Origin of the sequence: Myxococcus eversor (assembly GCF_010894455.1) — a bacterium.
In the GTDB taxonomy this organism is placed as follows: Bacteria; Myxococcota; Myxococcia; order Myxococcales; family Myxococcaceae; genus Myxococcus; species Myxococcus eversor.
Genome location: NZ_JAAIXY010000040.1, coordinates 1 through 41416 on the forward strand (window position 1 = coordinate 1; position 41416 = coordinate 41416).

37 protein-coding genes are annotated in these 41416 nt (G+C 67.9%); 11 read left to right on the forward strand and 26 right to left on the reverse strand.

Going from position 1 to position 41416, the window contains the following annotated elements:
• A partial coding sequence (locus tag G4D83_RS45750; protein WP_205522865.1) for a hypothetical protein occupies positions 1–542 on the forward strand: 542 nt, incomplete at its 5' end.
• 71 nt (positions 543–613) lie between these two features.
• Here the strand turns inward: G4D83_RS45750 and G4D83_RS44460 are convergent.
• Positions 614–1315, reverse strand: a complete 702-nt coding sequence (locus G4D83_RS44460; RefSeq protein WP_163871042.1) for a sterol desaturase family protein — start codon at positions 1313–1315, stop codon at positions 614–616.
• Between the two features lie 22 nt (positions 1316–1337).
• A complete protein-coding gene (def, locus tag G4D83_RS44465) occupies positions 1338–1847 on the reverse strand; it encodes a peptide deformylase (protein ID WP_163871043.1) in 510 nt (169 codons plus the stop codon).
• A 107-nt stretch (positions 1848–1954) separates the two neighbouring features.
• Here def and G4D83_RS44470 point away from each other — a divergent pair, with 107 nt between their 5' ends.
• Positions 1955–2437 carry a nuclear transport factor 2 family protein gene (locus G4D83_RS44470; protein WP_163871044.1) on the forward strand — a complete coding sequence of 161 codons (483 nt, stop codon included), beginning with the start codon at positions 1955–1957 and terminating at the stop codon, positions 2435–2437.
• 6 nt (positions 2438–2443) lie between these two features.
• Here G4D83_RS44470 and G4D83_RS44475 read toward each other — a convergent pair whose 3' ends face one another.
• Both G4D83_RS44475 and G4D83_RS44480 read right to left on the reverse strand, forming a co-directional pair.
• Positions 2444–2881 carry a hypothetical protein gene (locus tag G4D83_RS44475; protein ID WP_163871045.1) on the reverse strand — a complete coding sequence of 146 codons (438 nt, stop codon included), beginning with the start codon at positions 2879–2881 and terminating at the stop codon, positions 2444–2446.
• Positions 2878–3345 carry a MarR family winged helix-turn-helix transcriptional regulator gene (locus G4D83_RS44480; RefSeq protein ID WP_163871046.1) on the reverse strand — a complete coding sequence of 156 codons (468 nt, stop codon included), beginning with the start codon at positions 3343–3345 and terminating at the stop codon, positions 2878–2880. Before G4D83_RS44480 ends, G4D83_RS44475 begins: the two co-directional genes overlap by 4 nt.
• Before the next feature lie 72 nt (positions 3346–3417).
• On the opposite strand from G4D83_RS44480, the gene G4D83_RS44485 reads away from it, so the two are divergent.
• Positions 3418–4107 carry a hypothetical protein gene (locus G4D83_RS44485; RefSeq protein ID WP_240357176.1) on the forward strand — a complete coding sequence of 230 codons (690 nt, stop codon included), beginning with the start codon at positions 3418–3420 and terminating at the stop codon, positions 4105–4107.
• Between the two features lie 22 nt (positions 4108–4129).
• On the opposite strand, the gene G4D83_RS44490 is transcribed toward G4D83_RS44485, so the two are convergent.
• From G4D83_RS44490 to G4D83_RS44500, 3 genes are all read right to left on the reverse strand, one after another.
• Positions 4130–4714: a hypothetical protein gene (locus tag G4D83_RS44490; protein WP_163871047.1), complete on the reverse strand. Its 585-nt coding sequence runs from the start codon at positions 4712–4714 to the stop codon at positions 4130–4132.
• A 163-nt stretch (positions 4715–4877) separates the two neighbouring features.
• The gene (locus tag G4D83_RS44495; protein ID WP_163871048.1) at positions 4878–5495 is read right to left on the reverse strand and encodes a DUF2378 family protein; all 618 of its coding nucleotides are present in this window, start codon (positions 5493–5495) and stop codon (positions 4878–4880) included.
• A 38-nt stretch (positions 5496–5533) separates the two neighbouring features.
• Positions 5534–6646: a 3-oxoacyl-ACP synthase III family protein gene (locus tag G4D83_RS44500; protein ID WP_163871049.1), complete on the reverse strand. Its 1113-nt coding sequence runs from the start codon at positions 6644–6646 to the stop codon at positions 5534–5536.
• 536 nt (positions 6647–7182) lie between these two features.
• On the opposite strand from G4D83_RS44500, the gene G4D83_RS44505 reads away from it, so the two are divergent.
• Complete coding sequence (locus tag G4D83_RS44505; RefSeq protein ID WP_163871050.1) at positions 7183–8877, forward strand: MASE1 domain-containing protein; 1695 nt, start codon at positions 7183–7185, stop codon at positions 8875–8877.
• Between the two features lie 234 nt (positions 8878–9111).
• On the opposite strand, the gene G4D83_RS44510 is transcribed toward G4D83_RS44505, so the two are convergent.
• The 3 genes from G4D83_RS44510 to G4D83_RS44520 form a co-directional block, all read right to left on the reverse strand.
• A complete protein-coding gene (locus G4D83_RS44510) occupies positions 9112–9639 on the reverse strand; it encodes a hypothetical protein (RefSeq protein WP_163871051.1) in 528 nt (175 codons plus the stop codon).
• 595 nt (positions 9640–10234) lie between these two features.
• Positions 10235–10852 carry a vegetative protein gene (locus tag G4D83_RS44515; RefSeq protein WP_240357177.1) on the reverse strand — a complete coding sequence of 206 codons (618 nt, stop codon included), beginning with the start codon at positions 10850–10852 and terminating at the stop codon, positions 10235–10237.
• 129 nt (positions 10853–10981) lie between these two features.
• A complete protein-coding gene (locus G4D83_RS44520; RefSeq protein WP_163871052.1) occupies positions 10982–11206 on the reverse strand; it encodes a hypothetical protein in 225 nt (74 codons plus the stop codon).
• A 199-nt stretch (positions 11207–11405) separates the two neighbouring features.
• Between G4D83_RS44520 and G4D83_RS44525 the strand changes: the two genes are divergently transcribed.
• The gene (locus G4D83_RS44525; RefSeq protein WP_163871053.1) at positions 11406–12254 is read left to right on the forward strand and encodes an AAA family ATPase; all 849 of its coding nucleotides are present in this window, start codon (positions 11406–11408) and stop codon (positions 12252–12254) included.
• A gap of 3 nt (positions 12255–12257) precedes the next feature.
• Positions 12258–13466 (forward strand): vWA domain-containing protein, encoded by a 1209-nt coding sequence (locus G4D83_RS44530; RefSeq protein WP_163871054.1) that lies wholly within the window; start codon positions 12258–12260, stop codon positions 13464–13466.
• Between the two features lie 5 nt (positions 13467–13471).
• Here the strand turns inward: G4D83_RS44530 and G4D83_RS44535 are convergent, their stop codons facing one another.
• From G4D83_RS44535 to G4D83_RS44560, 6 genes are all read right to left on the reverse strand, one after another.
• Positions 13472–13783 carry a hypothetical protein gene (locus G4D83_RS44535; protein ID WP_163871055.1) on the reverse strand — a complete coding sequence of 104 codons (312 nt, stop codon included), beginning with the start codon at positions 13781–13783 and terminating at the stop codon, positions 13472–13474.
• A gap of 181 nt (positions 13784–13964) precedes the next feature.
• Positions 13965–15368, reverse strand: coding sequence for a sigma-54-dependent transcriptional regulator (locus G4D83_RS44540; RefSeq protein ID WP_163871056.1), 1404 nt, complete (start codon positions 15366–15368; stop codon positions 13965–13967).
• Positions 15365–17701 carry a sensor histidine kinase gene (locus G4D83_RS44545; protein ID WP_163871057.1) on the reverse strand — a complete coding sequence of 779 codons (2337 nt, stop codon included), beginning with the start codon at positions 17699–17701 and terminating at the stop codon, positions 15365–15367. The genes G4D83_RS44540 and G4D83_RS44545 overlap by 4 nt, the downstream gene beginning before the upstream one ends.
• A gap of 22 nt (positions 17702–17723) precedes the next feature.
• Positions 17724–18218: a hypothetical protein gene (locus G4D83_RS44550; RefSeq protein ID WP_163871058.1), complete on the reverse strand. Its 495-nt coding sequence runs from the start codon at positions 18216–18218 to the stop codon at positions 17724–17726.
• A gap of 438 nt (positions 18219–18656) precedes the next feature.
• Positions 18657–19367: a hypothetical protein gene (locus G4D83_RS44555; RefSeq protein ID WP_163871059.1), complete on the reverse strand. Its 711-nt coding sequence runs from the start codon at positions 19365–19367 to the stop codon at positions 18657–18659.
• Between the two features lie 158 nt (positions 19368–19525).
• The gene (locus G4D83_RS44560) at positions 19526–20287 is read right to left on the reverse strand and encodes a trypsin-like serine peptidase (protein WP_163871060.1); all 762 of its coding nucleotides are present in this window, start codon (positions 20285–20287) and stop codon (positions 19526–19528) included.
• Positions 20288–20838: 551 nt separating this feature from the next.
• Between G4D83_RS44560 and G4D83_RS44565 the strand changes: the two genes are divergently transcribed.
• From G4D83_RS44565 to tkt, 3 genes are all read left to right on the forward strand, one after another.
• Positions 20839–21159: a hypothetical protein gene (locus tag G4D83_RS44565; RefSeq protein WP_163871061.1), complete on the forward strand. Its 321-nt coding sequence runs from the start codon at positions 20839–20841 to the stop codon at positions 21157–21159.
• Positions 21160–21200: 41 nt separating this feature from the next.
• Positions 21201–22622, forward strand: a complete 1422-nt coding sequence (locus tag G4D83_RS44570; protein WP_163871062.1) for a hypothetical protein — start codon at positions 21201–21203, stop codon at positions 22620–22622.
• A 217-nt stretch (positions 22623–22839) separates the two neighbouring features.
• A complete protein-coding gene (tkt, locus tag G4D83_RS44575; protein WP_163871063.1) occupies positions 22840–24900 on the forward strand; it encodes a transketolase in 2061 nt (686 codons plus the stop codon).
• A 608-nt stretch (positions 24901–25508) separates the two neighbouring features.
• On the opposite strand, the gene G4D83_RS44580 is transcribed toward tkt, so the two are convergent.
• The 8 genes from G4D83_RS44580 to G4D83_RS44615 all read right to left on the reverse strand — a co-directional run bounded on the left by G4D83_RS44580 (position 25509) and on the right by G4D83_RS44615 (position 36208).
• Positions 25509–26963, reverse strand: a complete 1455-nt coding sequence (locus G4D83_RS44580; protein WP_163871064.1) for a hypothetical protein — start codon at positions 26961–26963, stop codon at positions 25509–25511.
• Positions 26964–27161: 198 nt separating this feature from the next.
• Positions 27162–27389: a hypothetical protein gene (locus tag G4D83_RS44585; RefSeq protein ID WP_163871065.1), complete on the reverse strand. Its 228-nt coding sequence runs from the start codon at positions 27387–27389 to the stop codon at positions 27162–27164.
• Positions 27390–27409: 20 nt separating this feature from the next.
• Entirely contained in the window at positions 27410–28303 is an 894-nt protein-coding gene (gene truB, locus G4D83_RS44590; protein ID WP_163871066.1) for a tRNA pseudouridine(55) synthase TruB, read from the reverse strand.
• A gap of 45 nt (positions 28304–28348) precedes the next feature.
• Positions 28349–29491, reverse strand: a complete 1143-nt coding sequence (locus tag G4D83_RS44595) for an AAA family ATPase (RefSeq protein ID WP_163871067.1) — start codon at positions 29489–29491, stop codon at positions 28349–28351.
• A 118-nt stretch (positions 29492–29609) separates the two neighbouring features.
• Positions 29610–30863, reverse strand: a complete 1254-nt coding sequence (locus tag G4D83_RS44600; protein WP_240357178.1) for an alpha/beta hydrolase family protein — start codon at positions 30861–30863, stop codon at positions 29610–29612.
• A 66-nt stretch (positions 30864–30929) separates the two neighbouring features.
• Complete coding sequence (locus G4D83_RS44605) at positions 30930–33008, reverse strand: M36 family metallopeptidase (protein WP_163871068.1); 2079 nt, start codon at positions 33006–33008, stop codon at positions 30930–30932.
• Between the two features lie 125 nt (positions 33009–33133).
• Positions 33134–33871: a hypothetical protein gene (locus tag G4D83_RS45755; protein WP_205522866.1), complete on the reverse strand. Its 738-nt coding sequence runs from the start codon at positions 33869–33871 to the stop codon at positions 33134–33136.
• Positions 33872–33964: 93 nt separating this feature from the next.
• Positions 33965–36208: a S9 family peptidase gene (locus tag G4D83_RS44615; protein WP_163871069.1), complete on the reverse strand. Its 2244-nt coding sequence runs from the start codon at positions 36206–36208 to the stop codon at positions 33965–33967.
• A gap of 78 nt (positions 36209–36286) precedes the next feature.
• Here G4D83_RS44615 and G4D83_RS44620 point away from each other — a divergent pair, with 78 nt between their 5' ends.
• Positions 36287–37192, forward strand: coding sequence for a LysR family transcriptional regulator (locus G4D83_RS44620; RefSeq protein WP_163871070.1), 906 nt, complete (start codon positions 36287–36289; stop codon positions 37190–37192).
• Positions 37193–37719: 527 nt separating this feature from the next.
• Here the strand turns inward: G4D83_RS44620 and G4D83_RS44625 are convergent.
• Entirely contained in the window at positions 37720–38601 is an 882-nt protein-coding gene (locus tag G4D83_RS44625; RefSeq protein ID WP_163871071.1) for a helix-turn-helix domain-containing protein, read from the reverse strand.
• 31 nt (positions 38602–38632) lie between these two features.
• Positions 38633–39574: an NAD(P)/FAD-dependent oxidoreductase gene (locus G4D83_RS44630; RefSeq protein ID WP_163871072.1), complete on the reverse strand. Its 942-nt coding sequence runs from the start codon at positions 39572–39574 to the stop codon at positions 38633–38635.
• A gap of 312 nt (positions 39575–39886) precedes the next feature.
• Between G4D83_RS44630 and G4D83_RS44635 the strand changes: the two genes are divergently transcribed.
• Positions 39887–41416: LVIVD repeat-containing protein (locus G4D83_RS44635; RefSeq protein ID WP_163871073.1), on the forward strand; the 1530-nt coding region annotated here is incomplete at its 3' end.

Below are 41416 nucleotides of genomic sequence, written 5' to 3' on the forward strand. Positions count from 1 at the left end.
CTCAGCGCTCCCTGGCTGGTGCCTTCTCAAAGATTGACTGCGGTTTCCGCAATCCTTCTCTTCTTCTTGGGCTTGCTATTTGGTTTTCAAAGACCGAGCCGCTTGTTTCAACCGCGACTTCCTGCTACCTTGCTGCCGCCTTCTGCTTCTTTCCGGCGTCAGCGGGGCGCCTCTTCTATTCCATCTTCGCGTCCCCGTCAACCACCCAGTTTCGCTTTTCTTCTTTGCTGCTTCCCGAAGTCCTCAGCGCCGCCCAGTGGCTTCCGCTGTCTCTTTCGGGAGGGCGGCTTCTACCACCACCGCACCCTGGATCAACCTATTTGGTTGGCTCCGTCTTCTTTCCTGCGTCCGCCCCGGTGAGTGACTGCGATCACCGTTTCGGCCAGGGGGCGCGGCTTCTATCACCGCCGCGTCCCAGGTCAACAACCTTCGTCGACCGTTTACTTCCCCCGTCCGTTCGCCGTCAGGTGCCGGGGCACCAAGGCGTCGAGCAGGGGTCCAGTTACTACCTCGTCACTTCTCGTCCGTCAAATACCGGATGATCGGTCGCGGGGATTTATCCACCGTCCCCCATTTCGAGAACCCCCGACGCCCCAGGAAGGCTTCCTCGGCCTCAAGGGTCGCCGCGCCGCCCGCCCTCCGACGTAGGGGGCGGGGCGAGTGTTCCGAACAGCCAGTCCGAGAGCGGAACGGTGATGTTGAAGTTCCAGCGGCCCATCTTCGACGGGTCGTGGTGCGCCTGATGGTGCCTCCGGAGCCAGATGAGCGGCCGGAGTCGGGCCAGCCAGTGCTCGGGCGGCAGGTGGTGGCAGAAGTGGAGCCACTCGTAGGAGAGGTAGTAGCCCACCACCGACGACACGAAGAGCCAGCCCGCGTTCCGCGTCGACACGAGGAAGGTGAGGCCCCCCAGCGGCGCGGCGACAGCTCCCAGGAAGAAGAGGAGCAACACCGGCGGGAAGAGCACCATCTTCACGTCCCGGGAGGACTCGTAGGCCAGGGCGTCATGGGTGAAGAAGCGGTGGTGCTGCTCGGTGTGGCGCTGAAAGAGGAGCCCCAGGCCTCGCCTCCTATGGTGCATGGGCCCCCGGTGCCCCAGGAACTCCACCCCGTTCCCCAGCAGGAAGACTCCGGGGACCGTCAACCACTCCCAGGGACGCACTGCCTCCACTCGAGAGAGCGCCAGCAGGATGACCGCCAGCGAGCCCAGGCTCGTGAAGGCGAAGTGCGCCCAGCCAGAGTACCGGGGACCGACGTGCTCGCCGCGGTACTGCTCGCGGAAGGCCGTGACCCGCTCGGGAATGGTGCCAGGCGCCATGTGCCCTCCCCCCAGGTCCTGTTCAGCTCTCCTTCTGCCGAGCCTTCATCTTCTGGAGCTTCTTCATCTTGTCCAGGATGAGCGTGCGCTTCAGCCCGGAGAGGTGGTCCACGAAGACGTGGCCGTCCAGGTGGTCGATTTCGTGCTGGAGGACGTGGGCCAGGCGCCCCTCCGCCTCCACCTCGTGCCACTCCCCCGTCCTGTCCTGGTAGCGGACCTTGACCTTGTGGAAGCGGCGGCACTTCTCCCATTCCCGAGGGACGGAGAGACAGCCCTCCTCCAACGTCACCGTCTCCTTCTTCTCGAGGATTTGCGGGTTGACGATTTCGAAGGACGTTCCGTCCTCACGCCCCACCAGGGCCACGCGCAGCGACTCGCCCACCTGATTGGCGGCGATGCCGATGCCTTCGGCTTCTTTCATGGATTCGGCCATCTCCTCCAGGAGCTTCTGGAGCGAGGGACCGAAGTCCGTCACGGGTTTCGTGGGCGAGGTGAGGACCTTGTGCGGCCAGATGACGATGTCGCGAGCCATGGGGCGCAATTTGCCATGTGCCCCCCTCCCGGTGCCACGCCGGAAGACCGTGGGTGGGGCTCGTGAAGCCCCAGCATGGCCGAGCACAGGTCTGGTAGACCTCCGGCATGCACCCGCACTCCCAGCTCATCACCGACTTCTACTCGGCGTTCCAGCGGCGCGACGCGAAGGCCATGAACGCCTGCTACCACCCGGACGTCGAGTTCTCCGACGCCGTCTTCCTCGGCCTGCGCCACGGGGGGACCACCGCCATGTGGAGCATGCTCGTCGAGCGAGGCAAGGACCTGGAGGTCACCTTCCGCGACGTCCAGGCCGATGACCGCACCGGCCGCGCCCACTGGGATGCCCACTACACCTTCGCCACCACCGGCCGGAAGGTCCTCAACCGCATCGACGCCCAGTTCGAGTTCCGCGACGGGAAGATTGTCCGCCACCAGGACAGCTTCGACTTCTGGACCTGGTCACGACAGGCCCTGGGCCCCGCTGGACTCGTCCTCGGCTGGACGCCCTTCCTCAAGAACAAGGTCCGCTCCCAGGCCCGCCGCACCCTGGACAAGTACATGAAGGACCACAACATCACCGGCCCCTGACTCCCGCTACCGGACCTCGCGCCCCTGCCTCAGCGGCTTCAGGTCCGGCGCCACCCAGCCTGCTCGTGCCTCGGCCGAGTCCAGGGTCGCCTTCTGGTAGTGGCTCGCCAACAGCCTCGCGTCGGCCAGCTCGGGGCTTGCCTCCAGCAACGCGTCGAGGGATGCGCTCCCGGGCGCCGCGTCCATCGCGCCCTGGACGAGCTCCGCCCAGCCCCGGGTCATCGTCTCGTGGTACTTGCCCGTCGCCCCGAGCGCCATGGCGTAGCCCCGGATGAGCCCGCGCAGGCGCGACAGTCCCCCCTCGAAGCCCTCCGCTCGCAGACACAGCCAGGCCAGCCGCAGATGCTCCCGGTGACGGAAGCGCTCTCCCGGCCAGGTGGCCGCCTCCACCGCCGTGAGGAAGTCCGCGTCCGTGTCCCCCACGCTGCCTCGTTGCTCGCTCATGATTTGGGGACCTTCTTCCTCGAGCCCGGCTTGCGCGCCGGTCGGGCCTCGCGGTCCACCTCGGCGAGGGCCTCCAGCCCCGTCGTCAAGCCCTCCACGTCCTCGTCTCCCAGCCGCTCCAGCACCGCGGCCTCCAGCGCCTCCAGGCGACGGTGGACCCGGGTGGCCAACGCCCGGCCCGTGCCCGTCAACAACACCTGGAACGAGCGCCGGTCCTCGGGCCTCGACTCCCGCTTCACCAGCCGCTTCGCCTCCAGCCGGTCCATGTAGCTGGTCAGTGTGGAGCGCTTGTGCGCGAAGGCCTGGTGCAGCTCGCTCAGCGACGTGTCTCCGGCTTCCAACAAGTAGGCCAACAGATGAGCCTCCCCCTGCGAGAGCCCCAGCGGAGGCTCGACGGCCTCCAGGAACAGGCCGATGCGGTGGGTGGCCCGGTGCACTTCCAGGACGAATCGGAGCCGCTTCATGGCGACAGCATAACAATCGCTCCGTTTTCGTAATTTCCGAAAGCGGAATGAATCGTCCTCCAGTCGACCCGCGTGCCCGCATCCCCCCGGATGCCCTATCCTCCGGGCATGCCCTCCGAGAACGTGCCCGTGGACGTGCTGGACCTCTGGCTCCTGGAGGCCGCCCTGGAGTTGCCGACGCCCCTCCACCTGCTCGTGGCGTCAGACCCCGCGGCCGCACTCAACATGCGCGATGACCCTCGCTTTTCCCACGAGGAGCTGTGCGAGCGCCTGGCCGCTCTCGCCGAGCGAGACCTCATCATCGTCCACGAGCACCCGGACGGCATGGAGGAGCTCTTCACTCCCGACGCGATTTCCAAGGCGCTCCTCCGGCCTCGCCCGCGCTCCTTCTTCGTCTATGAGCTCACGCCCTCGGGTGGCGCGCTCTGGGAGGCCCAGGCCCAGCCCGACTGGAGCCGCTACGTCAACGCGGGCGAGGAGCCCAGCGCCAATGAGGCCCCGGAGTCGTGGGTCATCGAGGCACTGAGCCTCGACATCGCCGAGGCGGAGTTCCGCTTCCACGAGGAGCTCGGCGACGGCAACCGCCCTGTCCCCGAGTCCAAGCTCGGGGAGGAACTGGCCCCCTGGAACGTGACGTACTGGAAGACGCTGCCGCGCGGGTATCGCCTCCGCTACACCAGCGTCCCTCGGACTCCCGACCCGGCCCGCGTCGCCGCGACTCCCCGTCGAGCACCTTGGTACACGCCTGTTCGACTGGGATGACGAGAGGAGCCGGGGTCCTCGCTCAGGGCGTCGTGGCCTTGGCTCCGGCGGCCTTCGGGGCCTCGGCCTTGTACACGTAGAGCGTGTAGTTCGAGCCCGTCGCGTAACCGGGCAGCTTCGCCGGGTTGAACACGCTGGTGCTCGACACCGTGCCTCCCGCGTAGCCGCTCGGCATCTCCACCAGCTTCAACGCACACCCCGCCAGCACGAGCCCCGCCACTGGGACGTCGTTGCTCACCAGCGTGCACGTCCCCGACGCCGTGAAGCTCCCTTCCGGGAGGTTGAAGCGCATGTGCGCCGGGATTTGCTGCCCCGCCGGAAACCGGGCGTCCGTGATTCGCAGGCACGCCGTCGCTGTCCCCACGCTCTTCTCGCCCCGGCTCACCCACCTGCCGTCGCGCTCGCGGCTCTTCGGGACGTAGATGCTCGCGCCCAGCTTCACCGTCGTCTCGAACGGCGCCTTCGCGCACACCGCCGCGTCCGGGGGCTTCGTCGGGTCCTCCTGCGTGCGGAACTGGTAGACCTCCTCCTCAGCTCGCGCCTCGGACGCTCCCGCCAGCACCACGCACGCACCCAGCACCACCGCACCACCGTGCCACCGCGACATAGGCTGCTCCCTCGGTTCGAGCCACCGGAGCCCCACGCGCAATCCGGCCTCATGTGCCGACAGGCCCGGCGCTCCGGCTGACCTCCGCTGCGAAAAAACAGAGACCTTCAATGCCCCTGGCGCGCACGGCCCCTCCGTACCGCGCGCGCCTGGAGGCCCGCTGCTACTGCCAGGACAGCGTGTACTCGGCGTCGAGCGGCCCCGTCTTCTTGCCGCTCACGTGCACCTGCTTTCCGCCCATCGCCTCGATGACCGCCTGGAGCACACCCTCGTGATAGGCCGGCGTCATGAAGTCGCGCTTCATCGTGAAGACGCCACTCGTGTCGCTCGTCCACGTCACGCCGCGCTCACCGTAGCTCACCGCCGCCCGGTAGCCCGAGTGCAGGTTGCCCAGCATCCGCTTCGGACTGTTCCCCGCCAGCAGCAACAACGTCTTGCCCGCCGCCGAGGACAGGAAGTCCGACGTCGCCTGCACTCCCATCCTCCGCAACGCCGGGTCGAACCCACCCAGCTGCGGCCCCATCACCTGCGCCGCCGTGAAGGACAACCGCAGGAACGCCGCCACCGGGTAGTTGAAGAAATCGATGTACTTCTTTTCGCCCGCGACGGCGAGGCAACGCTGCACCGCGGCTTCGCCACCAAGCACCTTCACCGCGCCAAGCACGCCATTGAAAAACAGTCCTCGCGCGGTGTCTTCTCGCGTCGCCAACGAGACGCGTTCCTCCAATTCGCGCGCGAGGTGAGGCTCGAGCGCGTCCGACGGCTGCTTCTTGTCTGTCATCAAACGGTGTCTCCACGGGGGAAGGAGGCACTCGAAGTTTACAGCCGAATCAACTGGGCGCCGTAGTGGATATTCGCTCCAACGGCCGCCACCAACACTATGTCCCCCGCCCCCAGTCGAACGCGACCCGCCTCCAGGTCCTCCGCGAGCAGGATGAGCATCCCCGCCGCCGACGTGTTTCCATACAAGTCAACATTGCAAGCGACCGCTTCCGGCGACAGCCCCGCGCGAGACACGAAGGCATCCATCACCCGCTTGTTGGGTTGGTGAAAGTAGTACCGCTTCACCTCACCCTTCAGCTCGGGTCTCGGACTCAACACCGTGTCGAGGCACTTCTGCATGTACTCGGGGTAGCTGCGCGCCACGCGAAACCCATCCACCACGAAGGCCATGTCCGCGGGACGCGACCGCCCTGGCTGGTAGGGAAGCTTCAACACCCCGCCCCCCTTGCGGATGACCAGGTCCCCATGCGCGTTGCCCGAAAACGAGGCCAGGATGCCCGCCCCGGCCGGCGCGTCCTGCTTCGTCTGGAGCACCACCGCTCCCGCCCCGTCCCCGAACACGTACATGGAGAGGTAGCCCTGGAGCGTCTTGGCCCGGCCCGGCCCCGGAGGCAGCTCGTCCAGGTACACCTCCCGGTTCACCAACGGCGACGTGAAGGCCGACGCCACCACCGCCACCGTGCGGAAGCGGCCCCCGTCCATCATCTTCTTCACCAGGTCCAACACGTACGTCGTGCCACCACACCCGTCGTCCACCACCAGCGCGAAGGCGTCCTCCCTCAGCCCCAGCCGATGGTGCAGTTGCATGGCGTCGTGGTTGAAGTGCGGCGCGTCCGGCGTGCACGTCACGACGAAGAGCGCGTCCAGCTCCCCCGCGTCCACACCCGAGGTCGTCAGCGCCTTGCGCAGCGCCACCTCGCACATGTCCGTGTTCGTCGCGGGATAGACATGGCCGTCGTCCTCCGGCGGAGGCACCGCGCGTCCCGTCACCTCGTCGATATCCCAGAGGAAGCGCCGCTCACGGATGCCCAGCTTCTCCTCGATGCGCTCCGCCGGCCAGCCGGGGATGGCTCGTGAGATGCGCGCATTGCTCACGCGACGCGATGGAACGAAAGCCCCGGCTCCGACGACACAGACATTGGGTGTCATTTCATGGCCTCGTCTTTTCACCGCCACGCCGGATGGGAGGGATTCCCTGGCCCGTTCTGTCGAGCAGGATTCACGCCAGAAACGAAGCCCTTGAAATGACGGTCCACTTTGTAAGAAGCGGCTTCATTTTTGAAGCCTCTGACGACCCTTCAACCGGGTAATTCCACGGATTTACTAGGGACGCGGTCGCACTTCAAAAATGAAGCACTTTGCGACATATCCGAAGCGGCCCCGCCGATACATTTACTTTCCGTGCGCGACGACTCCACTCAAGGCGGGCGGAGCCCCTGGAGAACCCCCCTGCGTTGCAAGTGATTGCGCACTTCCAGTGCCGAGACATCCGCGACCCACCCCTTTGCTACGTGCATGGAAGCCCGCTGGTTTTCAGGTCGAGCCGGTAAGCCGGGGTCCTCCTTGAGGTCGAGTGCTTCCCGGAGCGCGCGGGCCCGTGCCAGTCTCCGTCGACCGAAAGGCGTCGGAACCCACCGCCCCGTCGCGACGACTCATGTCCCGAGCGAGGCCCGACGAAATGGGACGTGCCCTCCCTCAAGTCCTACCCGCGCCGCTGGCAGCCCGTCATCCGACTCGTGCTCTTCGTCGGGGCCTATGCGCTCGGCGCCCGGCTGGGCTCGGTGCTCGCCTTCCCTCCCCACCTGGTCTCCGCCATGTGGCCCCCCAGCGGCGTGGCGCTCGTAGGGCTCCTGCTCACCCGACACCGGGAGTGGCCGCTGCTCGTGCTCGGCGCCATCCTGGTGGAGCCGTTCGCTGTCCACGACGCCCACCTGCCCGTCACCGCCGCCAGCTTCGTCGTCGCCACCGGCAACCTGCTCGAGGCCATGGTCGGCGCGGTGCTCCTGCGGCGACTGGTGCGCATCCACCCCGCGATGGACCGCGTGAGGGACGTGCTGGGACTGGTGGGGCTGGCCGCCCTCGGCAGCACCCTCATCAGCGCCAGCCTGGGCATGGGCTTCATGCTGTCGAACCAGCGCCTGACCCCCAGCGACTTCTGGCCCTCCTGGCGCGTGTTCTGGGTGGGCAACGCCATGGGCGTGCTGCTGGTGGCGCCCCTGCTGCTCACCTGGCTGTCGCGGGGACTCGACGGGTGGAACCGGCAACGGCGCCTGGAGCTGGCCACGCTGCTGCTGCTGCTCGGGGTGGCCACCCAGTGGGTGTTCAGCATGCCGCCCACCGCGGCGCCTCCCGCCACCTTCCACCCCGTCACCTACCTGTCCTTCCCCTTCCTGCTGTGGGCCGCCCTGCGCTTCGAGGCCCGGGGCACCACCATGGCCACCGCGGTGATGTCCACGCTCGCCCTCTGGCACACCGCCCACGGCAACGGCCCCTTCGCCCAGTTCGCCTGGCACAACGACAGCCTCACCTTCCTCCAGTCCTTCCTCGCCGTCGCCAGCGTGTCCGGACTGCTGCTCGCCAGCGCCCTCAGTGAGCGACGCCGCGCCCAGGAAGAGGTGAGCCACCTCAACCAGGAGCTGCGCCAGTCCCTGGAGACACTCGCCGCCACCCAGGCCACCCTCGTGCGCCGCGAGCGCATGGCCGCGCTCGGTGAGTTGAGCGCCACCGTGGCCCATGAGGTCCGCAACCCCCTGGGCGCCATCTCCAACGCGCTCGCCGCCATCCGCCGACTCGCGCCCCAGACGGCCACCGGGCCCGCGGGCACCCTGCTCGGCATCATGGATGAGGAGGTCCAACGCCTGGACCTCATCGTCAATGACCTGCTCGACTTCACCCGGCCCATGGAGCCCCGGCTGCGGGCCCAGGCGCTCGGGCCCGTCGTCGAGGGCGCGCTGACCGCGTCCCTGCGCTCAGGGCCTTCGGGCATCAGCGTCTCACGCGCCCTGGACGACGCGCTCCCGCCCATCGACCTGGATGCCCACCTGCTCCACGTCGCCCTCACCAACCTGTTCACCAATGCCGTGCAGGCCATGCCCTCCGGCGGCAACCTCGTCACGCGCATCGAACCGGATACTCGCGCCGGGACTCCTCACGCGAGGCTCACCATCTCCGATACCGGGCACGGCATCGCTCCCGAGGTGCAACAGCGCATCTTCGAGCCCTTCTTCACCACCCGCGCCAGCGGCACCGGACTGGGGCTCGCCATCGTCCGCCGCATCGTCGACGGACACCACGGCGAGGTCACCGTCAACAGCACCGTCGGCCAGGGCACCACCTTCACCGTGTGGCTGCCGTGCGCTGGGGTACAGTCCTCCGTCTGAAGCTGTGAAGCCGTGACGGTCCGCTTCGCGAGGTCTTCTGGACAGGTTGGGCCCGATGGGGCGCACCGCGCGCCGCTTCGATGGAGCCCCAGGACTTCGAGACACGGCGCGGACGTCCTCACGCCTTCCGTGTTCGCCACGCTCGAGACGGGCCGGACACCGTGGCTCGCACCACGGTGTCCGTGTCCCGTCGCGCGAGCGCCCCTTGAACAGGGCGCCCACCCCACTGCTTCTTCAGAACGGGATGTTGTCGTCGTCGCCCGGGGGCGGAACGTCGTCCTGGTAGCCGCCACCGCCACGACCGCCGTAGCCGCCACCACCTCCGCCGCCACGGTTGTCGTAGCCCTCGCTGCCGCCGCCCCCGCCACCCTGCTGACGCGCCATCTCCGCCTCGATGGCCGCGAGCAACTGGCGCTCCTTGTCGTGCCAGCGCGACTTGCTCGGGTCGTTCAGCGAGCGGCGCGCGCCATTCGCGTAGAACTCCAGGTCCTGCAGGCTCGCACCCACCACCGGCGCGCCCTTGCTGCGGCCGTAGTTCGGGAGGAGCATTCCGTCCCCTCCGCCGCCACCACCGCCAGCACTCGGCGCCGCCGCGCGACGAGGCGCCGCGGAGGCCGCATCCGGCGTCCCGCCGATGGACAGCTCGCCCATCTTCAGCGTGAAGCCTTCTTCGTTCTTGAACGCCGTGCCGACGCGCACCTGCTCCACGCGCCCATCGGGACGCCGCACCGCCACGGTGACTGGATAGCCTTGCTCACTCATGGCGCCCGAATCCCATCACCAGCCCCACACTGTCAACGGGAGCGCGCACCCTCCTGTCCGCCATCCACATGGCCGCCTGGATGACGCTCTTCCGCCCTCGCGAACCGGGGTCCGACGCACGCCACCTCGCCCATGGCGGAACGCTCTGGACACAACCGGGCAGGAGCGCGGCACACCCATGCGCGTCCTCGACCTTGCACCCGAGCACATCGCCGCACAGCCGCGCCGGGCCTGTGGCCCCCAGGCACTACCGTGCTCGACATGGTGCACAGCGCCTGCCACCCAGGCACCTCGCCTCTACCGGGCTCGGCATGGCGAGCCGTGCCGGACACCTGGGCACCTCGCCTCTCTACCGTGCCTGGCTTGGCGCGCAGGGCCTGACACCCAGGCACCTCGCCTTCACTGTTCCTGGCCTGGCGTGCCTCTGGCTCGGAGTCGGGGCTCCTGGACAGGCGAAGCTCATGTTTTGAATACACGTCTCACTCAGCGGCCCTTCTCAGGGACACTTGAACGAGGCGGAGGGCTCCCTCACTTCGGGAGCCCACCTCGAATGGACCGCGAGCTGGAGCGCGAAACCGCCGCGACTCCGCTGCCGCTACGCCATCCTGCCCTTCTTGCCACGCGCCGCCGTCTTGGACCGGGACGCTCCACGCGTCGCGGCCACCGGCTGGGCCGCCTGCAGCGCCTTGCTCGCCGCACGACCGCGAGGCAGCTTCACGTCCTGCACCGACTGCGGCCGGGCGTCATCCACCCACGCCGTCGGACGACGGTCCGTGCGCATCAGCAACCGCAGCTTCTGGTAGTGCGCCGAGCAGTACCCCTTCGAACGACTGGGGCGCTTGCAGCCGATGATGGCGCACGAACGCGAGCCATCCGCCGTCTTCGCTCCACGCGCCACCGGAGCCGGCGCCTTCGCCGCGCCCCGCGTCGCCACCAGCGGCAACTCCACCTGCGCCGCCGGACGACGACCGGGCTTGCCACGCTTCGCCGCCGGAGCCGGCAACACCGCCGCCTGCCGCGTCGTCGCCGCGGGACGAACTCCCGCCAACGCTCCCAACCGGCTGGTCAGCGGCGCCAGTCGGAACGTCACTGAACGCAGCATGTCCAGGGCCTCGAGGCCCTCCTCCAACCGATTCACCGCCTGCTGCAAAGGCACCAGCTGGGACTGCAGCTCGCGCCGGAACATCTCTCCAAGCTCATTCGCAATGGACATGTGCCGGGAGGATATACGCCGTCCTGGGTTATCGACAGGAAATACACTGCACGACGCGCGCCAACGGTCATCCTCCGAGCGATTTTGGGTCCCCACCCCTTCTCGGAGGTTCTGCGCTCAAAAGAGCGCTCAGACCGGAGGGCCCCCCTCTGAAACAGACGTATCAACCCCGGCCGTGGGCGGCGAGACGGCCTCCTCGGCCTTCCCCGCCTCCACTCCCTGGGGTGCTCGCGAAGCCTGGGTCTCCACCGTCGCGGGGCGCTCGGACAAGAGGGCGGTCGCCGTCGGGCAGGAGCGCACCATCGAGGAGAGGGCCCACACAAACAACAGCGTGACGACGAACGGGTGACCCACGACGAGTTCCTCCCAGCATTCGGATGCCCACCAAGAACGCGACGGGCGGGATTCCTTGGACCCGGTGGGATACGAACAACCATAGGCAAAGGGTCTGACGTGCCCTGGAGGGAGGGGCAGGGGCCCGCCGAGCAGCCCCCTCCCAGGCATGCCCCCAGGGCCCCCGCGGCGGCGCGACGGATGTTAAAGGAGGCGGGACATGACTCCGGCCCCTCCTTCCGTCCGCTTCCGAGGCACCGACTCCTACCTGACCCACGAGGGCCTCCAGGCCGCCGTCAACTGCGCCCTCACCCTCCAGCGACCCCTGCTGGTGAAGGGCGAGCCCGGCACCGGCAAGACGCTGCTGGCGGAGGCCATCGCCCAGGCCCTGGGACATACGCTGCTCACCTGGCACGTCAAGAGCACCACGCGCGCGCAGGACGGCCTGTATGTCTACGACACCGTGCAGCGCCTGTATGACTCGCGCTTCGGCGACGGCGACGTGCGAGACATCCGGCGATACATCCGCATGGGCCCCCTGGGCGAGGCGTTCTCCGCCCCCGAGCGCGTCGTGCTGCTCATCGACGAGGTCGACAAGGCGGACCTCGAGTTCCCCAACGACCTGCTCCACGAGTTGGACCGGATGCGCTTCCGCGTCACCGAGACGAACGACGAGGTGGCCGCGAAACACCGCCCCATCGTCGTGATTACGTCCAACAACGAGAAGGAGCTGCCGGACGCGTTCCTGCGCCGCTGCGTGTTCCACTTCATCGACTTCCCCGACGCGGAGCTCATGCGCCGCATCGTCGACGTGCACCACCCGGGGCTCGACGCCGCGCTCGCGGACCAGGCCCTCAAGGTCTTCTACGAGCTGCGCGGCTTCACCCGCCTGCGCAAGCGGCCCTCCACCAGCGAGCTCATCGACTGGATTGCCGTGCTCAAGGCCCAGGGCGTGAGTGACTTGAAGCTGGACGAGAACCTGCCGTTCCTCGGCGCCCTGCTGAAGAAGGAGCAGGACCTGGTCTCCGTCGCGGAGGCCTTCGGACGCGGCCGGCGCACCCGGGCCTGAGCCATGTTCCTGCCATTCTTCTACGAGCTGCGACGACGGGGCGTGAAGGTGGGCGCGCAGGAGGCGCTCGCCCTCGCGGGTGCGCTGAAGGCGGGCCTGCATGACAGCAGCCTCGATGGCTTCTACCACGTGGCTCGCGCGCTCCTGGTGCACTCGGAGACGCAGCTGGATTCGTTCGACCAGGCGTTCCTGTCCCACTTCCAGGGCGTGGAGACCGCGGGCCTGGAGCTGACGCAGGAGCTGATGTCCTGGCTGGAGGAGGCGCGCGACCGGCCGCGGTTGACGCCCGAGGAGTTGGCGCTGCTGGAGGCGCTGGACCCCGAGGAGATTCGTCGCCTGTTCGAGGAGCGGCTGCGCGAACAGAAGGAGCGGCACGACGGCGGCAACCGGTGGATTGGCACGGGGGGCACGTCGCCGTTCGGCAACAACGGGTTCGCGCGCGGGGGGATGCGCGTGGGGGGCAAGGCCGGCGGCAAGCAGGGCATGGCGATGATGCAGGCGGGGGCTCGCAGGTATGCGGGGTACCGCGATGACCTGGTGCTCGATACGCGGCAACTGGCCGTGGCGCTGCGCAAGCTGCGCGCGTTTGCTCGCGATGGGGCTCCGGATGAGCTGGACATCGACGAGAGCATCTCCGCCACCGCTCGCAACGCGGGGGAATTGGAGGTCGTGACTCGGCCTCCGCGCAGGCCGAACACCCGCGTGGTGCTGGCCATGGACGTGGGTGGGTCCATGGACCCGTATGCGGCGGTGATGAGCCGGCTGTTCTCCGTCGCGAGCCAGGCCACGCACTTCAAGGAACTGCGCATCTATTACTTTCACAACTGTGTGTACGGGAAGCTGTACGCGACTCCGCAGCTCACGGGTGGAATGACGGTTCCGGAGTTGGTCGCGCAGGTGGGCCGGCACCACAAGCTCGTCATGGTGGGCGATGCGTCCATGGCCCCGTATGAGCTGGCCATCCGCACGGACGCCGAGGGGCGATACAAGGCGGACGGGCAAGAGGGGCTGACGTGGCTGATGCAACTGGCCCAGCACTTCGAGCGCAATGTGTGGCTCAACCCGGAGCCCATGGGTTCGTGGCGCTCGGGGTCCATCGCGATGATTGCGCAGGTGTTCCCCATGTTCTCCCTGACCGTGGAGGGCTTGGGTGAGGCCGTGGCGCATCTGACTCGCGGGCGGACCGTGAAGGGTGCGGCGGCGCGGCGCTGAGTGACTCAGCGGTCTCGGGGTGATGGAGCGAGCAACCCCGCGAGCGCGCCCACCGCCGTGGAGCCCAGGGCCACGAGCATCTGGGGCAGTGGCCACTCGGGCCGCTTGTAGGCCACGACGAGTCCACCGACGAGGGCCGTCAGCGCGGTGAGCCCCAGGGTGACCACCACGATTCGGTAGATCCATCGGTCCGCGAATGGGTCCTCGGTGAGGCTCCTCGCCATCTCCGTTGGCGCCAGCTTCGCGCGCTGAAGGAACTGCTCGTCCGTCAGTCGCTGACTCAGCAGCTCCACATCGACGAGCCGTCGGGCTTTCATACGGAACTCCTCTGGCACCGGGCGAGCGCGGCATTGAGCCCGGCAGGGTGTCCCGGAGGGCAGAGCAACTCGCATGCCTCGGAGTTCTGGTGCGCGAGTACCGGGATGCGACGTGACTGGACAGCCGCGCCCTGGCCGAAACGCTCCATTCCCTGGACGATTCCGGGGAGCGACGGACCGGTCAGTCCTCGGTAGAGGACTCACCTTCGGCACCGTCCGGTCGGCCCAGCCTTCTTTCGATGGCCTTGCGGTGGACACCGAGCAACCGCGCAGCAGCGCTCTTGTTTCCCTCGGCCAGTGTCATCGCCTCGGCGATGAGGGCCTGCTCGACGTGCAGCAACCGGTCCCCTATCTCAGGCAGCCTCAGGATGGACCTGGCGAGCTGCTTCACCGGGTCCTCCGTGGGTATCCCTCGCCGCTCGCGCCCCGGGAGCTGGGCCAGCGTCTCCGGTGTCACATGGTCCTCCTCCGCGAAGACGGTCAGTCGGTCCACCAGCGTGCGGAGCTGACGCACGTTGCCGGGCCAGCTCGCACGGGTCAGCACCGCCACGGCCTCCTCGGAGAATTGGAGCCGGCGTCGCTGACGGGTCACGAAGTGGGCCAGGAGCGCGGGAATGTCCTCACGCCGCTCGTCGAGCGCCGGCACCTGCACCTCGAGCACCGCGAGCCGGTAGTACAAGTCCTCGCGGAAGCCTCGCTGCTTCACGCGCTCCTCCAGGTCCGCGTGCGTCGCCGCGACGACTCGCCCCTGGAAGACGAGGTCCTCCGTCGAACCCACACGACGGTAGGCCCCCGTCTCCAGGACACGCAGCAACTTGGCCTGGAGGCTGAGTGGCAGCTCGGCGATTTCGTCCAGGAAGAGCGTTCCCGGCCCCACCGCCGACAACAGACCTTCTTGTCGCCGCTCCGCTCCAGTGAAGGCGCCTCGCTCGTGACCGAAGAGCTGCGACTCCATGAGGAACTCGGGAATGGCGCCGCAGTTGACGTCCAACCACGGCGCATCCGGCCGCGGCCCCAACGTGTGGAGCGCGCGGGCCACCAGCTCCTTGCCGGAACCCGTGGGCCCCGTCACCAGCGCGGGCCGGTCCGACAGCGCCACGCGCCGGACCACCGAGAGCAGTCGCTTCATGGCCTCGGACGTGCCCACCACCCCTGAAGGCAGCCCCTCCGGCCCGTTGCGGGCGCGCAGCACACGTACCTCGTGCTCCAGCTTCCGTCGGTCCCTCAACCCCTCGAGGATGGGGAGGATGAGCTCCTCACACAGCTCGTCCTTGAGGACGTAGTCATAGGCGCCCAGCCGCATGGCGGCTCGAATCTCCGCCATCTCGTTGGACACCGTCACCACGATGGGCACCGCGCTCGTGTGGCGACGAATCTCCCCGATGAGCGTCAGGCCATCGCGGTTGCGTGAATCCGAGTCCAGGCGGATGTCGACCAGGGCCACGTCCACGGAGGTCTCGGCGAGCACCTTGCGGGCTTCGACCAGGCTCGCCGCCTCGCACAACTCCACGCCCACCATGGGGGACAACACCGAGGTGAGCACCCGGCGCGCGCTGCGCTGGTCATCGACAATGAGGATTCTCATGCGACCTCCTGTGTGGTCGGGGCCTTGATGCTTCCATCCAGCGGCGTGTGGACCCGAAAGCAGGTGCGGTCGTCCTCACGGTGCACGGAGATGCTCCAACCGAAGCGACGGACGATTCGCTGCGTGACGGCGAGCCCCAGCCCCAGGCCCCCCTGTCTCGTGGTCACCCAGGGGTCGAAGAGCGTGTCCCTCGCGGACTCGGGCACTCCAGGACCCGAGTCCCAGACCTCGAGGACTCGCTCGGTGCGCTCTTCCCTGGCTCTCACACCGATGTGGCCCGCGGGTCCCGCCGCCTGTGCGGCGTTGCGCAGCAGGTTGGCGAAGAGCTGCACCATGGCATCTGGCTCCGCGAGCAGCGTGAGCTCGGGAGCCACGTCGACGGAAGCCACCACCCGTGCCTCCTGCATCTGGTCGCGGATGAGGTCCAGCGCACGGCGGACACGGGGGAGCACGAGGACAGGCTCCAGCTTCGGTGGAGGGAGCGACAGCCGGCGGAGCGAGATGAGCATTCGCTCCAGTCGCTCGATCTCCTCCTGGCCGATGTCGATGTCCTCACCGTCGAGCGACTTCCCCTTGCCGCCCTGACGCAGCAGGTGCCGGAAGAAGTTCAGGGGATAGGCCATCTCATGTGAGATTTCAGCGCTCAGCAGGGCCAGGGCCAGACGCTTCTCTTCATGCGCCGCGTCCACCTGGGCCTGACGCAGTTGCTCCAGCTCACGCAGGACCTGGGTGTTGTGCAGCGCCACCCCGGCGAGGCTCGCGATGGTGTGGAGCAGCTCCAGGTCTTCCGAGGTGTAGAGGGCCTGTTGCTCCTTGGGGGCCAGCAACAGAACACCTCGGAGCTCACCGAGCGAGCGCATGGGCACGAGCAGCTTTCGCTGCCATGCGTCTTCCTGCGTCCACAGATGGGCTCCCGCGCCCAGACGTGCCCGCGCGTCCTCGGGGAGATGGGACACAGCGCTCAGCTCGGCCGTGTCGAGCACCTGGACTCGGCCGGTGGACAGCCAGCGCAGGATGACTCGCTCCACGGTGTCGCGGATGGCCCCTGGGTCCCTGGGCGCCGCCAGCTCGTCACTGAGCTGCTCGACTGTGGGCCGGAACTGGAGGGTCGCGGGAAAGAAGAGCCGGTCGACCCAGGGCTTGCCCAGGAGGACCAACACCACGAAGACACTCACTGCGGCGACCCCGGGGAGCACATCGGGGACTCCGTAGGTCGCGAGGAGCTGCGACATTCCGCGCCACGTGAAGGCCGCCGCGAGCAGTCCCGCGAGGACCAGGGGCACGGCCATCAAGCGCCGCGTGAGCACCGCAGTCACTTCGAGCACGTTCTGACGGATGAGTCCGTGGCCGATGGACAGCGGAAGCGTGGCGATGAGGCAGGGGACCATCAGGTAGAGCCCCCGGCCGAAGAAGACGAAGAACGCGACGAGCACGGGCAACAGCGCCAGGCCCCAGGCAGCGGAGAGGAGCTCTGCTCGCTGGCGGCCCTTGCTGCCTCGGATGCGCACGAGGATGGAAAGGCCGCAGACGAGCAGAGAGCCTTGGGAGAAGTCATTGACCCGGGCGCGCATCCACGCCGTCTCGAGCCCTGCGTGGGGCGCGACCAGCAACCACGCGGCGACTCCGAGCGCTCCCGCGCACAGTGCCGCGAGCGCCGTACGCCAGAGGCGACGGAAGCGGACGGGGCGCTCGGGAAAGGCATAGCCGAGCCAGATGAGACCGATGCCAGTGCCCAGCCGCGAGGCGATGAACAGCGGCATGTACGCGGCACGCGTGTGGTAGTCGAAGAGGGTGAGCAGGAAGACGAAACCCGAGATGCACAACACTCCGTAGGCCACTGCTCCGTCACGTCGCCCCGCCAGCAGCAGGACGAGCAGCCCGGACCAGAGGAGGAACGCCCCCACCAAGGCGTAGACGCCGTAGAGGAAGAGCACCTCCTCCGCGCCGAAGAGGCGGATGGGTTGGCGCAAGGTGAGCGGCTGGCTCCCTTGCGAGAACTCCAGCGAGACCTCGGCGCGCCCCGCGTCATGCGCGCGCTGAATGCAGTCCTGGAGTTGCTGTCCCGGGAAGACGCCTTGCCGGGCCAGGGCCACATCGATGGCATCACCGTCACAGGCGATGACGGGATTGGGGTGTCGCAACGGGAGGCGCTGATTGTTCCATTGCGGCAGATAGACCGAGGAGAAGGCTCCGTAGGGGTCCACCAGCAGCGAGGCGAAGGGAGTGCCCCAGGTACCCCAGGCGCTGGAGGTGACCGCGGCCCCCAGACCGAGCGACGCCGCGGCCAGCACCGCCACGACAAAGCGCAATGAGGAACTGGGGCCCGCTGTCATCCGTTCATCTCCCCCCACGACGTCAACCTGGCGCTTCGGCGCGGGCGTCCTTCGCGAGTCCGTACAGCGTGGCCACGGACTCACCGAGGACCAGCGCCGCCAGCTCATTCTGGAACGAATGGCTGGCGGGACGCACGTCGTCGAGCTCACGGGCGCGCTCCGCGAGCCATGTGCCCAGGTGTGAAAATCCACCCGCCCCCGCGACCTCGGCTCCGAGCCGCGCTACCCGGGGGGCTGCTCGAAGCAGTCCTCCTGGAGGCACGCCGAGCGCGGCTGGGAAGCTGACGCCGTGCAGTCGCGCGTCCTCTTCGTGGTCCAACGCGTCGTCCAGGCACTGCGAGCTGAGCAGGAGCAGGTCGAAGGCTCGACGGAAGGTGGGGAGCCGCTCCGGCCTGCCGTGAGCGAGGATGAGGCAGAACGAGGCGGTTCCCAGCCACGCCACCTTGCGGCTGACGAGGTCCACATACTGGGGGATGGTCAGGGCTCGCTGTTCGAGACAGGTGCGTTCGAGGTCCATCCCGGATTCCCAAGCGGTCAGCGCGGCATGCGTCGCATGCGTAGCAAGAGCCTCGCTGCCTGTGGCGTCAGCGAGAGACCGACACCACTGGTCGAACAGGCATGCCCCCAGCCGTGGCCACTCCGGTCGGTCGGCCACTTGACCGTCCGAGAGGCGGTCGATGAAGAGCCCGAAGAAGCCCCCGCGCCGATGGGCCCGGAGGTAGTGACGCCGATGTTCCCCGGACAAGTGAGGTCGCCCCTGGAGCTTCGCGTCCTCGGAAGCGAAGTCCGAGAGCGATTGGAAGGGCTTGAGCGCTGCGTAATCCCCCCAGCCTCCGTCAGTCTGTTCCGTCAGTCCGAGGTGGAACGGGAGTTCCGCCGCGAGCGACCGCAGGTCCACCGGAAGCCCTTCGACAGATTCGGCATAATCAAGGCGGCACTCATCCATGATGGCAGCTCAGTAGCAATTGAATTGGACTCGACTTTCACGCTGAGCCCTCATGCACGATGCGAGATTGCCATCGCCATAGGGTTCGAGGCTAACGAGCTGATTCGGTGCAATCAGGGCCCTGAGTTGCTTGATGAAATCATCGCTCCAGCGAAGCGTCACGCCCGAATGGCGTCCATCCCGGGAGACAAGAAGCACATCCGAGTCATAGGTCTCCTGCAGAACGGCACGGATACCCGGATGGTCGTCGAAAATAGCGGCCTGCTTCAACCTCGTAAGCAAGCGATGCGCTTCCAAACCCGCTGGGCTCTTGTCGTCCGTGTGGCTGAGAAGGCCGTGATAGACGAGCTGGATTTCATACGGACCTGCGTCGAGAACCGAAGCTCCACCCACCACTCGCGGCGTACCGGGCTTGCTGTCCTTGTCCTGGATGTTCCTCACAGCCGCATAGACAGGGTTCAAGAGGGCCATCCTGAGGCGAACAAGCTGCTCATCGAAGTCCAGGACAAGAGACTCCTCGGCATGGGCAGACAATATCCCATTAATCTCATCACACATCGACTGAGGAATGACCCCCAGCCCGGCAGTTCGAAATGCGTCACAAAGTTGCTGACGCCGCTCAATCCCCGCCAGCAACCCAGCCTCCACCTGCGGCGAAGGGAAAATCTTGCCGTAGATACGCCGGAGCAACTCCTGCCTCACCAAGTTTTTCGATTTCATGTACTTTCCCGCTTCACCCAGCGCAAGACCGCGATGATCCAAAACACTTCCGCCTAGGGAGTCACCTCTGGCGTTTGCCAGCCCCCAAAGCATCCTTCAGGACCGGACTGCCCCCAAGGACCAGGAGCGCCCCCCCTCTGCCTTCCGCGATATGGCCTTTACCGAGAATGGGAGCCCAGCTTGGAGTAGGCCTGATGCCCGCCAAATGATTCGTCATGCGCCGGCCCATCCTTTAGGAGAGCAGCAGCCAAGGCATTGGGAGTCCGCTCCAACTGCCGCCCGATATCCTCGAGAATCGCGCCAACGACAACACCCTCGTTCGCCAGCACCGCGGGGTCCTCGGGCAGAGGCAACTCCCCATCCTTGTCTCCCAGCAGCAACTCCACATGTGACTCATCCGGGTCACGGAGCAGGTCGCCGCTGTGAAGCGCGACAACTCGCCACGCGTCATCCAAGACAGGTGCGCCCGAAGAGCCCCTCGTTACATCACAGATGTACCAGAGGCGGGAGGCAATATTTTCGACACCTGATGCGGCCGGATTGCTCAGCGAGACAACCTTGTTTTCGCGAAGAGCGATGCGCTTGGACGCCCCGAGCGGATGGTGAATGATTGAAACAGCATCTCCGGGATGGCTCGTCAATCCCCCTCTAAGCCACAGCCACCCCTGGCGCAGGAGGTCCGCGCCTTCGATGGAACGAGGCGCGACCGCCACCAGGGCGTAATCCAGGTTGGCATCCGCGATGAAGCACCGCTCCGGCTCGAGAGCAAAGCTAATCGTCGCTCTCCTGGAAACACCGGGGCTCTCGCTCTGCTCAAAGTCAACCTGATAGCGCTGCGCCGTTTCTTTTGTCTGCAAGATGTGATGGTTCGCCAGGAGAAGCTCCGGACCCACCAGAAACGCCGTCGCACCGTTTCCCATCCAATCGGGTTGGCTCCGGAGCCGAAGCCTGGCGACGGATTCCGCCGCCCTCAACCCGTTCAAGAGATATGAGATATCAAGGTAGTCCGCACTTCCAAATGTAACTGTGCCTGCCACGGTTGTTCTCCTTGGATGGGCCCATGGTGAGCGGTCTTGTCCGCCTGATTCCAAGCCTCCCGCCGAGAAGCTCGTCACGGGGTCACGAAGCACATCAGCCCTTGCGCTCATGCACAGCTCGACCCAAAGCAACCCGCATGCCTGACATGTCCTCGGCGAGGCACGGCACTGAACAATCCCCCACTCCAACTGGCGCCCGGCGAGCTCCTGGTCGAATCCGTCCACGCCTCCTCGTCGTGTGGACGCAACCGTCCAATCAGCGAATGGGTCCCTGAGAAACATCGAAAGCAAGACAGTGAGGCACAGGCCTTGCTTTCCTACCGGGAGTCCATCCACCTGGAGTTGCTCGGCTGTCCCAGCCAGGGAGGGCCCTAGATGCATCCTGATGGGTGGCTCTCATCTCAGCGACTGCCACAAGCCCCGGAGCACCCAACATGCCCACAGAGAGATTGACCTTCAAGATTGCGTGGAGAGAACCTATTCCCGCCAGGCTCACCTATCTCATCGACAATGGCACCGTCATCACCCACCCGAATGGCGATGACGACAGGCTCACCGGCACACAGGAAATTCTCTTCACCTACGATGCCCCAAAATCCGACATCCACATCATCCGCTGGCTGCTCTGGTTTCCAGAACATACCTTGACGAAACTCGCCGCCACGGCACGCCGGAGTTCTAGCAGGAAGTTCTCGCCCCTCAACAGCCAACCCGGAGAACAGAAGATTTATTGGGAAAGGTCGGGTGCCTTGTGAGGAAGGGCTCGACGTTCTGGGCTCCTTGGCTCGTGCTCTGCTTGAGCAGCGCGGCCCTGGCCAGCCCCGCGCTCGACCAACTCAAGCAAGCAAGCCTCCATGAGCAGCGCTGTCTGTGCCAGCAACTCGAGACTCAGACACTGTTCACCCGCGTTCGGGAAACCACCACGCCAGTGGACTCTCAATCCTCGGCGGGAGAACTCCTCGCGCGCGCGGAGGCAGCAATCCAGGCCTCGGTCGATGACGCGAAGGCGGGCTTCACCATCGCCCCCCTGCGATTCATCGAGGGATATAAAGGTCCCCTCAACCCTCAACTGACCTTCGCCGCGTTCGACGACGGCCGGACTCGGCTGGGCGCGGCACTCAACGGCGTGTATTCCGTTGCAAAGAACCCTTCCCCCAAAGGCCTCAAAATCTCCTTCTGTTCCTACGATGAAGGGGCATATCGGAACACCCTTGATAGGGCAGGCCCCTCACTGCGTCGTGCCTGCGCCGTGGTGGCCTCGCTGCCAGACCCAGCACCGGGTTTTTCTCCGGGAGACGAAGAGCCCATCGAACGAGAGACCTGGCGCATCGTGCGCCATCTCTGTGGTGTCGACGAGGCGCCTCAGGTCGAAACGAAATCCCCTCCTGGCTCCTGCAAGCAAACGTGGACGTTCGAGGACGCCGCCATCCGGGTGGTCCGGGCCATCCAGAACGAAACCATTCGCCTTGAGAGGATTGGAGTACCTGCTCAAAAAGAAATGTCCCAGCTCACCGAGCGACTGGAGCCCTTCACCGCGGAGCTTCAGACCTTGGCCGAGCACGAAGCACCTGGCTTCGTGCCCCGTTTTACGACGATCGAGGACGCCATCCGCCAGTACGCGTGGCGCCGCTCGCGATATGTGCTGGGCGTCGATGGGCGCGTGGACTTCTTCCCCTTAAAGGGGGGCTTCAACCCATCTGCTGAACCCGACAAAAACCCACTTCCCAGGGCACAGCTCGCCTCCTGGCAGGCCAATCTGGCTGGTTCATGGGGACGCGAGCGTGTCTTCCTCAAGATGGGGTTGCTCCTGGGGCAGAAGCGAAGCGAGCACATGGACTCCCTCAACCCCTTGAGCCCAGGCCTGTCCTTCAAGGCCACCTATGTCGTGGGTGCACTCGTGGGTCAGCTCACGGACGATGAGGAGAATGTTCAGGTCGAGGGACAGGAGTTGCCTCCACATCTGCTCGTGGGCATGGAGGGCTCCGTCGCGTTCGTGACGAAGCGAACTCCGACACATCCCAATCTCGTGGACAACGCCAACGCCGCGCTCTGGCTCGAGTTCCGCTTCACCGAGAAGCTGGCGGTGCGCACCGGATTCCAGCTCGATGCAGAAACCGTGACGCGCCCGGAGGACACCTCCTCGACACCACCCAGGGCGGAGCTCGGCAAGCTCCAGTACTCCGTCCCGGCATTCGTCCTGACGGCACTCCAGTTCTGATGCTCCATGTGTTCCCGGTCATGGCTTCACCACACGAGAGCAACTCCCACCTTTCGTGTGATGCGGCGGCACACCGCTGAAGTCGCTCGCCGCCCTCTCCCGGAGCAGGGAATTCCCGGCCCCCCGTGGACCACAGGACGGCGGGCGGGCGAGGACTCTCGTTTCGTGCGGCGCACCGGCCCCAGTTACGGCATGGTGCGCCCCACGAGAGGACCTCATGACGACCGACAATCAGCAGGACGTGCTGAGCATCAACACCATCCGCACCCTGGCCATGGATGCGGTACAGCAAGCCCACTCGGGTCACCCGGGGGCTCCCATGTCCCTGGCCCCCGTCGCCTACCAGCTCTGGCAACAGGAGCTCCGGTATGACCCGTCCCACCCCATCTGGCCCGACCGCGACCGCTTCATCCTCTCCAACGGCCACGCGTCCATGCTCCTCTACGCCCTGCTCCACCTGGCAGGCGTCAAGCGCGTCACCCGCGACTACAAAGTAGAGGACGCCCTCAGCGTCTCGCTCGAGGACATCCAGAAGTTCCGCCAGCTCGACTCCGTCACCCCCGGCCACCCCGAGTACCGGTGGACCAGCGGCGTCGAAACCACCACCGGCCCCCTGGGCCAGGGCGTCGCCAACAGCGTGGGCATGGCCATCGCCAGCCGCTGGCTCGCCGGCCACTTCAACAAGCCCGGCTTCGAGATGTTCTCCCATGACGTCTACGCCATCTGCGGCGACGGCGACCTCATGGAAGGCGTCGCCTCCGAAGCCGCCTCCATCGCCGGCCACCTCCAGCTCCCCAACCTCTGCTGGCTCTACGACTCCAACCACATCTCCATCGACGGCAGCACCGACCTCGCCTTCACCGAGGACGTGGGCCGCCGCTTCGAGGGCTACGGCTGGCGCGTCCTCCGCGTCCCCGACGCCAACGATTTGACCGTCCTCGGCGAGGCCCTCCACACCTTCAAGACCCTGCGCGGCAAGCCCACCCTCATCATCGTCACCACGCAAATCGCCTTCGGCGCCCCCAAGCTCCAGGGCTCGTCCAAGGCCCACGGCGAGCCGCTCGGCGATGAGGAGATCAAGGGCACCAAGCGCAACTACGGCTGGCCCGAGGATGCGAAGTTCCTCGTCCCCGAGGGCGTCCGCGAGCGCTTCCAGGACCGCATGGGCGCCCGCGGCAAGAAGCTCCGCGAGGAGTGGGATGCGCGCTTCGTCGAATACCAGAAGCAGTTCCCCGAGCTCGCCGATGAGCTGACTCGCATGCAGCGCCGCGAAGCCCCCAAGGGCTGGGACTCCGAGCTGCCCACGTTCCCCACCGACGCCAAGGGCATGGCCACCCGCGAGTCCAGCGGCAAGGTGCTCAACGCCGTCGCCAAGAACTACCCGTGGATGGTGGGCGGCTCCGCCGACCTCAACCCGTCCACGAAGACGTACATCAACGGCTCCGAGTCCATGAAGCCCGGTGACCTCTCCGGCCGCAACATCCACTTCGGCGTGCGCGAACACGCCATGGGCTCCATCGTCAACGGACTGTGCCTCAGCAAGGTGCGCGGCTACGGCGCCACGTTCCTCATCTTCAGTGAGTACGAGCGCCCCGCCATCCGCCTCTCCTCCCTGATGGAGCTGCCCGCCCTCCACATCTTCACCCACGACTCCATCGGCCTGGGCGAGGACGGCCCCACCCACCAGCCCGTCGAACAGCTCGCCAGCCTGCGCGCGATTCCGGGCCTCATCGTCCTGCGCCCCGCCGACGCCAACGAGGTCGTCGAGGCCTGGCGGGTCATCGGCCAGCAGAAGAGCCACCCCGTCGTCCTCGTCCTCACCCGCCAGCCCGTGCCCACCGTGGACCGCTCCAAGTACGGCGCGGCCTCCGGGGTCGCCAAGGGCGGCTACGTGCTCGCGGACGCCGAGGGCGGCAAGCCGGAGCTCGTCCTCATCGGCACCGGCAGCGAAGTGGCCCTGTGCATGGACGCCCACGACAAGCTCACCGCCGAGGGCATCAAGTCCCGCGTCGTCAGCCTCCCCTCGTGGGAGCTCTTCGAGCAGCAGCCCCAGGAGTACCGCGACAGCGTCCTGCCTCCCTCCGTGCGCGCCCGCGTCGCCGTGGAGAAGGGCGCCGCCTTCGGCTGGGAGCGCTGGGTCGGCTTCGACGGCGGCATCGTCGCCATGCGCAGCTTCGGCGCCTCCGCCCCCATCAAGGCCCTCCAGCAGAAGTTCGGCTTCACCGTCGACAACGTGGTGAAGGTGGCCAAGGCCACCCTGGCCAAGTCGAAGGCGTAGCCACCCGCGCGCTCCTCGAGGCGCCGCTGAAAAAGACAAGGGCCCCGGACCATCCCCCAACGGTCCGGGGCCCTTCTTGCTTCAGTCCTCTGTCACTCCCAGACCTTCGCCGACAGCGTCCCGCCAAAAGAAGGTGACTCGGACCATCCCCCAACAGCCCGAGCACCCGATGCCCCCCTTGAAGAGGGGCGCCGCATCAAGAAAAGGCCCCCGACTCATCCCCCAACAAGCCGGGGAGCCCGAACCGCTCCTCCCGTCCATGCACGGGAGCCACGGCGCTTCAAATCATCGCGGGTCCACGGGAGCCCCTTGCCCGACTCGAGGCCCCCCGGCCCCGGTCGCTCCCGCGTCCCACCCAAAAGTCCGCACCCCTTCGCCACCCGTCTCCCCGCCTCACCCCGGTGCGGTCGTCGTGCCACGGTGCCGCTCACTCCAGGACTTCATTGCATCGTGCATGCCGACCTTCGGTGCACACGTCAGGTCCAGGTGGGCGGGTCGCCGGCCGACCACCTGGCCCCATCGGAGGTGGGGGGCCTGATGAGCCCGGCCCCTTCCTCTCCACCCGGTCCCTATTCACCGGGTGGTGTTGCTCGACTCGCGCCAGGGAATCAGGCGGCGATGAAGCGCGGGGGCGGACGCACCACGCTGAGCTGCTCCATCTCCTTCACCATCTTCTGGAACTCGGAGTTCGCCATGCCCGTTTCGCCCTTGGCCAGCGACTGGGTCGCGTACTTCTCGTAGGTGTCCACCACCTTGCGCGCGTCCGGGCTGAGGCGGTCGTAGTTCTGACGCGCCCACTTCTGGAAGTCCGCGAACTCCACCCCGGCCGCCTGGCCGTCGAAGTCACCGGCGCCCTTGTTGATGGCGTTCGTGAGGTCCTTGGCGGAGATCTTCCCGCTCTTCCCGTCCAGCGTCTCCAGCGCGGTGCGCATCGAGTCGTCACGGAAGGTCTTGTGCCGCGAGGCGTCCTTCACCATCGCGTCGAAGTCCGTCTTGTCCATGCCCTCGGGGCCGGCCGCCTCGGCGTGATTCTGGTAGGTCTCCATCACCTTCTGCGCCTCGGGCGTCAGCCGGTCCTTGTTCTTCGCCGCCCACTTCTGGAACTCGGCCAGCTCCTGGGTGGAGTTGCCGTCCGCGTCGCCCGCGCCCTGCTTGATGGCGCCGAGCAGGTCCTCACCGGAGATGGGCCCGTTCTCCTTGTCCAGCGTCGCCAGCGAGTTACGAGCGCTCACGTCGCCCACGCTCTTGAAGTCCTTCATCATCTTCGACCACTCGGTGGTGTTCAGGTCCTTGTCGCCCGTGGCCATCGCCTTGGTCGCGTGCTTCTCGAACTTGCCCATCACTTCCTTGGCCTCGGGCGACAGCTTGTCGGCGTTCTTCTTCGCCCAGTCCTGGAAGGCCTTCAGCTCGTCCGCGGTGTTGTTGTCCGCGTCCTTCGTGCCCTTGCGGATGGCCTTCGCCATGTCGTCGCCGGAGATGGGCTTGGGCAGCTTGTCCAGGCCCGCGAGCGCCTTCTCCGCGCCCTTGTCGCCCACGCCCTTCATGTCGTTGATCATCTTCCGCCAGTCGCCGTCCGTGTGGCCGTTGGCCTTCCGCTCCGCGGCGAACTTGGAGAAGCGGTCCATCACCTGCTTCGCCTCGGGCGTGAGGCGGTCCTGGTTCTTCTCCGCCCACTCCGCGAACGCGCGGTACTCGCCCTTCCCCGCCTGGCCGTCGTGGTCGCCCGTGCCGCGCTGGATGGCCTTGGTGAGCTGGTCCGCGGTGATGGGGCCCTTCGTCTTGTCCAGCTTGTTCGTCTCGCTCAGCGCGCCCAGGTCCAGCGGGCTCCACTCGTTCGGCAGCGGCTTGGACGGGAAGCACCCGCCCTTGTCGAAGGTGTCGGCGCCCGGACGGCCCGCCTGCTGGTGCTGCGCGTGGTGCTTCATCACGTGGCGCAGGTCCTTCAGCAACTGGTGCTCCTTCACCAACGCACGCTCCAGCTTGCCCTCGAGCTTCTCGAGCTTGGCTTCGGTACGAGCCAGGGTCTTCTGCACGGCGGGGTTGAACGTGGAGGTGATGGCCATTTGGGTTTCTCCGAGTAAGTCGTTGTGAGCACCCCTATTGCTCGCGGCGTGCCACACATCTCCCACGGTCACCCACCTCCACTTCTTTTATGTTTTCAAGAGGTTACGCGAAGGCCCCCTGTCCTCGGGGGTGGTGACAACTGTCACCACCGATGACAACCGTCACCAGGGGGGAGGCCCCCCAGGTGGTGACTGGAGTCACCGGATCCGCTTTCGCGGGGCCGTCAGCGCCTTGCGCATGCGCTGCTTGCCCTGGGGCCGTTTGGCCACCCACGCGAAGCCCTGTTTTTCAAAGAGCGGCACCGTGCCCGTGTACGCGGACGCATTGGAGATACGCGCGAGGCCCTCAGGGCGTTTCACCGGATATCCCTCCACGGTGCGCGCGCCGCGTTGACGCATCACGTCCAGCGCGGACTTCAGCAGCACCGTGGCGACGCCCCACCCCGTCACAGTCCTCCGCGCAGCTCCTGCTCGCTCCACAGCGCGCCGTCCCGCTCGCGCAGCAGGAACGTGAGCCGGCCTTGATGGAACCCGCGCACGGGCGCCTCGGGGTCCGGGAAGCCCGGCGGCAGGCGCCAGTCGGGAGGCAGCGTGCCGCTCAGTGGGATGGAGCGCTCCCGCCGCAGCTCCCCCACCTCCAGGTCCGTGAGGGGACGAGCGCGCGCCCAGGGCAACAGCGCGCGTCCGTGGGAGCCCACGCGCGTCCCCGGCGGCGGGTCGGTCCACGGGCCTATCGCCGTGCGCCACAATGTGGACAGGTGCGCGCCACAGCCGAGCACCCGCCCCACATCCCTCGCGAGCGAGCGGACGTAATAGCCCCCGCGACACGTGAGCGTCAGGCGACTGGCGCGCGGCAGGTCGTGCGAGAGCCACCGCGCCGAATGCAGATACACACGCGAGGGCGGCAGCTCCACCACCTCGCCCCGGTGTGCCTTGCGATAGGCCGGCTCTCCGCCCACCTTCTTGGCGCTCGTGGCCGGCGGCACCTGCTCGCGCCAGCCCACGAAGGGCGCGAGCGCGGCGTCGAGCTGCTCGGGCGTCAGGCTCGACGCGTCCCCCTGATGCACGGGCTTGCCGTGCAGGTCTCCCGTGTCCGTCTCCGTGCCCCAGACCACGTCCGCCTCGTACGTCTTGGGCACCGCGTGCAGGAGTTCGAACAGCCGCGTGCTCTGTCCCACCAGGACGAGGAGCAGGCCCTGCGCGAACGGGTCCAACGTCCCGCCGTGACACACCGGCACGCGCTTGCCCGGCACCGCGCGCGTCTCCTCCAGGAAGGTCTGCACCACCGAGAAGCTCGTGGGGCCCACCGGCTTGTGCACGCTGTAGAGGCCCGGTGTCATGCGCCCTCCCGACGGGGAACACGCTTCACGGACTCTGGGACGTCCTCAGCCACCACGGTCCTCTTCTTCCTCGGTGAAGTCGGAGGACTCGCCATCCAGGGCGCCCTCCACCTGCGTGGCTCCGTCCCGCTTCACCAGATACACCGGCGCGCAGCGTGAGGCCTCCGCCACCGTGCGCGCCAGGGGCTCCGCGTGCGTCGTCACCCAGACCTGGCTGTACTTCGCCGCCCTGAGCACGAGCCGCCCCAGTGGCTCCAGCAGGTCCGGATGCAGGCTTGTCTCCGGCTCGTTCAACGCGAGGAACGGCGGGGGGCGCGGACTCAGGAGCGCCGCCAACAAGCAGAGGTAGCGCAACGTGCCGTCAGACAGCTCGGTCGCGGCCATGGGCCGACTCAACCCCGGCATGTGCAGGAACAGGCTGAAGCGTCCTTCACTGGCGCGAACGTCCAGTCGCGCTCCCGGAAACGCATCGTCGATGCCCTGCTCGAGTCCTCGCGTGTCCCCAATCTGGAGGATGGTCAGCAGCGCCGCCGCCAGGTCCGCGCCATCGTGCGCCAGCACCGGCGTCCTCACGCCCACGCGCGGATGCCGCATGGCCGCATCCGGGTCCGTGCGGAAGTGGTGATAGAAACGCCACGCGGCGAACGTGCGCTGCACCTCCGACAAGCGCGGGAAACGGTGCGGCTCGCCCAGTTGGTCCAGCACCGACTCCGAGTTCCAGAGCTGCGTGGGAAACGTCACCCGTTTCCCGTCGGCGTCCCGCATGAAGGCCGTGCGCTCCTTGCGCTCCATCAGCACCACCTTCCGTCCCCCGGACCAGGCCCACAGGTGCTCCGACTTCACCTCGGGGTCCAGGTGGAAGGGGTCCCGAATCGGCGGGGTCGGGTCAAAGGGAACGATGCCGCAGCTCAGCTCGTACGACAGCTCGCCCAGCTCCACCTGCACCGTCAGCCGCGCTGGCTTCTTCGCGCCTCGTGGACCCGCCCACAGCACGCTTGGCGTGCCGCCCTCTTCCGCCAGGGTGCGAGCCAGCCGCCCCTCCGACGCCGCCACCAACAGGTACAGCGCGCGGTACAGGTTCGTCTTGCCACTGCCGTTGGCCCCGACAATGACATTCACCGGGCCCAGCTCCAGCGAGAGCTGACGCACCGAGCGGTATCCGGCAATTCGCAAGCGCTGGATGGGCATCGAGCACCCCACCCTAGCGTGCCCGGCGATGGGCGCGCGCAGGTCATCGACTCTTCGCTTCACCCGAGGGGCACGCGCTCGCGAAGGCGCGCCCCTCGGACCCATCAGCATGACGAAACTACCGGTGACGCATCCGCTTCTCGTAACGCGGGGCCAGCTTGCCCTGGGAGAGCGCGGGCGGGTGCACCGGCGCGTCGGCCCAATCGGACAGTCGCTCGAAGAAGAAGGTGCGCTGGGGCTCGGGCAGCGCGCTCAGCGTGCCGTAGAAGCCGATGCCCGCCGGGTCCACCACGCGGTACGAGTCGTTCCGCGAGCTCACCCCGAAGGCCGAGGCGCTCCACGGGCTCAGCGCGCCGTCGACGATGAGCACGTTCCGGGCGTGCAGCCGCGTCCACAGCTCCAGCTTGAGCATGGGCAACGGGTTGTAGACCTTCGCCACGCCCGTGGGCGGCAGGAACGTGGGCACCTGCCCACCCGGGTAGCGCAGGAGGGGCCACAGCTCCGCCTCCGGATACAGCGGCGCGCCCAGCTCCGTGGCGCACTGGTAGCTCTCCGGCCCCACCGGGCTGTTCAACGCCTGGTCGGAGAACGTGTACGAGGGGCCCGCCACCAGGTCCACGAAGGCGAACAGCTCCTCGGCCGACACCGTGGGCCCCGGAATCGTGTCGCAGTCGTACGGCGCCAGCCCCAGGTACTCCCAGAAGTTGAACGACAGCCGCACCACGCTGAACTCGAAGGCCTTGTCCACGCCGAGCGTGTCGAAGGTGAAGCCCCACTCCGATTGCGCCGCCAGGAGCGGCGTCAGCTCCGCCCGCCGCGCCAACGCCGCGCGCTGCACCGCCTTCAGGCTGTCACGGCACGCCGCATCCCCCACGTTCGCCAGGAAGCGCGGCACGCGGACATCCTGCAACCCCAGGCTGTGCCGCTCGGCGTAGGGAATCGTCCCCTCCACGTCGTTCGGGTAGAAGTAGCGGTGCAGCAGCGCCGCCGTGCCGCCCCGGAACACGCCCGTGGACAACCAGCGCGCGCCGTAAATCGTCTTGAACACCCGCACCACGCGGTGCGCGTCCGCCGCGGACTGCCAGACATCCAAGAGCTTCCAGTCGCGCGAAGCGGGCGTCAACGTGCCGTAGAAGCGGTGCTCCACCGTCACCTGGTTGCCCTTCAATAAATCCACCGGCTCCGCCGCGATGGGCTCCGCGAAGATTTCAGCGCCCTCCGTGTCGATGACCATGGGCGCCGTCACCGAACGGTGGAACAGCGTCATGCGCTGGAGGAACTTCTCACCCTCCGGATGGCGGTGGTCCGCGGGCTGCTCGAAGTCGAGCGTGAAGAAGCGAAAGTCGTCGATGGATTCGTCACCCCGAATCAAAACACAGGGGGTGCGGGCCCGCCGAAGGACCTCGGGAGAAGTCCTCTGGCGGGCCCCTGGAGCCATCTATGGGGTGGGAGGCTCCTGGCGGCGGTTCATGATGGGGCTGCACGAAGGTGGCACGGCGAAGCCGTTGGCGGCGATGCCCGCGATGTTCGTCGCGTTGGAGCCCAGGCCGAAGGCGGCGAACGCGGTCCACATCCGGCAGACGTCCTCGCCACCGTGCAGGGTGGTGGCGGCGCTGATGATGCCGTCACGCACCTGGGGGAAGGTGGGGTTGCAGGGCGTGCGCTTCAGGCCTTCGGTGAAGTACAGCAGCATGCGCTGGTTGCCCGCGGTGCCGGTGGCTTCATACAGGTTGTCGCTGAAGCCCCACTGCGTCACCAGCACCCAGTACACCTCCCACAGCGCCTGGGCGAACACCGAGCCCACGCCGTGCGGAATGGCCATGCCGTTGCTGCTCTCGAAGGTCCAGGTGTTGATGGTGGAGGACGTGCTGTAGCGCTGCGTGCGCAGGCCCAGGCCGGTGCTGGGCTGGTTCAGCGGGTAGGTGCCGATGCCTCGGCCCTGGGTGCCGGTGTCCGTCGCGCGCGCGGTGTAGACGAGCGCCAGGAAGTCACTGAGGCCCTCGCCGGGCTGCTGTCGGCTGGTCAGACACGTCACGTTGCTGGGGCCGCCAATCAGGCGGTTGGAGAGGCCGTGGCCGTACTCGTGGACGATGATGCCGCTGTCCAAATCACCGTCCTTGTCGGGGTCGGGCGCCGTCCAGAGGTACAACTGCATGCGCGGGCGGTAGCCGTCCGGCGGCGTGAGGAAGTTGGCGTTGTCCGTGCCACCACCGTCCTGCGCCTCGGCGCGCACGTCGTCATCTCCGAGCCCGCCACGGCCGTGGTTGTTGACCTGGAAGTTGCCGGCCAGTTCGTCGAAGCCGTACTGGTACTGCACGTCGTGCAGGAGGTTGTTCCAGTAGAAGAGATTCACGACGGCGGCGGGGTGGTACGTGCTCGGCGCGTGGGTCAGGTCGAGGGCGAAGTCGCACGCCAGCCCCATGCCGCAGTTCGGCTCGCTCGCGGGCGGCATGTCATTGCCATCGCGGTCCTCGTAGGCGTGGACGTTGTTGCCGCGCGGCGTGGTGTACTCGGGGCCCGCGACGCCGTTGGTGTCATGCCATCCGAAGGGCGAGGCCAGCGGGTGCGCGGGGTTCACGACGAGCGCCCGGCCATCCGAGGGCGGTGGCGGCGCGACATGAAGCGGGCTCTCCGCGGACCTCGGGTACACGCGGTACGAATCCCCCGCCACCTGGTCGAAGCGCGTCCACACCTCGCCCGTGCCCGCGTCCACCGTCAGGTCATAGGCATGCTGGGAATCCAACGTGTGCACCTGGAAGCGCCAGACGAGCCGCGATGCCCCACGGCGCAGCGGCAGCACCGCCAGCGACGCGTCGATGGGCTCGCTCGACAGGCCCTCCACCTCCACGCGCGTCCGCCGCGCCACGCCCGGCTGGGCCTCCAGCGCGCGGGGTGGCTCGCGCAGCCGCACGCCCAGGTGCTTCGCCGCGCCCGCCACCGCCTCGGCCGCGCCCAGCTCCGGCTCGCCGCTCGCGAGCGTGGACTCCAGCGCCGGCTGGAAGTCGCTGTGCACCGCCAGCACCCGCCCCTCCCGGTCCACGTTGACCTGGAGCTGCGCGTTGTACACGGGGAGACCCTGGTATCTCTGTCGCAGATACAGATGTGTGGCGCCGCTGACGCGGGAGTAGACGCGGTCGGTCAGCTCCAGGTTCGCCAGGTCGGATTGCTCCAGGCCGAGGACCTCGCGATGGCGCTGGACGAAGTCCAGGCCCACCACGAGCGCGTCTCCGCTCGCGGGTCCGGAGAGCGCACCCACCAGGTTGACGAGCGAGCGCACCCGTCCGTTCGACGCGTCCACCTCCACGCGCAGCTCCGGCACGGCCTGGCGCAGCGCCGCCTCCGCCCGCCGCTGCGTGGACGTGAAGCCGGAGTGCGCCCGCGCGTTGTGGGCGAGGCGCGCATCGTGGTGTCGCTCGCCCTGGGACGTCGGCGCCACGGCCAGGGCAAGGGGGGCCAGCAGGCCTCCGATGAGCGCTACCGCGTGGAAGAGGCACCGCCGGGCGTGTCTTGGGGACATGTCGTGCTCCTGCGTCACGGACCGCCCCAGGGATTGGGGCGTCACGCGGAACGAGGACACGTCCTGGCGGCCTGACTCAAAAGGGAGTCACGAGCGACCATCGACTTCCGGTCGCGCGCCGACGCTCAGTCGTCGTGAAGGGTGCTCCACTGGTCATCACGCGTCTCGGGTTTGCCCTTGGGGCGGAGGTGCGCGAAGGACAGGGTCGTCTCCACGGCGAACTCACGCTTCTCCGGCGGCCTGCCCAGGTAGATGTACTTGGTGCGGTTCTCGATGCAGGCATCCAGCATCTTCACGGAAGTCGTGGGGGTCACCTTGCCCTTGACGCCCTCTCCGTTCGCGTCGAACCGCGCACGCAGCCGGAAGATACGGGGGATGCCGCCGTCGCGGAGGATGGCCTCCTTGCCGCAGTAGTCGTAGTCGCGCAGGTGCTTGGACAGCATGACGGCGCCCCACTCTTCATTCGTCCTGGGCAGCGGCCGCGGCGTGCGCTTCACGGGCGGCGCCTCGATGATTTCGGGGGGAGGCGGCGGAGGCGGCGTCACGATGGGCGGGGGCGGGGGTACCGGGAAGATGACCGCGGGCGGCGGACGGGGCCGCTCCGCCACGCGCGCGGGCATGGGCTCGGGCCCCCCCGCGGACATCACCAGGAAGCTGATCATCCCGGCCCCCATGCAGACCATGAAGGCGGTCCCCAGGATGATGGCGGCCGCGCGACCCGAGGCCTGGGGTCGCGGCGTGGGGTTGATTTCCCTCCACCCCGGCTGGAGCGGGATGCCCTGGGGCCGGGTCCGCTCGGCGCCGCAATGGGTACAGAGGGGCTCGCGCTCCACCGCCTTGAGGAAGGGGGCGCCGCAGTTCACACATTTCGCACGGGTTCTGGCCACGAGGCTGAGTCTAGTCGCTCCGCCGACACCCGTGGGGACGATATGGGCTCAGGTGGCCAAAAGTGGGCATCATCGAGGCGTGCCCAGCGTCTTGAGGAAGAACAGGCCCACGTCGTCCAGGTAGTAGCGGGCGGCGGCGCCCTGCGGCGAGTGCGGCTGGCCGGGCATGATGAGCAGTTCGAAGTGCTTGTCCGCGCGGATCAACGCCTCCGCCATCCGCATCGTCACCGAGGGCGTGGCATTCACGTCGCTGGTGCCGTGCATCATCTTCAGGGGGCCCTTCAGCTTGTCCGCGAGCGCGAGGTTGTCACCCACCGCGTAGCCCTGGGGGTTGGCGCTCGGCAGGTTGAGGTAGGGCTCGTTGATGATGGCCTCTTCCGTCAGCGCGCCCGGTGCTCCGGCATAGCCCGCCTTGAAGAAGTCCGGCGCCGTCAGCATGCCGCGCAGCACGAAGTAGCCGCCCCAGGAGTGGCCGTAGAGGCCCAGGCGCTCCAGGTCCATCCACGGCCGCGTGGAGGCGACCTGCTTCAACCCCGTGACGTGGTCGGGAATCTCCGTCTGGCCCACGCGGCCGTAGTTCGCGTCCTGGAAGGCCTTGCTCCGCCCCGGGCCTCCGCGAGGGTCCAGCAGCACCGTGACGAAGCCGAGCTGCGCCAGGCCGCTGGCCGTCAACGACATCGAATTGCCGATGTAGTTCCATGGCACCAGATTGAAGAACGGGCCGCCGTAGATATAGACGAGCACCGGGTAGCGCTTCGCCGGGTCGAAGTCGCGCGGCCTGTAGAGCACGCCGTGCAGGGGCGTGACGCCGTCGGCGGCCTTGACGACGAAGGGCTCCGGCCGCGAGTTCCCGAGGGCCTCGAGCTCACTCGCGTCCGCCGTGGTGAGGCGCACGGGCTTGCCTCCGTCCACGGACACCAGCTCCCGCAACCGGGGCTGCGTGCGGGAGGACCACGCGTCCACGTAGTGCTGACCCGAGGGTGACAGGGTGATTCGGTGCATCCCCGAGCCCGAGGACAGGCGCTTGAGCGCGCCGCCCTTCAGGCTGCCCCGGTAGAAGAGCTGCTCGTACGGCGCGCCGCTGTCGGCGGAGGCCAGCACGTAGAGGGCGTCACCCTGGGGCGCCACGCCCACCACCTCGTGCACGGGGAAGGCGCCTCGCGTGAGCTGCCGCAGGAGCTTCCCCGCGCGGTCATACGCATACACGTGGCGCCAGCCGTCGCGCTCGGACATCCAGAGGTAGCCACGTCCGTCTGGCAGCGCCGTCACCTGCTTCGCCCAACCGCCCGTCGCGAAGTCCAGGCCGGTGACGAAGGTCTCCGGACGCTCCTCGCGCAGCACCCGCCGACGCTGCCCCGTCCCAGGTGTCACCGCGGTGAGGTCCAGCCGCTTCGCGTCGCGCGAGAGGTGGAGGCACAGCGCCTCCGTGCCCTCGGGGTTCCAGCCGGCGAACCAGTCATACGTCTCGCCCTCCACAGGAGGGATGCGCGTCACTCGGCCCGTGGCCACATCCACGACATGGAGCTCCGAGCGCGGAAGCGGCGTCCCCGCCTTCGCGTACGGCACCGTCGTCACCTTCTCCAGCGCGTCCGAGTAGTCCACGACGGGCACCTGATGCACGGCGCGCACGTCGTCCCGCCACACCACCAGGAAGCGCCCATCCGGTGACCAGGGGCGCGCGGGAATCCGCCAGTCCAGGTTCGTCTCCCCCGCACGCTCCACCACGGTGGCGCCGTCCGCGCCCAGCACCGCGAAGCCGCCCTGGCGCTGCACCGCGAGCGCGCCTCCCCGCGGCGCGAGGAAGTGCTCCGGTGACAGCGCCTGCGCGGCACGGTCCTCCGCCGACAGCAGCGTGACGCGACTTCCCGTCAGGCCCAGGCCGAAGGTCTTCCCCCCCAGCCGGAAGACGATGCCCTGTTCATCCGGAGTGAAGGCGAAGTCGAAGAAGCGAGGCGCCGTGACGGGCTTGCCCACGAGCGCCGAGAGCTGCTCGCGCAGTTGCTCACCCGAGACGAGCGGCTTGAGCTCCCCCGTCTTCGCGTGCGCCAGCACCCACGTCCCGCCGTCCCTGCCCTCGCGCGCCCAGAAGACCAGGCGGTCTCCCTCGCGCAGCCAACGGGGCGCGACGAGGCTGTCTCGCAGGAGCTCCACCCGCCGGCTGAACTGGTCCGCCACGTCCAGCTTTGCCTGGACGCTCGCCTCGGGAGTGGGCTCGTAGACGGTGACCGAGTGAGCATCACCGTCGAGCGCCAGGACGGGCGCGCCGGTCAGCGTCGCGAGCACCACGCCGAGGGCCATGAAGGGGAATCGCATGCACCAGGATGGTAGGGAGGTGCATCCTTCACGACCAATATATCTTTCGAGGCCCATCGAGACGGTTATCGTCTCGATATGGAATTCCGTCAGCTCCAGCTCTTCATCGCCGTGGCGGAGGAGCTGCACTTCGGACGAGCCGCCGCGCGCATCGGCATGGCCCAGCCGCCATTCAGCCAGCAGATTCGCCGACTGGAGACCGAGCTGGGAGTCGAGCTGCTCACGCGCACCAGCCGCCACGTGGCGCTCACCGCCGCCGGGTCCCGGCTGCTGGAGGAGGCTCGCACGCTGCTGGCCCGGCGCGCGGATGTCATCCACACGGTGCAGCAGGCGGCGAGCGGCGAGACGGGCACGCTGCGCGTCGGCTTCGCCGCGTCCTCGGCCTTCGGTGTGCTGCCGGATATCGTCCTGCGCTTCAGCACCCGGTTCCCGAAGGTGAAGCTGGAGCTGGATGACAGCGAGACGCTGAACGTGGGCGCCGCGCTCGCGTCGGGCGAGCTGGACATCGCCATCATCCGGGCGCCCTTCCGTCACGAAGGGCTCACCGTCGAGCGGCTGCTCCGGGAGCGCTTCGTGCTCGCGCTGCCGGCGCGCCACCCTCGCACCCGTCAGCAAGTCGTCGCGCTGGCCTCGCTGGCGAACGAGCCGTTCGTCCTCTTCCCCCGCCATTCAGCGCCGGGCCTGCATGACCTGGTGACGAGCATGTGTCTGGCCGCGGGCTTCTCTCCGAACATCGTCCAGGAAGCGCGCTCGTGGCCCTCCGTCGTCGGCATGGTGGAGGCGGGACTGGGATTGACCATCGCCCCCGCGTCCTCCCAGGCCCTGTGCCCCAAGGGCGTCGTGTTCCGCCCCCTGAGCGGTGCGCCCCACCACGCGGAGCTGGTGGTGGCCTTTCCCGGGCCTCGGCCCTCACCCGCCGCGCAGCACTTCCGCGTCCTCGCACATGAAGCGGTCTCCCGCTCGGGCAAGGGCTCGTCGGACTGAGCAGACTCCGAGCCAGGTGCGGAGGGCTCGCGGCACTGCTGCGCCACGCCGAGCGCTTCGTTCACGGTGCATGCGGAGCGGAGCAGTCCGCGCTCGCCTGGCCTGCCCACATTCCGAGCCACTCAGGAGGGTGTGGGCTTCTTGCTCCGTCGGCCCTTGGCCCGCGTGACAGGCTCCGTGTCGTTCGCCGCCGCCTGCGGCCCGAGGTTGAACCAGAAGGGGCAGAGCAACGGCGGCGCTCCTCTCGCTTCCGGTGGTGGAGGAACCTCTCGCGGACCCCGGTAGAGGCGAACGCTCTCTTCACCTCGCTTGCCTCGACTCGCTCTCGGCGCCATCAGCGACACCGCCCGCGCTGCCACCACGAATCCCCTCGCTCGTTGAAGCGTTGGCACGACAATGCGCCTCGGGGAGCGGGCCTGAGATGGCTCGCTCCCGACGATTCCCTCATCGGCGTCGGCATGCGCACGAACTACCGAGATGACAGTTTCCTGTCAATTGAATCGGGCAACAAAGTACAGAACGCGCGTTCAGCGCACCCCTGCCTCCATCCGCCTCCTCCATGCGGCGGGTGTCACACCATGCACGCGGCGAAAGAGTCGGATGAAGTGCGTGACGTCCGCGTAACCCACCCGCTCCGCGACGATGTCCACCCGCTCATCGGTGTGACGCAGCCGGCTGCGCGCCTCGGCCATCCTGCACTCGAGAATCCACTCACCCACCGAGCGCCCCGTCTCCTGACGCACCACGCCCGCGACGTGCGGCGCCGAGCGCCCCAGCTCCCGCGCCACCTTCGCGAGCGACAGCGGCTCCAGGCAGTGGGATTCGATGTACGTCAGGGCCCGACGGCTCAGTCCCATCGACGAGGATTCGGGCACGGTGTCCGGGAAGGCCATCCGCTCCAGCTCCACCAGCACCAGCCGGAGCAGCGAGTGGCTGGCCTCGTTACTGCCGCGCTCCTGACGCGACTGCTCCTCCTCCATCAGCCGCATCCACCGCAAGAGCCGTCGACGCTGCACGGACGTGGGCCGCAGCACCGGGTGACAACCACCGCGCACGCGCAAGAGGGGCCCCAGCCGCGCCGCGCGCTCCTCCGCGTCCGAGGACACCGCCTCCGGATAGAAGCCGAGCCCCAGGCACTCCGCATCCGAGTGCTCGCGGCCATGCGCATCTCCCGGCGGAATGAGGTGCACGTCGCCCGCGCGCAGCACCAGGTCACCCGCATGCCGCACCTTCGACTCCCCGCGCAGCACCAGCATCACGACGGCATACGAGTGCACCGCGGAGTGGGTGCGTGAGTGCCGCGACGACAGGGGCCGCTGTGGCCCTACCCAGATGAGGCGCCGCTTCTCCTCGAAGTCCCGCTGGATGGCGGACCAGGGGTGGTCGTGTTCGGCGTGTGCGGTGGCCATGGGCCTTCGTAGCGCGGGGTTCGACCCGACGTCACTTCCCGTGGCTGCCGCCCAGCGCCTCCAGATTCAGGTGGTGGTTCATCACGTAGGCGGACTGCGCACCCGCCGCCGCCGCGATGAGCGCGCCCTGCAGGCGCGTGGTGAGGTCCCCCGCCGCGGAGATGCCGGGCACGGAGGTCTGCTGCATCGGGTCCACCTTCACGAAGCCCATCTCGTCCAGCGCGAGCCCCAGCCCCTCCACCAGCGCCACATGCCGCTGCGGCGGACGGACGAAGAGGTACTCCTGCCGCACGCGCGTCCCGTCCCCCAGCTCCACCGCCTCCAGCGAGCTCCCGTCCGCCGAGGCGATGAGGCGCTTCACCGGGCCCTCCACCAGCCGCACCTCCGCGCGCTTCAACTGCGCGCGTCGCTCGTCCGACACGGGGAAGGCTCCCTGCGTGTACAGGGTGACGTCCGCCGTCCAGCCCTTCAGGAAGAGGGCGAAGTCCAGGTACAGCTCCGCCTCCGCTGGCGTCCCCGCGAACACGCCCCAGGCCCGGTCCTGGATTTCCCAGCCGTGACAGTAGGGACACTGGAAGAGGGCCTTGCCCCACAGCTCACGGTAACCCGGCAGGTCCGGCGGCACGTCCACCATGCCCGTGGCCAAGAGCACCCGGCGGGACTCCACGACGACTCCGCCCTCCAGCGTCACCCGGAAGCGCGCGTCGCCGAGTCGCTCGATGCCGTTCACCCGCACCTCGCGCACGTCGACGTCGTAGGGGCGCAGTTGCTCGCGGCCGATGGCGCGGAACTCGCGAGGCGGCGTGCCGTCACGGGTGACGAAGCCCTGGATGTGCTCGGCCGCCGCGTTGCGGGGCGAGCCCGCGTCACATAGCAGAACCTTCTTGCGGCCACGCCCCAGCACCAGCGCCGCGCTCAGGCCCGCGGGGCCGCCGCCCACAATCACCACGTCCTTCTCGAGAGTGTCGCTCATGGGAAAGAACTAAACGCCGGCCTCCGCTCGCGGGAGAGCGAGGTTTCAGGGGGAATCGGCGCATCGGCGGGTCCGGCGACACGGTGCCTCCAGCCGCCCCGGTACCGCGGGCGAGCAGGCGGTCGCTCGACGAGGACGACCGGCCAGGTATGGCGCCCTTTGAGCAGGTGGGAACAATGGGCACATGCTTCGGTACGTACGCCTTTGACCACTCGTGCGAAGGGTCGGCTTCCCGGAGAGGAAGCCGTGTTCCTACACTGAGGGATGGGAGCACCAGGGCCGGCGTGCGGCTCCCCACCCAGGAGGTATGCGATGCAGCCCACGCGTCTCGCGTTGATGGTCCTGCTCGCCTGCGCCGCGTCCGGCTGCACCTCGTCGGAAGAAGCGCCGTGGGATGGACGGTACGCACCGCTCGAGGAGCGGGGTGACTGGATGGACACCGGCCCCCTCTCCGTCTGTCGCGTGCTGGATGATGCGGACAAGACCTGCGGCGGCCTGACGTCGTTCGACTTGTCCGGCTGCAAACGCCGCTCGTTGGAGGGGCTGGAGCGCGAGGGGGTGTACCGCGGTGAACTGCGCTTCGACGCGCGCGGCACGCAGGAGGCCCGCGCGGCGCCCCTGGGCGGAGGCTTCAAGCTCAACTCCGCGGGCGTCCCCGAGCAGGTCCTCGGAGCGGCCGCCGTGGCCGGGGTGTGGGACGCGCAGACGTTCCTCGTCTCCAGTCAGTCCCCGGACGGGCTGTTCACCTTCGTGGGCTGCAACGCGGTGGGCCCGCGCTCGCTGACGGGCTGCTTCTCGCGGTGTCTCAATGGAGCGCTGGTGGAGTCGGGGACGTTCCGCGCCGAGCGCGTGGCGCGCTTCAAGGGCGAGCACGAGGTCTCCGGGGGACTGAAGCTGGTCTCCGAGCGCTGGGTGGACCTGGGCATGCCCGTGGACGTGCAGGTCATCGACGGCCACGCCTATGTCATCTCGCAGGACCGCGAGGGACAGCGTGGAGGGCTCACCGTCTTCGACGTGAGGGTGCCCGAGGCGCCGGTGCGCGTGGCGCGGATGAGCCTGCCGGAGGACTCGGACTGGCGGGGGGCGACGTTCAAGGACGGGGTGCTCTATGTCGCGAGCGCGAGTTCGGGCGTGGTGGTGCTCGATATCTCGTTGCCCTCCGCGCCGGTGTTCGTGCGCAGGGTGCCGGAGCAGCCCGTGAGTCTCGGGATGGTGAGCGTGGATGGGAACCGGCTCTACGCGGTGGCCACGGAGGCGTCGGCGGGCACGCTGATGTTCGACATCTCCACGCCCTCCGAGCCGAAGTTGCTCCAGCACATCGTCTCCGGGGCGCGCATCTCGGAGAATCCGTCGTCGCGAGGGCCCGTGAGCTACGAGGGCCGGCTGTATGTGAATCACCTGCGGGATGGCTTGCAGGTCGTCGACGCGAACTCCGGCGGCGGGGTGAAGTTGCTGGGTCGGTACACGTACCCGTATGCGAACAGCCGCGCGAGCGCGGTGGGCACGTTCGGCGGGAGAATCGTGGCGTTCGAGAGCAGCCTGGGCGCGGGGGCGCGACTGCGGGCGCTGGATGTCAGCGAGCCGCGCGACATCGTGAAGATTGGGGAGTATGGGTTGCGCGGCGTGGTGTCACCGCGCGCGCTGGAGTTGCGGGGCTCGCGGCTGTATGTGACGTATCACCAGGAAGGGCTGCGTGTATTGGATGTGAGCAATCCCACGCAACCGCGTGAAGTGGCGTACTTCAACAGCTATCGTGAGACGGACCCGGGACGCGGGGACGCGCTGGAAGAGGGGGCCACGGGGCTCCAGGTTCCTGGAGATGGTCATGTGTATGTCGTGGAT

Bases quoted from the DNA above. Each gene is read 5' to 3' on its own strand.
- G4D83_RS44480 (WP_163871046.1), bottom strand. From the start codon at position 3,345: ATGAAGCGGCTCCGATTCGTCCTGGAAGTGCACCGGGCCACCCACCGC.
- G4D83_RS44625 (WP_163871071.1), bottom strand. From the start codon at position 38,601: ATGGCCACCGCACACGCCGAACACGACCACCCCTGGTCCGCCATCCAG.
- G4D83_RS44605 (WP_163871068.1), bottom strand. From the start codon at position 33,008: ATGTCCCCAAGACACGCCCGGCGGTGCCTCTTCCACGCGGTAGCGCTC.
- G4D83_RS44555 (WP_163871059.1), bottom strand. From the start codon at position 19,367: ATGAAATCGAAAAACTTGGTGAGGCAGGAGTTGCTCCGGCGTATCTAC.
- G4D83_RS44515 (WP_240357177.1), bottom strand. From the start codon at position 10,852: ATGTCCATTGCGAATGAGCTTGGAGAGATGTTCCGGCGCGAGCTGCAG.
- G4D83_RS44545 (WP_163871057.1), bottom strand. From the start codon at position 17,701: ATGACAGCGGGCCCCAGTTCCTCATTGCGCTTTGTCGTGGCGGTGCTG.
- G4D83_RS44525 (WP_163871053.1), top strand. From the start codon at position 11,406: ATGACTCCGGCCCCTCCTTCCGTCCGCTTCCGAGGCACCGACTCCTAC.
- G4D83_RS44490 (WP_163871047.1), bottom strand. From the start codon at position 4,714: ATGTCGCGGTGGCACGGTGGTGCGGTGGTGCTGGGTGCGTGCGTGGTG.
- G4D83_RS44620 (WP_163871070.1), top strand. From the start codon at position 36,287: ATGGAATTCCGTCAGCTCCAGCTCTTCATCGCCGTGGCGGAGGAGCTG.
- G4D83_RS44630 (WP_163871072.1), bottom strand. From the start codon at position 39,574: ATGAGCGACACTCTCGAGAAGGACGTGGTGATTGTGGGCGGCGGCCCC.
- G4D83_RS44460 (WP_163871042.1), bottom strand. From the start codon at position 1,315: ATGGCGCCTGGCACCATTCCCGAGCGGGTCACGGCCTTCCGCGAGCAG.
- G4D83_RS44475 (WP_163871045.1), bottom strand. From the start codon at position 2,881: ATGAGCGAGCAACGAGGCAGCGTGGGGGACACGGACGCGGACTTCCTC.
- tkt (WP_163871063.1), top strand. From the start codon at position 22,840: ATGACGACCGACAATCAGCAGGACGTGCTGAGCATCAACACCATCCGC.
- G4D83_RS44615 (WP_163871069.1), bottom strand. From the start codon at position 36,208: ATGCGATTCCCCTTCATGGCCCTCGGCGTGGTGCTCGCGACGCTGACC.
- truB (WP_163871066.1), bottom strand. From the start codon at position 28,303: ATGACACCGGGCCTCTACAGCGTGCACAAGCCGGTGGGCCCCACGAGC.
- G4D83_RS44595 (WP_163871067.1), bottom strand. From the start codon at position 29,491: ATGCCCATCCAGCGCTTGCGAATTGCCGGATACCGCTCGGTGCGTCAG.
- G4D83_RS44580 (WP_163871064.1), bottom strand. From the start codon at position 26,963: ATGGCCATCACCTCCACGTTCAACCCCGCCGTGCAGAAGACCCTGGCT.
- def (WP_163871043.1), bottom strand. From the start codon at position 1,847: ATGGCTCGCGACATCGTCATCTGGCCGCACAAGGTCCTCACCTCGCCC.
- G4D83_RS44535 (WP_163871055.1), bottom strand. From the start codon at position 13,783: ATGAAAGCCCGACGGCTCGTCGATGTGGAGCTGCTGAGTCAGCGACTG.
- G4D83_RS44500 (WP_163871049.1), bottom strand. From the start codon at position 6,646: ATGACACCCAATGTCTGTGTCGTCGGAGCCGGGGCTTTCGTTCCATCG.
- G4D83_RS44540 (WP_163871056.1), bottom strand. From the start codon at position 15,368: ATGAGAATCCTCATTGTCGATGACCAGCGCAGCGCGCGCCGGGTGCTC.
- G4D83_RS44530 (WP_163871054.1), top strand. From the start codon at position 12,258: ATGTTCCTGCCATTCTTCTACGAGCTGCGACGACGGGGCGTGAAGGTG.
- G4D83_RS44495 (WP_163871048.1), bottom strand. From the start codon at position 5,495: ATGACAGACAAGAAGCAGCCGTCGGACGCGCTCGAGCCTCACCTCGCG.
- G4D83_RS44565 (WP_163871061.1), top strand. From the start codon at position 20,839: ATGCCCACAGAGAGATTGACCTTCAAGATTGCGTGGAGAGAACCTATT.
- G4D83_RS44470 (WP_163871044.1), top strand. From the start codon at position 1,955: ATGCACCCGCACTCCCAGCTCATCACCGACTTCTACTCGGCGTTCCAG.
- G4D83_RS44510 (WP_163871051.1), bottom strand. From the start codon at position 9,639: ATGAGTGAGCAAGGCTATCCAGTCACCGTGGCGGTGCGGCGTCCCGAT.
- G4D83_RS44560 (WP_163871060.1), bottom strand. From the start codon at position 20,287: ATGGGAAACGGTGCGACGGCGTTTCTGGTGGGTCCGGAGCTTCTCCTG.
- G4D83_RS44550 (WP_163871058.1), bottom strand. From the start codon at position 18,218: ATGGACCTCGAACGCACCTGTCTCGAACAGCGAGCCCTGACCATCCCC.